Below are 57,008 nucleotides of genomic sequence, written 5' to 3' on the forward strand. Positions count from 1 at the left end.
TGTTGACGGTGTGATACGTGCCGCACCGGAGAAACCCGACCCCGCACCGGTGACGCCACCGCCGCCGCGTAAAGTACAGGGCTGCTACAGCTCGCCGTTCCGGCATTAATCAGGAGAGAGACTCGTGACCACTGTGACCATACAGCAGGCCTTTGAGGCCTGTCAGACGAACAAAAATACCTGGCTGAAACGTAAAGCCGAACTGGCAGACCTTGAACGGGAATACCGTGAACAGCTCCTTGCCGGTGACGAACAAATCCCGCGCAGAATGCAGGATTTGCGCGACAATATCGACGTGAAAAAATGGGAGATTAATCAGGCCGCCGGTCGTTATATCCGCTCACATGAGAAAGTGCAGCACATCAGCATCCGCAACCGGCTCCATGACTTTATGCAGCAGCACGGCGCGGAGCTGGCCGCCACGCTGGCACCTGAGCTGATGGGGTATAACGAACAGCTTCCCGCAGTAAAACAGAGCGCCATGCAGCACTCGGTTGATTATCTGCGTGAAGCCCTGTCGGTATGGCTGGCCGCAGGTGAAAAAATTAATTATTCCGCGCAGGACAGCGATATTTTAACGGCCATCGGATTCAGGCCTGATGCGGCTTCGCGGGATGATAATCGCGAGAAATTCACCCCGGCACAGAACCTGATTTACACCCGCCGACGTGCAGAACTGGCCGCACGGTAGCACGCAAAAAAATCCCCGAAAATTCCGCTATTTTTGCCGAAAAAAGCCATGCATCCATAAGGTGCATGGTTTTGCATGCAAATCCCCGTATTTTTTATCCCACGCAACACCAGTACCGGCGCGGCCTGAGGCCGTTCATGCACCTGCATTAAAAGCGACCTCTTAAGCGGGCAGGCGTGGCGGGGAGAGCATTGCGCGCCAGTGGTAATCACTGCATCGATAATATTTCGCCTTTAATCCTAAAGATTAACGGCATGGGAAAAGCATTAAGTAAACCATAGAGCTAACGATTACAATTAAATTCATATGTTTTATCACCCGTCTTTAAAAGAACAATTTTTAAGAGATAAAATTAATTTTAACATCACACAATACTTAATCATTTTAAAATTTAAACATACTTTAAAAACAGAAGGAAATGAAAAAACAAAATAACGATAAGAAAAAGTAAGTGATGGAGAAGTAATCGCTAGAATAACAATGTAAAAAAGAGGCGCTTAATACGCCTCTTTAGATTTACAAAATATCATGCATTAACTCAAAATGGTGTTTTATGGACATTTTCTTGATATATGCTAAGTTGGTTCTTCCCCCTGGAGTATTATAAATATCAACCAGTTCTCTACAAGCAGTTGACCAATTAAGTATGTCAGGCCGCTGAGAACTAAGGAAAGCATCCAATTTCTCCAAAGCTTCATCAATTAAAATAGCAACATCTTCAACTACAACTCTAGGGTCTGAAAGGAAGTGATGGACTTGAATTTCTGTTCTATCAATGTTCTCGTAAGTGATGTGGATTACAGCCGTTATGGCTTGCCCCCCACCTTCTGCGAAATGATTTCCAACAATAGAAAAATCACCAAACCCATTAAAACCTAGCTGCCTATAATTTAAATGTAAGTCAGAGAAAAATTCAATAATATTATTTGCATATCCGGCGTTGGTTTGGGTACGATTTAAACCATCACGAATTAATACTTTAGATGTGGAATTGAAATTTGAAATATATATTGCGCTGCATGTGCCATCAATAAAGATATTATCTTTAAATAAATTATCTGAAGATTCTAATTGAAGAAGCTGCTGTGTATTAGCATAGCGGCCATTATGAATGATTGATTTTTTTTGACTTTGATAAATATAAAAAAAACTAGTCAATTGTGATGAACTAGTTGTATCGTCAACAATGTAACCTAACTCGATTTGAGGATTTATTTCAATTGCACCATTAATTAACGTTTCAGAAGCTCTCTCATTACCTTCAAGCTCCCCACATTTAGGATTAACAATCAAAATAACTCTCGCATTGTTATCACGAGCATCTCTTAAACAACTGTATAAATCCCTATCACTCTCTCTAACTGGTTCAATAATAGCAACCATATTTTTTTGAACGATCTTTGTCAGGCAAGACCTAACAGCTAGTAGTTCATATTGTTTTGCTCTTAAATAACAGTAATACATGCTGTGATTCCTTATCAGTTAACATAATGTTTCTGTCATGTTTTCCCTAAGTGTCATTAAGTTTTTTTGATTCAATCGCAAATTTAATAATGTTGCTAACAGCGATTGCGGGAGAGAAAGAAAATAGTCCTTTTCAAACCCCTCAAGCTCTCTTGCTGTTAATAACTTTAGCATTTCCTTATGCGCTTTTTTGGTATCCAATTCTAAAAAAAGATTTCTACATTGTTCTTTAACATCCGCGGCCCTTCCAAAAGGTTTTATCCCTGTAACACTTTCATAAAAGAACATATATTCTGAGGGTTTAAAACAATTGAACATTTTATCTTTGGAAAAGTACTCTAGATTCGAAGTAGCTAATCGCTCATAGTTTAGAGCATTCTTTCCGTTTAGAGTGATAATCCCTGTAGTCTCATGAGCTACTTTCATTGCCTGATTTAGTTTTTCAGCGGGGACGACCATGTACACAAACTCAAACACATCTTTGTATACAGACAGTTGGTCATCTAATCTTTCAAAAGAATCTAATTCTGTCTTTATTTCATACGCAGTTGACGTATCGTTAAATATTGCAACATCAGCTATGCATCCATTTATTTTAAACTCATTAACATAGCTAACTTTGTTAAATCTATGAAACCCTTTGACTATTTTTTTCGCAATTTCATTCTTGTAAACATATTCGTTTCTGTATTTCTTCTTCAGAAGCAAATATAATTCATCATAAATTTTCGCTATGGACTTATCAGTTGAGCTATACGCAGGGCAATTATCCATAACGATACTTCTGAACAGCTCAGACCTATTTTTTTTTGCTATTTCCAAAACCACATTACGACTAAATATTTTACTTATAGCCTGATAATTCATTTTCCGTTCTGCCAAAAAATCAAGTACTGTTTAAATAACCAATACTATGGAGGAATCCCCCATGCTTAAAAACAAACTTAAATATGATAAAAACAAGTCATTTTGTCAAACAGTAATTATTTCATCATAAAAAAGCACTAAATATCAATCAGTAACCGCAAAAAAATACTTAACTGATTGTTTTATAATTGTTTAGCAAACTCATAAGGGGTAACATCATACCCTTGTCGATTAATATCTAGATAATCAGCCCACCACTGAACCATCAATCGGCGCTCATCCAAATGCTCAGATGTGTGAATATATGCAGCACGTACATTATTCCGCTCTGAATGGCTTAACTGACGTTCTATAGCGTCATCGCTCCATAACCCCGACTCCCCCAACGCACCGCGCGCCATCGTCCTAAACCCATGTCCGCAGACCTCGGTTTTCGTGTCATAGCCCATCGCACGCAATGCGCTGTTTACCGTGTTTTCACTCATAACCTTAGTAGCGTCATGATCCCCCGGAAAAAGTAACTCTTTATCACCACTAATCTGCCTAAGCTGCTCTAACAAAATCATCGCCTGCCGACTAAGCGGAACGATATGCTCCTCTTTCATCTTCATGCCACGATACGAATAACGCACCCCCTTAATTTCTTCTCTTTTTGCAGGTACGCGCCAAAGAGATTTATCGAAGTCGAACTCATCCCAACGCGCGAAACGTAACTCACTGGAACGTACAAAAGTTAGTAATGAAAGCTCGACCGCGATCCGTGTCATTACACGACCACGATATGCAGCAAGACGGGTAAGAAACTCAGGAAAACGGCTTGAGGGTAAAGCTGGATAGTGTCGCGCTTTGGTTGTCGATAACGCACCAGCCATATCACTGGCTGGATTAGAGTCTATATAATCGTTCTGTACGGCGTAACGCATTATGGCCGTGACACGCTGTTGCAGGCGCTGAGCAACATCATGCTTACCTGTAGCATCAACTTTTTTAATCGGAGCTAATAGGTGGCTGGTTTTGAGCTGGCGAATGTCGGACGAACCGATATGAGGGAAGATATAAAGCTCAAGATAGCGAAGAACACGCGATCGATGGTCTTCACTCCAGCGCTTGTTACTTGCATGCCATTCACGAGCAATGGTTTCGAACGTATATGCCCCCGAATTCTCGGCCTGAGCTTCTTTCTGTTCGGCTTTTGGGTCAATGCCCTGAACTAACAGCTTTTTAGCTTCGTCGCGCTTTGCTCTTGCCTGAGCAAGAGTCACTGTAGGCCAAACACCAAAAGCGAGGCGATCTTCTTTTTTGTCTGAGGGGCGTCGGTATTTCATGCGCCAGTATTTAGACCCCTTGGCCGAAACCTCGAGATACAAACCGCCGCCATCGGCCATTTTGTAGCTTTTGTCTTTTGGCTTTGCAGCCTCGACTTGTCTGGCGTTGAGCTTCATTTGGGGGCACATTTCTAATCGAAGTTAAGATGCCCCCAATTATGCCCCCAATGACATCCGGATTTCAACGGACAACCTCGGACGACTCAGGACGTAAAAATCGCTGCAAGCGTTGATTTTTAAGGGATAATTGGACTTTCTCGGATGGTCTTGGAAGTACTAATGGTGCCGAAGGCCGGACTCGAACCGGCACGTATTTCTACGGTTGATTTTGAATCAACTGCGTCTACCGATTTCGCCACTCCGGCACGGAAGGGATGCGGAAAACGTTGTGGATTATACCTGTCGTGCGCCACCATGCAAGCGCCAGCGTGTACCTGATGCGCTAAGTGTTGAAAATTTCAGCATTACCTTTCGTACCTGCAACCAGCATCACGGTTTAGCCCATGCAACCATCACCCTAATCCCCCCTTCTGCGAAGCACCCTATTTCCCCATGCTCTACACTTCCTGTTCAACACCACACTGAGGGAAACACGATGTCGATGATAAAAAGCTACGCCGCAAAAGAGGCGGGCAGCGAACTCGAACTCTATGAATATGATGCGGGCGAGCTAAAGCCGGAAGATGTCGAAGTACAGGTCGAATACTGCGGTATCTGCCATTCTGATTTGTCGATGATCGACAACGAATGGGGGTTCTCTCAGTATCCGCTGGTTGCCGGGCATGAGGTGATTGGTCGCGTGGCGGCGCTCGGCAGTGCGGCGCAGGATAAAGGTCTGAAGGTTGGCCAGCGCGTCGGCATCGGCTGGACGGCACGCAGCTGCGGGCACTGCGATGCCTGTATCAGCGGTAATCAGATTAACTGCCTGGAAGGTGCCGTTCCCACGATCCTCAATCGCGGCGGCTTTGCCGAGAAGCTGCGCGCAGACTGGCAGTGGGTGATCCCGCTACCGGAGAGCATCGATTATGCGGCAGCGGGTCCGCTGCTGTGCGGCGGCATCACAGTGTTCAAACCGCTGCTGATGCACCACATCACCGCCACCAGCCGCGTCGGGGTGATTGGTATCGGCGGCCTGGGGCATATCGCCATTAAGCTGTTACACGCGATGGGGTGCGAAGTCACCGCGTTCAGCTCCAACCCAGCGAAAGAACAGGAAGTGCTGGCGATGGGGGCCGATAAAGTGGTTAACAGCCGCGATCCGGATGCACTGAACGCGCTGGCGGGCCAGTTCGATCTCATCATTAATACGGTTAACGTCGATCTCGACTGGCAGCCCTATTTTGAAGCGCTGGCCTACGGCGGTAACTTCCATACCGTCGGCGCGGTGCTGAAGCCGCTGCCGGTGCCGGCGTTTACTTTAATTGCCGGCGATCGCAGCGTCTCCGGTTCGGCAACCGGCACGCCGTTCGAACTGCGCAAGCTGATGAAGTTTGCCGGGCGCAGCAAGGTGTCACCTACCACCGAGCAGTACCCGATGTCGAAAATCAATGAAGCTATCCAGCATGTACGCGACGGCAAAGCCCGTTACCGCGTGGTGCTGAAAGCCGACTTCTGATGCCGGGCTCAGTCCCGCAAGGGGCTGAGCTTATTGCCCATGACGAAACGCGAGCACCGCCTGACGGCACTGTTCCGTCACATGCTCAATGTCGTGGTTTACGTCGATGCGGGCAATATCGCGTTCATCGTCCTGCGGACACTCCAGCGCGTCGAACTGACTTTTGAGCAACCCCACCGGCATAAAATGCCCTGCCCGACGCTGCATGCGCGCCAGAATAGTCTCGTAATCGCCATCCAGCCACAAAAAATGCACATTCGGGCTGCCCTGCCGCAATATATCGCGATACTGTTTTTTTAATGACGAGCAGACAATAAATCCGGTTTCATTCTTTTTATACAGGCTGTATGACGCGTCATTTAACCGTTCTAACCACGGCAGCCGGTCTTCATCAGTTAATGGAATACCTTCCGACATTTTATCAATATTTTTGGCGGGATGGAGATCGTCACCATCTATGAATTTAGCGGATAATACGGCGGCAACTTTGCTGCCAATGAGTGATTTACCGCTACCAGAAACGCCCATCAAAATATAACTTTCCCCAGCCATCTAAAAAACTCCAGATTCATATTCCATGGCGCGATATTACGCCTTGCTGATGGGGGAATTCACGCTTTTTCAGTACCACTGAGCAGATTTATAAGGCGCATCACGTTATGCGTAACATTGTAGTGTAACAATTTTCCAGCGTGATCTTCATCACAAATAATAACAATTAAAACCGTTTAAATGCTGCCGAGGTTACTACCTGACCAGTGAGGAATTTATGCAAGTCAAAACCCAATCCTGCGTTGTCGCGGGTAAGAAAGCTGTTGCCATTACCGACCAAAATATTGAATGGAATAATAAAGGAACGTTAGTGCAAATTACCCGCGGGGGAATTTGTGGTTCCGATTTACATTATTATCAGGAAGGCAAAGTCGGTAATTTTACCGTTAAAGCACCAATGATTTTAGGCCATGAAGTTATTGGTAAAGTGGTCCAGAGTGATTCACCTGAATTACATGAAGGTCAGTCGGTGGCGATTAACCCGTCGAAGCCCTGCGGCCACTGCAAATACTGTCTGCAGCATGAAGAAAACCAGTGTACGGAAATGCGATTTTTTGGCAGCGCCATGTATTTTCCCCATGTTGACGGCGGCTTTACCCGGTTTAAAACCGTCGATACCGCGCAGTGCATCCCCTACCCGCAGCAGGCCGATGAAAAAGTCATGGCCTTTGCCGAACCGCTGGCGGTAGCAATCCACGCCGCGCATGAAGCGGGCGACCTGCAGGGTAAACGCGTGTTTATCTCCGGCGTTGGGCCAATTGGCTGTCTGATCGTCAGCGCAGTGAAAACGCTCGGCGCAGCAGAAATCGTCTGTGCAGACGTCAGCCCGCGTTCGCTTTCGCTGGCGCAACAGATGGGCGCAGACACGCTGATTAATCCGCAACAAGACTCGCTCGACGCGTGGAAAAAAGAGAAAGGCTATTTTGACGTCAGCTTCGAAGTCTCCGGCCATCCTTCCTCAATCACCACCTGTCTGGAAGTCACCCGCGCGAAAGGCGTGATGGTGCAGGTCGGCATGGGCGGCGCGGTACCGGACTTCCCGATGATGATGCTGATCGGCAAAGAGATCGCGCTCAAAGGCTCGTTCCGCTTTACCACCGAGTTCAACACCGCGGTGTCGTGGCTGGCGAATAACGTTATCGATCCGCTGCCGTTACTCAGCGCCGAATATCCGTTTACCGACCTTGAACAGGCGCTGATCTTCGCCGGGGATAAAACCCAGGCGGCGAAAGTCCAGCTCGTTTTTGAAGACATAAAATAAGGAATAGCATGATGAACGATCTTTTTTCACTGGATGGCAAAAATATTCTGATCACCGGTTCGGCGCAGGGTATTGGTTATTTACTGGCAACCGGGCTGGGCAAATATGGCGCGCAGATCATCGTCAATGATATTACGCCGGAACGCGCTGAAGCCGCCGTGGCAAAACTGCAGCAGGAAGGGATCCGCGCCGTTGCCGCGCCTTTCAATGTTACGCATAAACAGGATATCGACGCCGCCATTGACCATATCGAAAAAGATATTGGCCCGATTGATGTGTTGGTGAATAACGCCGGTATTCAGCGCCGTCATCCGTTCACCGAGTTCCCGGAACAGGACTGGAACGACGTGATTGCGGTGAACCAGACGGCGGTGTTCCTGGTCTCGCAGGCGGTCACTCGTCGCATGGTGGAACGCCAGGCCGGGAAAGTCATCAACATCTGCTCCATGCAGAGCGAACTGGGTCGCGACACCATCACGCCATATGCCGCCTCAAAAGGGGCGGTGAAAATGCTCACCCGCGGGATGTGCGTTGAGCTGGCGCGCCACAATATCCAGGTCAACGGCATCGCGCCGGGCTACTTCAAAACCGAGATGACCAAAGCGCTGGTCGAAGACGAAGCCTTCACCGCCTGGCTGTGCAAACGGACGCCTGCCGCACGCTGGGGCGATCCTCAGGAGCTAATTGGTGCGGCGGTTTTCCTCTCGTCCAAAGCATCCGATTTTGTTAACGGACACCTGTTGTTTGTCGATGGCGGCATGCTGGTCGCCGTCTGATACAACACAACGCAACATCACGCAGCGCCCTGGCGCTGCATTTTTGGCACACCACTCTACATAATTTATAAGAGAAAAGATTATGCCATTAATTATTATTGCGGCAGGCGTCGCGCTGCTCCTGGTCCTGATGATTGGCTTTAAAGTTAACGGCTTTATTGCTCTGGTCCTGGTAGCGGCGGTCGTCGGTTTTGCCGAAGGGATGGATGCCCAGGCCGTTCTGCACTCAATACAAAATGGGATCGGCGGTACGCTCGGCGGGCTGGCGATGATCCTCGGGTTCGGCGCCATGCTCGGAAAGTTAATCTCTGATACCGGCGCAGCCCAGCGCATCGCCACTACGCTGATTGGCACGTTCGGTAAAAAACGCGTGCAGTGGGCGCTGGTCATTACCGGGCTGGTCGTCGGTCTGGCGATGTTCTTCGAAGTCGGTTTTGTTCTGCTGCTGCCGCTGGTGTTTACGGTGGTGGCCTCATCCGGACTGCCGCTGCTGTACGTCGGCGTGCCGATGGTGGCGGCGCTGTCCGTGACCCACTGTTTTCTGCCGCCTCATCCGGGACCAACGGCGATTGCCACGATCTTCGAGGCCAACCTTGGCACCACGCTGCTGTACGGCTTTATCATTACTATCCCGACGGTGATTGTCGCCGGGCCGCTGTTCTCCAAGCTGCTGACCCGCTTTGAGAAAGCGCCGCCGGAAGGCTTATTTAACCCTCACTTGTTCACCGAAGAAGAGATGCCGTCGTTCTGGAACAGTATCTTTGCCGCGGTTATCCCGGTCATACTGATGGCGGTCGCCGCAGTGTGCGAAATTACGCTACCGAAGACCAACAGCGTGCGGGTGTTCTTTGAGTTTATCGGTAACCCTGCTGTCGCCTTGTTTATTGCCATCGTCCTCGCCATTTTCACCCTTGGCCGTCGTAACGGACGTACGATCGAGCAAATAATGGATATCATTGGCGACTCTATCGGTGCCATCGCCATGATTGTGTTTATCATCGCCGGCGGTGGGGCGTTTAAGCAGGTGTTGGTCGACAGCGGCGTGGGCCAGTATATTTCGCACCTGATGACCGGTACCTCACTCTCTCCGCTGTTGATGTGCTGGACGGTCGCGGCGTTGCTGCGCATCGCGCTCGGTTCAGCCACCGTGGCGGCGATTACTACCGCGGGCGTGGTGCTGCCGATTATTAACGTCACCCATGCCGATCCAGCGCTGATGGTACTGGCAACCGGTGCGGGCAGCGTGATTGCTTCCCACGTTAACGATCCGGGATTCTGGCTGTTTAAAGGCTATTTTAATCTCACCGTCGGCGAAACGTTGCGCACCTGGACGGTCATGGAAACGTTGATTTCCATTATGGGACTCCTTGGGGTTCTGGCGCTTAACGCCATTCTGCATTAGTTCGGCATTACCGGGGAGCACAAGTCTGCGCTCCCCGGCTCAGGAGAGAAGATGAGGAACCACAGAATTTCTTTGCAAGATATCGCCACCCTGGCGGGTGTGACCAAAATGACGGTGAGCCGCTACATCCGCTCGCCGAAAAAAGTCGCAAAGGAAACCGGCGAGCGCATCGCGCAGATTATGGAGGAGATTAACTACATCCCCAACCGCGCGCCGGCAATGCTGTTGAACGCGCAAAGCTATACGCTCGGCGTGCTGATCCCCTCGTTTCAAAACCAGCTGTTTGCCGACATTCTGGCGGGGATTGAATCCGTGACCTCGGACCATAACTATCAGACGCTGATCGCCAACTACAATTACGATCGGGAGTCCGAGGAAGAGTCGGTTATCAACCTGCTGTCGTACAACATCGACGGCATTATTCTTTCCGAGAAATATCACACTTTACGTACCGTGAAGTTTCTGCGTTCAGCGACTATTCCGGTAGTTGAGCTGATGGATATCCAGGGCGATCGTCTGGATATGGAGGTGGGATTCGATAACCGCCAGGCGGCGTTTGATATGGTCAGCACCATGCTGGATAAACGCCCGCGCCACAAAATCCTGTATCTGGGTTCGAAAGACGACGTCCGTGACGAGCAGCGCTATCGCGGCTATTGCGATGCCATGACCCGCCGGGGTCTGGAACCGCTGCGCGTGAATCCGCGTGCTATCTCCTCCATCCATCTCGGTACCCAGATGATGCGTGACGCGCTGGCTGCGCACCCGGATGTAGACGGCGTGTTCTGTACCAACGACGATATTGCGATGGGCGCGCTGCTGCTGTGCCGCGAGCGCGATCTGGCGGTGCCGGAGCAGATCTCGATTGCCGGATTCCACGGACTGGAAATGGGCAGGCAGATGATCCCAAGCCTCGCCAGCGTGATCACCCCGCGTTTCGACATTGGTCGCATGGCGGCGCAGATGTTGCTCAGTAAAATCAAGAACAACGACCATAACCACAACACTGTAGATTTGGGATATCAGATTTATCACGGCAATACGCTTTAAGTCATTTTATCTCCCCTGCGCATATTCTCTTTCATCGACATTGCCTATACTCCAGGCAGGATAAATGGAGGAAATCTCAATGAGCGCACCCCTGTTAATTGCCCGCACGCCGGACACCGAACTGTTTTTACTGCCTGGCATGGCCAACCGCCACGGGCTGATTACCGGCGCGACCGGGACCGGTAAAACCGTCACCTTGCAGAAGCTGGCCGAATCGCTGTCGGAGATCGGCGTGCCGGTGTTTATGGCCGATGTTAAAGGCGACTTAACCGGCGTAGCGCAGGCAGGACAGGCGTCTGAAAAGCTGCTGACCCGCCTGAACAACATCGGTATTACCGACTGGCAGCCGCATGATAATCCGGTCACGGTGTGGGATATCTTCGGTGAGAAAGGTCACCCGGTGCGCGCCACGGTATCGGATCTCGGCCCGCTGCTGCTGGCCCGCCTGCTGAACCTGAACGATGTGCAGTCCGGCGTGCTGGATATTATCTTCCGCATTGCCGATGACCAGGGGCTGTTGCTGCTCGATTTCAAAGACCTGCGGGCCATTACCCAGTACATCGGTGATAACGCCAAATCCTTCCAGAATCAGTACGGCAACATCAGCAGCGCCTCGGTCGGGGCTATCCAGCGCGGGCTGCTGTCGCTGGAGCAACAGGGCGCGGCGCACTTCTTTGGCGAGCCGATGCTGGATCTCAAAGACTGGATGCGCACCGACGCCAGCGGCAAGGGGATAATCAACATCCTTAGCGCAGAAAAACTGTACCAGATGCCCAAACTGTACGCCGCCAGCCTGCTATGGATGCTCTCCGAGCTGTACGAGCAGTTGCCGGAAGCGGGCGATCTGGAAAAACCCAAGCTGGTGTTCTTCTTCGACGAAGCCCATCTGTTGTTCAACGATGCCCCACAGGTATTGCTGGATAAAATCGAACAGGTGATCCGCCTTATCCGCTCGAAAGGCGTCGGCGTGTGGTTCGTGTCGCAAAACCCCGCCGATATTCCGGACAACGTGCTCGGTCAGTTGGGTAACCGCGTGCAGCACGCCCTGCGCGCATTCACACCCAAAGACCAGAAGGCGGTGAAAACCGCGGCACAAACCATGCGTGCCAATCCGGCATTTGATACCGAAAAAGCCATTCAGGAACTGGGGACCGGCGAGGCGCTAATCTCGTTCCTCGATGCCAAAGGCAGTCCGTCGGTAGTGGAGCGGGCGATGGTGATTGCGCCGTGCTCGCGCATGGGACCGGTAACCGACGATGAGCGCAACGGGCTGATTAATCACTCCGCGCTGTACGGCAAATATGAAGAAGAGGTTGACCGTGAGTCGGCCTATGAGCGCTTACAGCAAGGCGTGCAGGCCAGTACTGAGCAGCAAAACACACCTCCCGCCAACGGCAAAGCGGTCGCAGTGGACGACGGTATTCTCGGCGGGCTGAAGGATATCTTGTTTGGCAGCACCGGGCCGCGCGGCGGCAAGCGTGATGGTGTGGTGCAGAGCGTGGCAAAAAGCGCGGCGCGTCAGGTCACCAATCAGATTATTCGTGGCATGTTGGGAAGTTTGATGGGCGGAAGAAAACGCTAGTGCCTGTGTTACTTTGCCAGATAAGGCGTTAACGCCTTATCCGGCCTACGGGTCCTGAGTAGGCCGGATAAGCGCAGCGCCATCCGGCACTGCGTGTGACGTTGCCGGATGGCGGGCTGTAATTACGATTTACGCAGCATCAGCCACAGGCTTATCAGGAAGAAGCTGGCACTTGGCAGCAGCGCCCCGATAATCGGTGGAATACCGTATACCAGCGTCAGCGGGCCAAAGATCTGGTCCAGCACGTAGAACACGAAGCCGAAGCTAATCCCCGTCACTACACGCACGCCCATCGGCACACTACGCAGCGGGCCAAAGATGAACGACAGCGCCATCAGCATCATCACCGCCACGGACAGCGGCTGGAAGACTTTGCTCCACATGTTGAGCTGGTAGCGTCCGGCGTCCTGGCCGCTGGACTTCAGGTACTTCACGTAATTATGCAGACCGCTGATCGACAGCGCATCCGGATCCAGCGCCACGACACCGAGTTTGTCTGGCGTGAGATTGGTCTTCCAGGTGCCGCTCACGGTTTGTGAACCGGTAACCTGCTTCGGATCCTGCAGGTTGGACTCATCCACCTGCGACAGACGCCAGACCTTATTGTCTTTATCAAATTTGGCAGAAGCCGCATAGCGCACGGACTGCAAACGACGCTGGTCGTTAAAGGTATAAATACTGATGCCCCCTAACTCTTCGTCGCCCTTCACCCGCTCAATGTAGACAAAGCTGTCGCCGTCTTTCGCCCACAGCCCTTGCTGGGTAGACAGCAACGAGCCACCGTACATCTGCTGTGCACGGTAGTTACGCGCCATCTGTTCACCCTGCGGCGCAACCCATTCCCCGATAGCCATCGTCAACAGCACCAGCGGAATAGCGGTTTTCATCACCGACAGCGCAACCTGCATCCGGGTAAAACCAGACGCCTGCATCACCACCAGTTCACTACGCTGGGCCAGCATGCCCAATCCCAGCAGCGCGCCGAGCAGCGCCGCCATCGGGAAGAAGATCTGAATGTCTTTAGGGGCACTGAGCAGCGTATACAGCCCGGCCCCCATCGCGTCGTAGCTCCCCTGCCCGGCCTTTTTCAACTGGTCAACAAACTTGATGATGCCGGAGAGCGACACCAGCATGAACAACGTCATCATGATGGTGGTGAAAATGGTTTTACCGATATAGCGGTCAAGTACACCAAAGGGCTGCATTATACCGCTCCTTTACGCAGAAAACGGGCACGCAAGCGGCGCACAGGCACCGTATCCCACAGGTTAAGCGCAATCGCCAGAGCCAGATAACTCAGGTTAACCGTCCACATCCAGAACACTGGATCCAGTTTCCCTTTGCCGCCGTTCGACTTCAGTGAGGTCTGGATCAGGAAGAACATCAGATACAGCAGCATGGCGGGCAGCATCGACAGTACGCGTCCCTGACGTGGGTTCACCACGCTCAGCGGTACCACCATCAGCGCCATCATAAACACGGTGAATACCAACGTAATACGCCAGGTCAGCTCCGCACGGGCACGATCGGTGTCGGTGGTCCACAGCGTGTGCATACTCATCTGGTCGGTATCGTTCGGATCCAGCGCCACGGCCTGATGGCCGATAATCGCCTGATAGTCCTTGAAGTCGGTAATGCGGAAGTCACGCAGCAGCGCGGTCCCTTCAAAGCGCGTACCTTCGTTCAGCGACACCACCTGGGAGCCATCGCGCAGTTGCGTCAGATGTCCGGAATCGGCCACGACCACGGAAGGACGGGCGTTACCTTTAGGGCGGATCTGCGCGAGGAACACATCTTTGAAATTACTGCCATCGACGCTTTCGATAAACAGCACCGAGCTGCCGTTAGTGGCCTGCTGGAACTGTCCCTGCGCGAGTGCCGCCATGCCGGGGTTCGCTTTCGCTTCCGCCAGCACTTCGTCCTGATGCTTTGAAGACCAGGGCCCCGCCCACATCACATTGATCGCCGCAAAGATACTGGTAAACAGCGCCAGCACCATCGCCGCCTTCACCAGCACGGCCTTGCTCAGCCCGCAGGCATGCATCACCGTAATTTCACTTTCGGTGTACAGTTTGCCCAGCGTCATGAGCAGCCCGAGGAACAGGCTTAATGGCAAGATCAGTTGCGCCATTTCTGGCACGCCCAGCCCCAGCAGCGAGAGCACCAGATTTGCCGGGATGTCACCGTCAACCGCCGCACCGAGGATCCTGACCAGCTTTTGACAGAAGAAGATCAAAAGGAGGATGAAGAGGATCGCAAGTTGGCTTTTGAGCGTTTCCCGTACCAGATATCTTATGATTATCACTTTAAATACGCCCGTAAAAACTCGTCTTTTGCCGGAATTTAGCTTGTTTCATGGCTTAAACGTCATTTATTCTCTTGAGTCGTCGAAATCGTCGCTAAGATCATTATACTCAACGGATCCACCTCTCAGAAATTGTTCTGACGTGCCAATGCCGTAATAACGTTAAGATTAACACGAAGTCACCGCAACAGCGGGTATGAGTTACGAAAGCTTGCAATTCTATCCGTAGCCACCGCCGTTGTCTTTAAGATTCAGGAGCGTAGTGCATGGAGTTCAGTGTAAAAAGCGGTAGCCCGGAGAAACAGCGGAGTGCCTGCATCGTCGTGGGCGTCTTTGAACCACGCCGCCTCTCTCCGATTGCAGAGCAGCTCGATAAGATCAGCGACGGGTACATCAGCGCCCTGCTGCGTCGTGGCGAACTGGAAGGCAAACCGGGTCAGACCCTGTTGCTACACCACGTTCCTAACGTTCTGTCTGAGCGCATTCTTCTCATTGGTTGTGGCAAAGAGCGTGAGCTTGATGAGCGCCAGTACAAGCAGGTTATTCAGAAAACCATCAATACTCTGAATGATACCGGCTCCATGGAAGCCGTCTGCTTCCTGACCGAACTGCACGTTAAAGGCCGTAACAACTACTGGAAAGTGCGTCAGGCTGTCGAGACAGCACAAGAGACCCTCTACAGTTTTGATCAGTTGAAGACCAACAAAAGCGAGCCACGTCGCCCGCTGCGTAAAATGGTGTTCAACGTCCCTACCCGCCGTGAACTGACCAGCGGCGAGCGCGCCATTCAGCACGGCCTGGCGATTGCCGCCGGTATTAAAGCCGCGAAAGATCTCGGCAATATGCCGCCGAACATCTGTAACGCAGCGTACCTGGCTTCTCAGGCGCGTCAACTGGCCGACAGCTACAGCAAAAATGTCGTCACGCGCGTCATTGGCGAGCAGCAGATGAAAGAGCTGGGTATGCACTCCTATCTTGCCGTCGGCCAGGGTTCGCAGAACGAGTCCTTGATGTCGGTTATCGAGTACAAAGGCAACCCGTCAGAAGACGTGCGCCCGATTGTGCTGGTCGGTAAAGGGCTAACCTTTGACTCTGGCGGTATTTCCATCAAGCCTGCCGAAGGCATGGATGAAATGAAATACGACATGTGCGGCGCGGCGGCAGTGTACGGCGTGATGCGCATGGTGGCGGAACTTCAGTTACCCATCAACGTTGTCGGCGTGCTGGCGGGCTGTGAAAACATGCCAGGCGGGCGCGCGTATCGTCCGGGCGATGTGTTAACCACCATGTCCGGTCAGACTGTTGAAGTACTGAACACCGATGCCGAAGGCCGCCTGGTGCTGTGCGACGTGTTAACCTATGTCGAGCGTTTCGAACCTGAAGCGGTCATCGACGTCGCCACCCTGACCGGTGCCTGCGTGATTGCGCTGGGTCATCACATCACTGGCCTGATGTCGAACCACAACCCGCTGGCGCACGAGCTGATTGGCGCGTCCGAACAGGCGGGCGATCGCGCATGGCGTTTACCGCTGGGTGATGAGTTCCAGGAACAGCTGGAGTCCAACTTCGCAGATATGGCGAACATCGGCGGACGCCCTGGTGGCGCGATTACCGCTGGCTGCTTCCTGTCGCGCTTTACCCGTAAGTACAACTGGGCACACCTCGACATCGCGGGAACCGCCTGGCGTTCAGGAAAAGCCAAAGGTGCAACCGGTCGTCCGGTGGCGCTGCTGTCGCAGTTCCTGCTCAATCGCGCCGGGTTTAACGGCGAAGAGTAAGTTTGCTTGATTGCCGGATGGCGCCGCATACGCGTCTTATCCGGCCTACAGTGAGTATTTAACCGTAGGCCGGATAAGCGTAGCGCCATCCGGCTTTGCATTTAAATCCACAACAAGAAGCCCCATATTATGAGAAACGCAACGTTCTATCTTCTGGATAACGACACACAACAAGATGGCTTAAGCGCCGTTGAACAACTGGTGTGTGAAATTGCCGCAGAACGTTGGCGCGCGGGCAAGCGCGTACTGATCGCCTGTGAAGACGAAAAACAGGCTATTCGGCTGGATGAAGCGCTGTGGGCAAGACCGGCAGAAAGCTTCGTGCCGCATAATCTGGCGGGGGAAGGTCCGCGTGGCGGTGCTCCGGTCGAAATTGCCTGGCCAGAAAAACGCAACAGCAGCCCACGCGATCTGCTGATCAGTTTGCGCGTCGGCTTTGTAGATTTTGCCACCGCTTTCACAGAAGTGGTAGACTTCGTCCCTTATGAAGATTCTTTGAAACAATCGGCACGCGAGCGCTACAAAGCTTACCGCGTGGCTGGTTTTAACCTGAATACGGCAACCTGGAAATAATGGAAAAGACATACAACCCACAAGATATCGAACAGCCGCTTTACGAGCACTGGGAAAAGCAGGGCTATTTCAAACCTAACGGCGATGAAAGCAAAGAGTCCTTCTGCATCATGATCCCGCCGCCGAACGTCACCGGCAGTTTGCATATGGGTCATGCTTTCCAGCAAACCATCATGGACACCATGATCCGCTACCAGCGCATGCAGGGTAAAAACACCCTGTGGCAGGCCGGTACCGACCACGCGGGTATCGCCACCCAAATGGTGGTTGAGCGTAAGATTGCCGCTGAAGAAGGTAAAACCCGTCACGACTACGGTCGCGATGCGTTTATCGATAAAATCTGGCAGTGGAAAGCGGAATCCGGCGGTACCATTACCCGTCAGATGCGCCGTCTGGGCAACTCCGTGGACTGGGAGCGCGAGCGCTTCACCATGGACGAAGGTCTTTCCAATGCCGTGAAAGAAGTCTTTGTTCGCCTGTACAAAGAAGACCTGATTTACCGTGGCAAGCGCCTGGTAAACTGGGACCCGAAACTGCGCACCGCCATCTCCGATCTGGAAGTAGAAAACCGCGAGTCAAAAGGCTCAATGTGGCACATCCGCTATCCGCTGGCTGACGGCGCAAAAACCGCAGACGGGAAAGATTATCTGGTGGTCGCCACCACGCGTCCGGAAACCGTGCTGGGCGATACCGGTGTGGCCGTTAACCCGGAAGATCCGCGTTATAAAGACTTGATCGGCAAATTCGTTATCCTGCCGCTGGTTAACCGCCGTATTCCGATTGTTGGTGATGAACACGCCGATATGGAAAAAGGCACCGGCTGCGTGAAGATCACCCCGGCGCACGACTTTAACGACTATGAAGTCGGTAAACGTCACGGCCTGCCGATGATCAACATCCTGACCTTTGACGGCGACATCCGCGAAACCGCGGAGGTGTACGACACCAAAGGCGAAGAATCTGACGTCTATTCCAACGCGATCCCGGCTGAGTTCCAGAAGCTGGAGCGCTTTGCCGCACGTAAAGCGGTGGTTGCCGCTATCGACGCGCTGGGCCTGCTGGAAGAGATTAAACCGCACGACCTGACCGTACCTTACGGCGACCGTGGCGGCGTGGTTATCGAACCGATGCTGACCGACCAGTGGTACGTCCGTGCCGACGTGCTGGCGAAACCGGCGGTTGAAGCGGTGGAGAATGGCGACATTCAGTTCGTGCCGAAGCAGTACGAAAACATGTACTTCTCCTGGATGCGTGATATTCAGGACTGGTGTATCTCGCGTCAGCTGTGGTGGGGTCACCGCATCCCGGCATGGTATGACAACGACGGCAACGTCTATGTCGGCCGTACCGAAGACGAAGTGCGTCAGGAAAATAACCTCGGCGCCGACGTTCAGCTTCGTCAGGACGAAGACGTTCTCGACACCTGGTTCTCCTCCGCGCTGTGGACCTTCTCTACGCTGGGTTGGCCGGAAAACACCGACGCGCTGCGTCAGTTCCACCCAACCAGCGTGATGGTTTCTGGCTTCGACATCATCTTCTTCTGGATTGCCCGCATGATCATGATGACCATGCACTTCATCAAAGATGAAAACGGCAAGCCGCAGGTTCCGTTTAAGACGGTCTACATGACCGGTCTGATTCGTGACGACGAAGGCCAGAAGATGTCCAAGTCCAAGGGTAACGTTATCGACCCGCTGGATATGGTTGATGGTATTTCCCTGCCGGATCTGCTGGAGAAACGTACCGGCAACATGATGCAGCCGCAGCTGGCTGAGAAAATTGCTAAACGTACCGAGAAGCAGTTCCCGGACGGCATCGAGCCGCACGGTACCGACGCCCTGCGTTTCACCCTGGCGGCACTGGCCTCAACCGGTCGCGATATCAACTGGGATATGAAGCGTCTCGAAGGTTACCGTAACTTCTGTAACAAGCTGTGGAACGCCAGCCGCTTTGTGCTGATGAACACTGAAGAGCAGGATTGCGGCTTCAACGGCGGCGAAATGACCCTGTCTCTGGCGGACCGCTGGATCCTGGCTGAATTCAACCAGACCGTTAAAGCGTACCGCGAGGCACTGGATAACTTCCGCTTCGACATCGCTGCAGGCATTCTGTACGAGTTCACCTGGAACCAGTTCTGCGACTGGTATCTGGAGCTGACCAAGCCGGTAATGAACGGCGGTTCCGAGTCTGAACTGCGCGGTACCCGCCATACGCTGGTCACCGTGCTGGAAGGTCTGCTGCGCCTGGCGCACCCGATCATTCCGTTCATCACCGAAACCATCTGGCAGCGTGTGAAGGTCATTTGCGGTATTACCGCTGACACCATCATGCTGCAGCCGTTCCCGGAATACGACGCAGCGCAGGTTGATGAAGCCGCGTTGGCGGACACCGAGTGGCTGAAGCAGGCGATCGTTGCTATCCGTAACATCCGTGCGGAAATGAACATCGCGCCGGGCAAACCGCTTGAACTGTTACTGCGTGGTTGCAGCGAAGCCGCGATGCGTCGTGTGAACGACAACCGTAGCTTCCTGCTGAACTTGGCGCGTCTGGAAAGCATCACCGTGCTGCCTGCTGATGATAAAGGTCCGGTTTCCGTGACCAAAATTATCGACGGCGCCGAGCTGCTGATCCCGATGGCTGGCCTCATCAACAAAGAAGATGAGCTGGCGCGTCTGGCAAAAGAAGTGGCGAAAATCGACGGTGAGATTGCCCGTATCGAAGGCAAGCTCTCCAACGAAGGTTTCGTTGCGCGCGCACCGGAAGCGGTGATTGCTAAAGAGCGTGAGAAGCTGGAAGGTTACGCGGAAGCGAAAGCGAAGCTGATTGAACAGCAGGCGGTTATTGCCGCGCTGTAAAGCTGTTTGCCGGATGGAGCGACGCTTATCCGGCCTACAGGCACCGTCATCGTATGTCGGATAAGCGTAGCGCATCCGACACCGCAGACGATAAAAGCCTCTGACGCACTCCGCCCAGAGGCTTTTTATTGAATTATCCTCGCTTGCGCTTTCCCTCTCCGCAGTGGTATTAACTGCATATGTCCCACTTTTACGTCATGAGTTCGCTATGAGTGTCATTACACCTGTCTCGGCAACGCTGCGTCGCATTGCTGCCGACGATAACACCGCCATTGCCCACGTGATCCGCCAGGTCTCCGCCGAATACGGTTTGACCGCTGATAAAGGTTACACGGTGGCTGACCCTAATCTCGATGAGTTATTCCAGGTATACAGCCAGCCGGGTGCGGCCTATTGGGTGGTTGAACAAAATGGGCAGGTCGTCGGTGGCGGTGGCGTTGCGCCATTAGGCTGTAGCGAGCCGGATATTTGCGAATTACAGAAGATGTACTTTCTGCCGAGCGTGCGTGGTCAGGGACTGGCGAAAAAGCTGGCGTTGATGGCTCTCGATCACGCCCGTGAGCAGGGATTTAAACAGTGCTATCTGGAAACCACCGAATTTCTGACCGAGGCGATTCACCTCTATGAACGTCTGGGCTTTGCGCATATTGCCGAGCCGCTGGGCTGCACGGGGCATGTAGATTGCGAAGTGCGGATGCTAAAACCCCTCTGACGTTAGGCAAAGGGGCAATACTGCGTTATTGCATTTCGGCTGAGAGCATCAGACGAATCACGCCGGCGGCGCGAGCGGTCGGCAATTTGAGAACCTGCGTCCACAGATCCTGAACCATATCGCAAGCCAGTTGCTCTTTACCCACGCCTTTATTCGGGTCGGCCATGATTTGAATATCCGGCCCATAGCGCTGCACCAGTCCCGGACTAATGGCTTGCAGATCCTGAAGAGCCAGCTCTTTTTCTTCCGCCGTAACCGTATGTTTTCCCGGGCCATAAGCCGCCTGCAGCATCGTCATGTCATTCGCCATACGGCGACTCATAATTTCACGTGGAATAAGCTGTACCGGGTTGATACCGCCCTTTACCGCCGGGAACAGGAAGCGAAAGCATTCGTCACCGCCTACTTTCGCTATCGCGTCAATTTGCGCGAGGTTCACCTGCATATAGGCAATCACGTTGGCATCGGGTGCCTGCTGTAAGCGCGCCATCTGGAACGTCAGGATCTGCGGCTGTATGGTGTCAATAATCTGCTGCTCGCTTTTCCCCGCCGTTTTCATCTCCACCGCCTGGTTGAGAATCGTCTGCCATAGCGCGGGTTCCTGCTCCTTAATGACCTCATAGACGGGCATTGTCAGCATTGCTTTCTCGAATTTCTGCGTTTCAGTCAGCCCATAGTCCGGACTTTCGCGCGGGATGAGATAGTGCGTATCAAACAGATTCCAGCCGATAATCGCCACGACAAAAATCACCGCACCGGAGACCTTACCTACCCAGCCCTTTTTACGACAGACGCCCACCACGGTCGCAATCACCGCCCCGATATAGCCTGCCAACAATACGTGTGCCCAGTTCATTCACCATCCTTTTTCATATCAATGCATATAGCGGGGATATATTCCCCCTTCAAGTGGTTTGATTATTGCGGCAGGTGCGATCGATTTCTAGCCACCAGATTTTAGCTACCGGGAAGGAGGAAGAGAGACACCGTACCAGAGAGTGGAGCTAGGCTGGCACGCCGCTATGAAAACGAAACTCATCGTCCGGTGATAAGATCAGGGATGCTTCCACCTCACCAAAAAACCGTACCCGGTCACTGATGTCATGGTCGGCCGCCTGCTGTGCCAACGCCAGATAATCCTGATAATGGCGCGCCTCTGAGCGCAGCAGCGACAGATAAAACGCCTGTAATTCATCATCCAGATACGGTGCCAGCGCGGCAAAACGCTCGCAGGATCGCGCCTCAATGTAGGCGCCGCAGATCAGCTTATCAATCAGCGTTAACGGCTCATGGGTACGGACTTCTTTAAGCATGCCCTTGGCGTAACGACTGGCGGTCATTTTGATATACGGAATTTGGCGGCTTCGCATCGCTTCACGCACCTGCCAGAAGTGGTGTAGCTCTTCTTTGATCAGCAGCACCATGCTGTCGATAAGCTGTCGCCCCCACGGGTCGTCAGTCTGGGGCATGATGCTTTTGCTGATCTGCTTGTTCAGCAAGGTGAAATCCGGCTCTTCCCCTTCCCGGAAGGCAAAGGCTTCATAGGGTTTCAGCCACTCCAGCATCGCCTGCGATCCCTGCTTATCCGCAACATATTTACGCACCAGCAGCATCGCGGTTTGCGCCGCTTTCAGCTCGCAGACCAGATGGTCGGTCAGCAGCAGGGGAAGATTTGCCGGGTCGCGCGCTTTATCAAGCCAGGCCTCGGGCGTTTTGCAGTGCAGGAAATCCAGAATCGGGGAGAGTATTTGCGGGTAATCCATACGTTGTCCTTGCCCTACGGCAGCATGCGCCGCCGTAGGTCAGCAGATGACTTAGTGACGCACGCCGTCATCATCTTCGTCGACGAGATCGTCATCGTCGCCGTCTTCACCTTCTTCGCCGTTAGGGTCTTCAAAATAAGTGCCCCATCCGTCGTATTCCACGTCAAATTTTTCAGCCAGGTTCATCAGTTGTTCAACCTGAGTGTCAATCAGCTCGGCGTTCAGCGCACATTCACTGAGGATGTCACAGCAAATGACCGTGTCGCCTTCTTCCACTTCCAGCTCTTCCGGCTCGGTGACTTCATAACCCAGCTTGAAGGCTTCTACCGCTGCTTTTTCCAGGGTTTCAAAGTCATCCGCGGAAAGGTGATGCTCAATGGTATACAGCGCGTCAGGATCGCTACCATCTTCAAGTAACTCTTCAATAATCAAGCGTGTTTCTTCACGCTGTTCTTCCAGGTGTTCCGGGTTTGCCATGGCTCATATCCTCATAATGTCCTGCCGATACTCTTATTGTCACATACCGCTGACATTGCCTCCACCTTTCCAGGAAAGATTTGTTAAACAAGGTTGCAAATGAATAAACATACATATAAATTGAATTTTAATTCAATAAATGGCCTAAGCCATGTGAGGGAACCATGTCTGCATTTTATCAGAAGCACTTCTTGAAACTGCTCGATTTTACCTCTGCTGAACTCACGTCACTGCTGCAGCTCGCCGCCCAGCTCAAGGCGGACAAGAAAAACGGCACAGAGGTCGCTATGCTGACCGGTAAAAATATTGCGCTCATCTTCGAAAAAGACTCGACCCGTACTCGTTGCTCTTTCGAAGTTGCCGCTTACGATCAAGGCGCGCGTGTGACCTATCTCGGGCCAAGCGGCAGCCAGATTGGCCATAAAGAGTCAATAAAAGACACCGCCCGCGTACTGGGCCGCATGTATGACGGTATCCAGTATCGCGGCCACGGTCAGGAGGTGGTGGAGACGCTGGCCGAATATGCCGGGGTTCCGGTATGGAACGGATTGACCAACGAATTCCACCCCACCCAGTTACTGGCCGATCTGCTAACCATGCAGGAACACCTGCCGGGTAAAGCGTTTCACGAGATGACGCTGGTGTACACCGGCGATGCCCGTAACAATATGGGCAATTCGATGCTGGAAGCCGCTGCGTTAACCGGGCTGGATCTGCGCCTGGTTGCACCACCGGCTTGCTGGCCAGAAGAGAGCCTGGTAGCCGAATGCAAAGCGCTGGCACAGAAAAACGGCGGTAATATCACCCTGACCGACGATATTGCGACAGGCGTGAAAGGTGCGGACTTCATTTATACCGACGTCTGGGTATCCATGGGTGAAGCCAAAGAGAAGTGGGCCGAACGAATTGCCCTGCTGCGTAACTATCAGGTCAACAGCGCGATGATGGCGCTAACCGGCAATCCGCAGGTGAAATTCCTGCACTGCCTGCCAGCATTTCATGATGACCAAACCACGCTGGGTAAACAAATGGCGCAAGAATACGGTTTGCACGGCGGGATGGAAGTAACCGATGAGGTCTTTGAGTCACCAGCCAGTATTGTCTTTGATCAGGCAGAAAACCGCATGCACACCATTAAAGCGGTGATGGTGGCGACATTAGCGAAGTGAGCGTGTAGATGAAAAGAATGCCGGATGGCGATGCTACGCATCTTATCCGGCCTACAACCGTGCTCCCGTAGGCCGGATAAGACGCTATTGCGTCGCCATCCGGCATCATAAAATCACTTATTCGACCAGCATTTTTACCACGGCTTTGCGCACCAGCGCAGGCGTACCTACCGCGCACAGCGGCTTATGCACTTCGCCCGGATAGAACACCACAAAGTCACCTTCGTTCAGCACCACCGTTTTCTCTTCCGCCCCTTCTGGCAAGAAAGCGATATCTTTATCTGCCAGCCAGTCGGTTTCCGGCGTGCCCGCAGGCAGCGTACTGAAGGTCATCCCTTCCTGGCCTTTGAGCAGGATCTGAATATCCAGATAGCGGGCATGGTACTCCGCACGGCGCTGCGCAAACGGCTCGGTCATATCTTCGGCAATCAAATAAAACAGGCGATCGCCGTCGATGTCATGTTTCCCTTTTTCCGTTGCATCCGTCACGTGCGCTTTAATGTGTTCAATTGCCTGACGCAGCTCTTCCGGCAGCCATGCTTCCAGGTGGTGGATATTACCGATAATCATGTCTAACCCCTTAACTAAAACATCGTTTCATTTTTGTTTGTTATACGAAAAAATCGTCTGCCCTACCACTGCTATTTACCGATATTTTGCGTCAACGCATGTTTATCGCTGATGATGTTATTCAGTTGTTAACTCAGCGCAGCGAGTTATGCATGAACTCTGCATAACTCGTGCTCTCCTCTTTCTCAATCCACGCCTAATAGACTGTTCTACCAGTTTTTATTAGAAAAACCGGCAGTGGGTCACAGTTCACTTCCCGTTGATAATCGCCGTACTTCACCATATTTATTTGTCAATCAATCACAGAGTACAAATAATAAAATAAAAAAATCGAATAACCATTCACGAATTGCATAAATATCTTTAAAAATCAAAGCATTGAAAACAACACTTAAATTAATAAATTACACAAGGCATTAACAAAGACAAATAACAAGACATATTCCTGAGTAGCAATTCAATTCCCCAGTTTATTATTTTTTAATTTCTCAGAGCTACGTCATATATTAATCAAGAAAAAATCAACATCCTCCCGACTGTGAAATAAATCACATTTCCATTGCACAGAAGATCTAAATATAGATTCTGAAATCAGCTGAAAAATCATGACTGCAAAATAATATTATTTGCAGGCGTCTCCTCTTTATTTTTTAAAATCGTATTAAAGGAATAATGATGGAAAAGCATTATGTCGGTTCCGAAATCGGTCAATTACGTAGCGTGATGCTACACCGCCCTAATCTTAGCTTAAAAAGGCTGACACCATCGAACTGTCAGGAGCTGCTTTTTGATGATGTGCTTTCAGTCGAACGCGCAGGTGAAGAACATGACATTTTCGCCAATACGCTGCGTCAGGAGGGCATTGAAGTCCTGTTACTAACTGATTTACTGACACAAACCCTAGATACCGCGGAAGCCAAAAGTTGGTTGCTGGATACGCAAATCTCAGACTATCGCCTGGGCCCCGCCTTCGCCTCGGATATTCGCGCCTGGCTTGCCGATATGTCGCACCGGGAACTTGCCCGACATTTAAGCGGCGGACTTACTTACGGGGAGATTCCCGCTTCAATCAAAAATATGGTGGTTGATACCCACGATATTAATGATTTTATTATGAAGCCATTACCGAACCATTTATTTACCCGCGATACCTCATGCTGGATTTATAACGGTGTGTCGATTAACCCGATGGCAAAAACAGCCCGTCAGCGCGAAACCAATAATCTGCGCGCAATTTATCGCTGGCACCCGCAATTTGCCGAGGGTGATTTTATTAAATACTTCGGTGATGAAAATATTAATTATGACCACGCCACGTTAGAAGGTGGAGATGTGCTGGTCATTGGCCGCGGTGCGGTGCTGATCGGCATGTCTGAACGGACCACGCCGCAGGGAATCGAGTTCCTTGCCCAGTCGCTATTCAAGCATCGCCAGGCTGAGCGCGTCATCGCCGTGGAGTTACCAAAACACCGCTCCTGCATGCATCTCGACACCGTCATGACCCACATAGACGTCGATACCTTCTCCGTCTACCCGGAAGTCGTCCGCCCGGATGTGCAGTGCTGGACCCTGACGCCAGACGGCCGCGGCGGCCTGAAGCGTACGCAAGAAAACACGCTGGTACACGCCCTCGAAAAAGCGCTGGGAGTTGATCAAATTCGCCTGATCACCACCGGTGGCGACACCTTTGAAGCCGAGCGTGAGCAGTGGAATGACGCAAACAACGTCCTGACGCTGCGCCCCGGCGTGGTCGTGGGCTACGAGCGCAACATCTGGACCAACGAAAAATACGACAAAGCCGGTATCACCGTTTTACCCATTCCTGGCGATGAACTTGGACGCGGACGCGGCGGTGCGCGCTGCATGAGCTGCCCGCTGGAACGCGACGGTATTTAAGGAGACGTCATGGAAAACAAACCGACTTTAGTTGTCGCCCTGGGCGGTAACGCGCTGCTTAAACGCGGCGAGCCGCTGGAAGCGGACGTGCAGCGGAAAAACATTGAACTGGCGGCAAGAACCATCGCCCGGCTCACGCAGCAATGGCGCGTGATCCTGGTACACGGCAACGGTCCGCAGGTTGGCCTGTTGGCCTTACAAAACAGCGCGTATACCGCCGTCACGCCTTATCCGCTCGACGTTCTCGGCGCAGAAAGTCAGGGAATGATTGGCTACATGCTACAGCAGGCGCTGAAAAACCAGCTTCCACAGCGTGAAATCAGCGTCCTGCTGACGCAGGTTGAAGTCGATGCCAACGATCCGGCTTTCAGCAACCCAACCAAATACATCGGGCCGATTTATGACGCGGCCCAGGCCAAAACATTACAAACGGAAAAAGGCTGGATTTTCAAAGCCGACGGGAAAGCATTCCGCCGCGTGGTGCCCTCGCCACAGCCAAAACGCATCGTGGAAAGTGATGCGATCTGCGCGCTTATCGCTCGCGATCATCTGGTGATTTGCAACGGCGGCGGCGGTGTGCCGGTGGTGGAAAAAGCTGATGGCTACCACGGCATTGAAGCGGTAATCGACAAAGATCTCTCCGCCGCCCTACTTGCCAGCCAGATCCACGCCGACGCGCTGCTGATCCTGACCGATGCTGACGCGGTGTATCTCGACTGGGGAAAACCGACGCAGCGTCCGCTGGCCCAGGTCACGCCGGAACGACTCGGCGAAATGCAATTCGACGCCGGTTCAATGGGCCCCAAAGTCACCGCCTGCGCAGAGTTTGTCTCTCACTGTCACGGGATTGCAGGCATCGGCGCATTGGCTGACGGACCGGCCATTCTCGCCGGAGAGAAAGGCACATTGATTCGCCTCGAAACCACTGACGTTAACGCTTAAGGCTTTTTGCCGGATGGCGGCTTCGCCTTATCCGGCCTACATAAGGACATTTACATGACTGTTAACCTGAAAAATCGCAATTTTCTCAAACTGCTGGACTACACCCCGACGGAAATCCAGTACCTGATCGATCTGGCTATCGAGTTAAAAACGGCGAAAAAAGCCGGACGCGAAAGACAAACGCTGGTCGGCAAAAACATCGCGCTGATCTTTGAAAAAACCTCCACCCGCACCCGCTGCGCTTTTGAAGTCGGCGCGTTCGACCAGGGCGCACAGGTGACCTACCTCGGCCCCAGCGGTTCGCAGGTTGGTCACAAGGAGTCGATGAAAGACACCGCCCGCGTGTTAGGCCGCATGTACGACGGCATCGAATACCGCGGGTTCGGCCAGGACATCGTTGAAGAGCTGGGTGAATTCGCCGGTGTTCCTGTCTGGAACGGACTGACAAACGAATTTCACCCCACGCAGATCCTCGCCGATCTGATGACCATGCTGGAACACGCGCCGGGGAAAACCTTGCCGGAATTGAGCTTCGCCTACCTCGGTGATGCCCGCAATAACATGGGTAATTCACTGATGGTCGGCGCCGCAAAAATGGGGATGGACATTCGCCTGGTGGCACCAAAATCCTTCTGGCCAGATGAAACATTGGTTGCCGAATGCCGCGAAATCGCTGGCGTAACGGGTGCGCGCATCACGCTCACCGACGATGTTGAAGAAGGCGTTTACGACGTCGATTTCCTCTACACCGACGTCTGGGTCTCGATGGGTGAACCCAAAGAGGCCTGGGCAGAACGCGTCAGCCTGATGACGCCCTACCAGATTAACCAGCAGGTCATCAACGCGACCGGCAATCCTGACGTGAAGTTTATGCACTGCCTGCCCGCCTTTCATAACGAGCACACCAAGGTTGGGCGTGAGATCGAAACCGCTTACGGCCTGAAAGGACTTGAAGTGACGGAAGAGGTCTTCGAGTCAGCTCACTCCATCGTCTTCGACGAAGCAGAGAACCGGATGCATACCATCAAAGCGGTCATGGTAGCGACACTCGGCGACTAACCCCTGCGGGCATATGCCGCCTGACGGCGTATGCCCGAGCTATCCGGAGAACATCATGGGCAAACTCAAATTTCCCAGCGCGTATACCATTCTGTTTATTCTCATTGCTCTCGTTGCGGTTATGACCTGGATTGTCCCGGCGGGGAAATACCAGATGGCGATGAATGCCACACTGGGTAAAGAGGTACCGGTTGCCGGCACCTATGCCGCCGCCGAGGCGCATCCACAAGGTATCACCGCCGTACTGCTGGCCCCGATCGATGGCCTGTATAACCACGAAACCTACACCGCTGGCGCCATTGATGTGGCGCTCTTTGTCCTGATCATTGGCGGTTTTCTGGGGGTAATGAACAAAACCGGTGCCATCGACGCCGGAATCGAACGCGTGACGGTCAGGCTCAACGGCAAAGAAGAATGGATGATCCCTATTCTGATGGGACTTTTTGCCGCCGGGGGAACGATTTACGGGATGGCGGAAGAGTCGCTCCCGTTCTACACACTATTAGTCCCGGTCATGATGGCTGCTCGCTTCGATCCGCTGGTTGCCGCCGCCACCGTTCTGCTCGGTGCGGGGATTGGTACCCTCGGCTCCACCATTAACCCTTTTGCGACGGTTATCGCCGCTAACGCTGCCGGGATCCCCTTCACCCAGGGCATGCTGATGCGCATTCTGCTGCTGGTCGTCGGCTATGTTATCTGCGTCGTCTGGGTGATGCGCTATGCGCGGAAAGTTCGCAGTCATCCGGAGCTGTCTGTCGTGGCGGATAAAATGGAAGAAAACCGCGCCCATTTTCTCGGTAACCGTGCCAATACAAACCTTGAATTCACTGCAACGCGTAAATGCATCCTGTTCATTTTCGCGGCAGCCTTTGCGGTGATGATTTATGGGGTGGCGGTACTCGGATGGTGGATGGCGGAAATATCCGCTGTCTTTCTGGCCTCGGCGATTATTGTCGGCGTTATCGCCCGGATGAGTGAAGAAGACTTTACCAGTACGTTCATTGACGGCGCGCGGGATCTGCTGGGGGTGGCGTTGATTATCGGCATTGCGCGCGGCATCGTCGTGGTGATGGATAACGGCATGATAACCCACACCATTCTGCACAGCGCCGAGAATTTGGTCTCCGGTCTCTCCACCACCATTTTCATCAACGTGACCTACTGGCTGGAAGTTTTACTCTCCTTCCTGGTGCCTTCTTCATCTGGTCTGGCAGTACTCACCATGCCGATTATGGCCCCACTGGCCGACTTCGCCCATGTCCCCAGGGATCTGGTCGTCACCGCATACCAATCCGCTTCCGGCATTGTGAATCTGATTACCCCCACTTCAGCCGTCGTAATGGGTGGGCTGGCCATCGCTCGCGTCCCTTACGTGCGGTATCTGAAATGGGTTGCCCCACTGGTGCTCATTCTGACGCTACTCAACATGGCTGTCCTGAGCATCGGCGCCATGCTGTAACCCTTGTGGCCGTCGGATATCGACGGCTTTTTTGAACGTGCTCTCGTTTTTCTACACAACCGCCCGTTTGAGCCGTTATGCATACTGTAAATGTGGTGAATTCCTCCATCACATTGATATGAATAATAAATATAAGGGGTTTCTATGAAGGAATTCGATGATTGCTCTGCCAAAGAGCAGCAACAGCTGGCTGTTTGCCAGCGCCTGATTACAGAAAAAAGCTATTTATCTCAGGAGGATATACGCCGCGATCTGCAAAGTCAGGGTTTTACCAGCATCAGTCAGTCCACCGTATCGCGTTTGCTGAAACTGCTCGGTGCCATAAAGATAAGAAATACCAAAGGACAAAAAATTTATTCTGTAAATCCCCAATCGCGACCGGCCCCTGATGCCGCGCGATCGATTGCTGAAATGGTGGTCAGCGTTGAACACAATAGCGAATTTATCCTCATCCACACCGCGGCGGGATATGGCCGCGCCGTGGCCAGAATCCTCGACTACCACGCCTTGCCGGAAATTCTGGGTGTTATTGCGGGCAGCAGTATTGTCTGGGTCGCACCACGGGTGGTGCAACGAACAGGCCTGGTTCACAAGCAGATTAATTATTTACTCAACATGAATTAAAATTCATAAGAACCGTTTGCGATGAATAATTTGTGCATTATTCGCTTGATCCTATAACGTAGCTGAGTATAATCGCCGACAATTTGCCGGGAGGATCTATGGTTCAGTGTGTACGACATTTTGTCTTACCGCGTCTGAAAAAAGACGCTGGCCTGCCGTTTTTCTTCCCGTTGCTCATCATTCTAAGCCCCTCAATTGAGGGGCTTTTTTTTTGCCCAGGCGTCAGGAGATAAACATGGCTAACCCGCTCTATCAAAAACACATCATTTCCATAAACGACCTCAGCCGCGATGACCTCAATCTGGTACTCGCGACGGCGGCGAAACTAAAAGCCCACCCGCAGCCGGAGCTGTTGAAGCATAAGGTGATCGCCAGCTGTTTCTTCGAAGCCTCAACCCGCACCCGTTTATCTTTTGAAACCTCAATGCACCGTCTGGGCGCCAGCGTGGTGGGATTCTCTGACAGCAGCAACACCTCACTGGGCAAAAAAGGTGAAACGCTGGCTGACACCATTTCCGTCATCAGCACCTACGTCGACGCCATTGTAATGCGTCATCCGCAGGAAGGCGCCGCGCGTCTGGCCACGGAGTTCTCCGGCAATGTGCCGATACTGAACGCGGGAGACGGCTCTAACCAGCATCCGACCCAGACGCTACTGGACCTGTTCACCATTCAGGAAACGCAGGGTCGCCTGGACAATCTGCAAATTGCGATGGTGGGCGATCTGAAATATGGCCGTACCGTTCACTCTCTGACTCAGGCGCTGGCGAAGTTCGAAGGTAACCGCTTCTACTTTATCGCCCCGGATGCGCTGGCAATGCCGCAGTACATTCTGGACATGCTGAATGAAAAAGGTATCGCCTGGAGCCTGCACGGCACGATTGAAGAAGTGATGGCGGACGTAGACATCCTCTACATGACCCGCGTGCAAAAAGAACGCCTGGACCCGTCCGAATACGCCAACGTGAAAGCACAGTTCGTTCTGCGTGCCAGTGACCTGGAAGGTGCCAGAGAGAACATGAAGGTGCTGCACCCGCTGCCGCGCATCGATGAGATCACTCCCGACGTCGATAAGACGCCGCACGCCTGGTATTTCCAGCAGGCAGGCAACGGCATCTTCGCCCGCCAGGCGTTACTGGCACTGGTACTGAATAGCGAACTGGCACTGTAAGAGGACATGACGATGACACACGATAACAAACTGCAGGTTGAAGCCATCAAACGTGGCACCGTGATTGACCATATTCCCGCACAGGTGGGTTTTAAGCTGCTGACGCTGTTCAAACTGACAGAGACCGATCAGCGTATCACCATCGGCCTGAACCTGCCGTCCGGTGAGATGGGGCGTAAAGACCTGATCAAAATTGAAAATACCTTCCTGACCGACGAGCAGGTCAACCAGCTCTCGCTGTACGCCCCGCAGGCCACGGTAAACCGCATTGATGACTATGACGTGGTGGGTAAATCACGCCCCAGCCTGCCTGAGCGTATCGATAACGTGCTGGTATGCCCGAACAGTAACTGTATCAGTCATGCCGAGCCGGTTTCTTCCAGTTTTGCAGTGAAAAAGCGTGCTGATGACATCGCACTCAAATGCAAATACTGTGAAAAAGAGTTTTCGCATTATGTGGTGCTGGCCAACTAATTTGGGTTGGTTATGAGATACCCGCTCCCTATAATGAGCGGGAACATTCTATTACCGCTGTAATTCAGGAGAAATCATGAGCAAGACTATCGCGACGGAAAATGCACCAGCAGCAATCGGCCCATACGTTCAGGGTGTTGATCTGGGTAGCATGGTTATCACTTCCGGTCAGATCCCGGTTGACCCAAAAACCGGCGCCGTATCGGAAGACGTGTCCGCTCAGGCGCGTCAGTCGCTGGAAAACGTTAAAGCTATCGTAGAAGCCGCAGGCCTGAAAGTGGGCGACATCGTAAAAACCACGGTCTTCGTTAAAGACCTGAACGATTTCGCCACCGTCAATGCTACCTACGAAGCGTTCTTCACCGAGCACAACGCGACCTTCCCGGCACGCTCTTGCGTGGAAGTAGCTCGTCTGCCAAAAGACGTGAAAATCGAGATTGAAGCGATCGCCGTTCGTCGCTAAGTCTTCTTGTGCCGGATGGCGGCTTCGCCTTATCCGGCCAGGGGAAGAGCAGTTTGCAGGCCCGGTAAGCGCCAGCGCCACCGGGCATTAATCACAGCACGCCAAACAGTTTCGGCAGGAACAGCGAAATAGCCGGAATATACGTCACCAACATCAGCACCAGGAACAGCACCGCATAGAACGGCAGCATCGCCTTCACCACCTGCTCAATCTTCTGCTTACTCACCGCACTGGCGACAAACAGCACCGATCCTACCGGCGGCGTAATCAGGCCAATCCCTAAGTTCACCAGCATGATCATGCCAAAATGCACCGGATCGATACCTAGCGCATTGGTCACCGGCAGCAGAACAGGGGTCAGGATCAGGATCAGCGGCGCCATGTCCATCAGCGTACCGATCAGCAGCAGCATGATGTTAATGCACATCAGAATGACGTATTTGTTATCCGAGATGCTGGTAAAGGCTTCGGTGATACGCATCGGCAGCTGCATATAGGTCATCACCGCGCCGAACGCGGCGGCAAAGCCTATCAGGATCATCACGATGGTGACCGTTTTCACCGTGCGGAACATCAGCTTCGGCAGCTCAGACCATTTATAGTCACGATAGATAAACATGGTGACAAAGAAGGCCCACAGGCAGGCGATCGCCGCGGATTCCGTCGCGGTGAAGATACCCGAGAGGATCCCTCCCATAATGATCACCACCGTCATCAGGCCCCACAGCGTGTCGACAAAAATCTTCAACGCCTGGCGAAACGGTACGCGCTCCCCTTTTGGATAACCGCGTTTGTGCGCAAACGCTACGCACATCACCATCAGGCTAAAGCTCAACAGCAGACCCGGTAAGATGCCGGCAATGAACAGCGCGGCAATAGACACCGTACCGCCGGTCGCCAGCGAGTAAATCACCGAGTTATGGCTGGGGGGCGTCAGGATCGCCTGTACCGATCCGCTGGCGGTCACCGCCGCCGCAAAGTCACGCGGGTAGCCTTTTTTGTCCATCTCCGGGATCATCACCGAACCAATAGAGGCGGTGTCGGCTACGGACGATCCGGAAATCGCACCAAAAAAGGTGGAAGCCACAATATTCACCAGCGACAGTCCACCGCGAATAAAGCCCACGAATATGTAGGCAAAATTCACCAGCCGACGCGCAATCCCGCCTTCGGCCATAATCGCTCCGGCCAGAATAAAGAACGGGATCGCCAGCAATGAAAATTTGTTCACCCCGCTGGTCAGTTGGATCATCACCGCTTCCAGTGGAATATCAATGTACCAGGCGCCAATGATCGCGCTAATACCCACCGCGTACGCTACCGGTACCCCAATCGCCAGCATAATGCCGAGCGTAAAGACGAGAATAAATGCATCCATCTGCTTTCCTTTCTGAAATGGGGGCGGTAACTAGCTGGTCGAACCCAGCATGACAACAGGACGTTGGTACTGCGGACCACGGCAGATCTTCTCAAGAATAAAAAGCAGCGTGATGGCAGAGCCAATCGGTAACGGCAGGTAGTTTTGCCCGGCGCTTAACAGCGGGAATTCCGCAACGGGTTGTTCCCACAGTTCAAGACACAGCGTGGTGCCGTACCAGAGAATAAACAGGCTAATCGCCGTCAGCATAATATCGGCGATAAGAGAGCAGTAACGGCGGGCGGTTTCACCCAAACGATCGGTCACCATGCTTACCGCGATATGCGAACCTGCGCGATAACTCACCGCGGCGCCAATAAAGGTGAATGTCACCATACAGAGAATAGCGACAGGCTCAGGCCATGACAGGGCATTGTTCAGAACATATCGTGCAAATATCCCAATCGGAATGATGGCGACCATCACTAATAATGCCATCCCGGCAATCCACATTGAGACCCGGTAAAAAAAATCCATTACCGATGAATAGCATTCACCCATAATCATCACCTCGAATTAATCAAAAGACTCAGGCAGATGGTGGATGCCATCCGCCTGATGAACTACTTCACATCCTGAATACGTTTGATCAAATCTTGGTGATCTTTACCGTAATTATCCCTTACCGACTGCGTGGCTTTATAGAAAACATCAGTATCAATATCATGGAACTGAACACCATTGGCTTTCATAGTTTCCAGTGATTTCGCATTATAGGCTTCCCACAATTTACGCTGTTCTACCTGCGCTTCTTTCGCGAGCTTAATAATGAGATCCTGATCTTCTTTTTTCAATTTATCCCATTTCGTTTTCGAGAACAGGAATAGCTCAGGAATAATAAAATGTTTGCTCCAGGTGTAGTTTTTAACCACCGGTAAATAGTTGTGCGCCACAAACGTTGGCGGGTTATTTTCCGTGCCATCAATTACGCCGGTCTGCATACCGCTAAACACTTCGCTGACCCCCATCACAATGGAGTTCGCGCCCATCGCTTTTAAGGTATCCAGCGCGATTGGGCTGGCCTGCACGCGGATTTTCATCCCGTGTAAATCTTCTGGCTTGATAACCGGATTTTTAGTGATCAGGTTGCGCGTACCGGCATCCATCCAGCCAAGGAATACCAGTCGTGATTTACTGTTTGCGGTCAGACGGTCGCCAATCTCCTGGCCAATCATCCCGTCCAGCACCTTATGCATATGGTCTTCATCGCGGAAAATATACGGCAGGGTAAAGACGTTAATTTCAGGGAGTATGGCGGCAACTGGGGTCATTGAGACGCGAATAATATCAATGGCGCCTAATTGCGCCTGCTCAATCATCTGTTTCTCATCGCCTAATACGCCACCGGGAAAGGTTTTAATCTCCAGACGCCCGTCGGTCGCCGCACTGAGTTTTTCCCCCATGTGCTTCACGGCAACAACGTTCGGGTAATCAGCCGGATGCACATCAGCGGCGCGGAAGGTTTGGGCTAACGTGGTATGGCTGGCCAGCAAGACTGACGCGCCAATACACAGGCTTAACAGGTTTTTTGTCAGTTTCATTTGTCCTTCTCCAGAAGTTCATAATTTCCATTAATAGAAATGGCATGCAGAGCAAATGACTGCCGGAATTAAAAATGGGCAGCGAGAAACTTTTTAACGACGTTACCTGCGCAGACTAGCTGGTGTAACAATTTATTTCGATGACTGCCTTCACAAAAAAACGTCAATGCTAATAATTTTTAGCACACTGTTTCATTTTTGCAACGGAGATCGTTTTATTGAGAAAAAACAAAAGGCGAGAACGGGATATGTTAATACTTTACCCCGTTAGTATTTCAATAAAATTAAAACACAAATATTGCGATGGAATATCTTCGAATGAAAAAGAAAAATGCCGAATGGCTGTACCCGTACCATTCAGCAGAGAAACGAAACGGTTATTGCCAGCCGTAACGGCGGCTATAAAAACCTTTCACTAATTGGGTCAACGTCATGTAACCCGCCAGAATCGCAATCAGCCACGGGAAGTAGCTCAGCGGCAATGCCTGCAATTGCAGGTAGCTCGCCAGCGGGGAGAATGGCAGCGCAATCCCCACCACCATAACCACCAGCGTCATCAGCATTAGCGGCCATGCGGCACGGCTCTGGATAAACGGCACGCGGCGGGTACGGATCATATGCACAATCAACGTTTGTGACAGCAGCCCCACCACAAACCAGCCCGACTGGAATAACGTCTGATGCTCCGGCGTATTGGCATGGAAGACAAACCACATCAGGCAAAAGGTCAGAATGTCGAAGATAGAGCTGATCGGCCCAAAGAACAGCATGAAGCGTCCCAGTTCGGCGGGGTTCCAGCGCTGCGGCTTTTTAATCTGCTCTTCATCGACGTTATCAAACGGGATCGCCACCTGGGATACATCGTACAGCAGATTCTGGATCAGTAAGTGCAGCGGCAGCATCGGCAGGAACGGCAGGAAGGCGCTCGCCACCAGCACGCTAAAGACGTTACCAAAGTTGGAGCTGGCCGTCATTTTGATGTACTTCAGCATGTTCGAGAAGGTTCGACGCCCCTCGATCACCCCTTCTTCCAGCACCATCAGGCTCTTTTCCAGCAGGATGATATCCGCCGCTTCACGGGCGATATCCACCGCGCCATCCACGGAGATTCCAATGTCTGCCGCGCGCAGCGCCGGGGCATCGTTGATGCCATCGCCCATAAAGCCGACCACGTGGCCTTCGCGTTTGAGCAGAGTCACTATGCGCTCTTTGTGCATCGGCGTCAGGCGGGCAAACAGCGTGGTGCGCTGGGCAAGCCGGGCCAGTTCGTCGTCGCTTAACCCTTCAATATGGCTACCAATCACCACCTCACCCGCGTCCAAACCGACTTCATGACACACTTTTGCCGCCACCAGCTCGCTGTCGCCGGTGAGGATTTTTACCGTAATACCGCTGGCCTTCAGCGCCTTCAGCGCCGGAGCGGTGGTCTCTTTCGGTGGATCAAGGAACGCGATGTACCCTTCGAGGATCAGATCAGACTCATCAATACGCTGGTAATCGCCCTCACGCGCAGGCAGGTATTTGGTTGCCACCGCCACCACGCGTAGCCCCTGGCGGTTCAGCGTGTCGGTCACGCGTTTCACCCGACGCAGCATGTTGTCGTCCAGCGGGACAATCTCACCATTGTGGCGCACCTGGGTACAGACGTTGAGGATCTCCTGCAACGCGCCTTTGCACACCAGTTGATGCACATCGGTTTGTTCTGCCACCACCACCGACATGCGGCGGCGTTCGAAATCAAACGGGATCTCATCGATTTTCTGCCAGCGAGTCGAGAGTTGACGCGCTGATTCTTCATCCACACCTTCCAGCACCGCGGTATCCAGCAGGTTCTTCAGTCCAGTCTGATAATGGCTGTTCAGCCATGCGGAATGCAGGACGTGCTCGCTGGGTTTACCGGAGATATCGGTATGATTCTCCAGCACAATTTTATCCTGGGTCAGCGTACCGGTTTTATCGGTACACAGAATATCCATCGCACCAAAGTTCTGGATGGCGTCGAGGTGCTTAACGATAACTTTTTGTTTTGACAGCTTCACCGCCCCACGCGCCAGCGTTGAGGTGACAATCATCGGCAACATTTCTGGCGTTAAGCCTACTGCCACGGACAGGGCAAACAGCGCCGCTTCCCACCAGTCGCCTTTGGTGTAACCGTTGATAATCAGCACAATCGGCGCCATCACCAGCATAAAGCGGATCAGTAGCATGCTGACGCGGCTGATCCCTTTCTGGAATGCATTCTGCTCGCTATCCTGCTCGGTCACGCGCCCCGCCAGCTGTCCAAACCAGGTGTTCGCCCCGGTAGAAATGACGATCGCCTGCGCCGTACCGCTCACCACGTTGGTGCCCATAAAGCACAGGGTATCGCACTCCAGCGGGTTGCTTTGCTGCGGGTCACGGCTGGTCGCCACCTTCTCAACCGGCAGTGACTCACCGGTCAGCGAGGCCTGCGCGACAAACAGATCGCGCGCCTGAACGATGCGTAAATCCGCCGGGATCATATCCCCCGCCGCCAGTTTGATGATGTCGCCGGGCACGAGCTGATCGATAGGCAGTTCAACCCAACCGTTTTCGCCGGTTTCGTTGATCACCCGCAGGACGGTAGCGGTGTTGCTGACCATCGCTTTCAGCGCATCCGCCGCTTTGGTGGAGCGCGCCTCCTGCACAAAGTTCAGCAGCGTCGAGATAATCACCATCAGGGCAATCACGCCTGCGGCAAACAGATCCTCGGTGGCATAGGAAATCCCGCCCAGAATGGTGAGCAGAATATTAAACGGGTTGCGGTAACAGACCCACAGATGTACCCACCACGGCGACGGTTTCTGCGCCGGCAGCTGGTTTTCGCCATGCTGCTCACGGGCGCTTTCCACTTCCGCGGCGTTCAAGCCTTCAGGGTGGGTATTAAAGGTTTTCCACAGCGTCTCTTCGTTCATCAGCGCCATCTTCAGGCAATGTTCACTCAGAGAAGGCGGAATGGGCGTGCTGGCAACGGTCTGGGCGTTCGGCAGCGGATCACGATGCACCAGACGATGCGGTAAATGGCGGTTCAGCCGGGCAAACAGCTGGCGGGTGATATTTTTAAACATAGGCAGTCCCTCTGCGCCGGTATCAACAGGCGCAGTGAATCCTTCAGGCGTGGCAAAGCCTTGCCTGATGGCAATCATAAAATCACAACAGGGACGTCAGAACGTCACTGTCTTACGTTTCCGGTAAGACAGTGAATGCAGGCTTACCGGAAAGGGGTTTTTCTCCGTTTCGGGAGAGGGGTGGGATCGGGATCCATACAGCCTCCGGTAAGTGAATGATTTGCCCCGCGCATTATAGGGATAAATCTATAAGGTTCGTGGCAATTATGGCGGTATGATAAAGCACAGAAACTAAACCAAACGTATACCAGACTTTGCCCATTGCGCTGAGCATGAGTAAAGTTATTCTCTTTTGGCATAACTTCACACGCGACACGGGAATACAGGATGCAAAATCGGCTGACCATTAAAGACATCGCCCGCTTAAGCGGTGTGGGAAAATCAACCGTTTCCCGCGTCCTCAACAATGAAAGCGGCGTCAGTGAGCGCACCCGCGAACGCGTTGAAGCGGTGATGAATCAGCACGGTTTTTCCCCTTCCCGCTCTGCCCGTGCCATGCGTGGGCAAAGTGACAAAGTGGTGGCGATTATCGTCACGCGACTGGATTCGCTTTCCGAGAATCTGGCCGTGCAGACCATGCTGCCCGCCTTCTATGAGCAGGGCTACGACCCGATTATGATGGAAAGCCAGTTCTCGCCCGACCTAGTGGAAGAACACCTAGGTATGCTCCGACGCCGCAACATTGACGGCGTGGTGCTGTTCGGTTTTACCGGTATTACCGAAGCGATGATCGCCTCCTGGCAGGACTCCCTGGTGCTGCTGGCAAGGGATGCTAACGGTTTTGCCTCGGTTTGTTATGACGATGAAGGCGCAATCCATACCCTGATGCAGCGTTTATACGATCGCCAACACCGCCATATTAGTTTTCTTGGCGTTCCCCACAGCGACGTCACCACCGGTCAACGGCGTCATGCCGCCTACCTGGCCTTCTGTAAAAAACATCAACTACATCCTGTTGCGGCCCTGCCGGGTCTCGCCATGAAGCAGGGCTACGAACACGCTGCCGATGTCATTACCCCAGAGACCACCGCCTTAGTGTGCGCCACGGATACTCTGGCTCTTGGGGTCAGCAAGTATTTGCAGGAGCAGCGCATTGAACATCTGCAGCTGGCGAGCGTGGGCAGCACACCGCTGATGAAATTCCTCCATCCGGAGATCGTCACCGTCGATCCTGGTTATGCCGAAGCCGGACGCCAGGCGGCGTTGCAGCTGATCGAGCAGATCAACGGTCGTTGCGAACTGCGGCAAATTGTCATCCCCGCCACCCTTTCCTGATTGCTTTCTGAACGCTAATTTGTGATCTTCGCTGCGTTTCGGGAACGTTCCCATTTTTATCTATCCACCAAAGATATACTCTTGCGCCAACAACAAGAACGTTGCCGGATGGCGACGCTAACGCCTCTTATCCGGCCTACGGGGAAGACACTTCATCATGAGCAAAGTAAAACAAGCAGACATCGACCGACTGGTAGAGCTGGTTGGCGGGCGCGACAATATCGCCACGGTGAGTCATTGCATCACGCGCCTGCGTTTTGTGCTGAATCAGCCCGCGAATGCCAGACCGAAAGAGATCGAACAGCTGCCGATGGTCAAAGGCTGCTTCACCAACGCCGGGCAGTTTCAGGTGGTGATCGGCACCGAGGTGGGCGATTACTACAAGGCGCTGCTGGCCACCACCGGACAGGCCAGTGCCGACAAAGAGCAGGCAAAAAAAGCCGCGCGACAGAACATGAAATGGCACGAGCAGCTGATCTCGCACTTCGCGGAGATCTTCTTCCCCCTGCTGCCCGCGCTGATCAGCGGCGGCCTGATCTTAGGTTTTCGCAATGTGATCGGCGACGTGCCGATGAGCAACGGGCAGACGCTGGCGCAGATGCATCCTTCGCTGAAAACCGTCTACGACTTCCTGTGGCTGATTGGCGAAGCGATCTTCTTCTATCTGCCGGTCGGCATCTGCTGGTCAGCGGTGAAGAAAATGGGCGGTACGCCGATCCTCGGCATCGTGCTGGGCGTCACGCTGGTTTCTCCGCAATTAATGAACGCATATCTGCTGGGCCAACAGGTGCCGGAAGTGTGGAATTTCGGCCTGTTCAGCATTGAGAAAGTGGGCTACCAGGCGCAGGTTATTCCGGCCCTGCTGGCCGGTCTGGCACTCGGGTTTATTGAAACGCGGATGAAACGCATCGTGCCGGATTATCTGTATCTGGTGATCGTCCCGGTGTGCTCGCTGATCCTCGCGGTGTTCCTCGCGCACGCCTTTATCGGTCCGTTTGGCCGCATGATCGGCGACGGTGTCGCCTTTGCGGTACGTCATCTGCTGACCGGCAGCTTTGCCCCGATTGGCGCGGCGCTGTTCGGCTTCCTGTACGCTCCGCTGGTGATCACCGGCGTACATCAAACCACGCTGGCCATCGACATGCAGATGATCCAAAGCATGGGCGGCACGCCGGTGTGGCCGCTGATTGCACTGTCAAATATCGCCCAGGGCTCGGCGGTAATAGGGATTATCATCGCCAGCCGCAAGCAAAACGAACGCGAAATCTCGGTACCTGCCGCTATCTCCGCCTGGCTCGGCGTGACCGAACCGGCAATGTACGGCATCAACCTGAAATACCGCTTCCCGATGCTGTGCGCGATGATCGGCTCCGGCCTCGCCGGTCTGCTGTGCGGCCTGAACGGCGTGATGGCGAACGGGATTGGCGTCGGCGGTATACCTGGCATCCTCTCCATCCAGCCGACTTACTGGCAGGTATTTGGCCTGGCGATGGTCATCGCGATTGTTATCCCGATGGCGCTGACCTCGTTCGTCTACCAGCGCAAATACCGTCAGGGCACGTTACAGATTGTCTGACTTTTTTCGGGGCGCAATTGCGCCCCCACAGCATGTGCAGGAAACCACAATGACTATTCCACACTGGTGGCAAAACGGCGTTATTTATCAGATTTACCCCAAGAGCTTTCAGGATACCACCGGCAGCGGCACCGGCGATTTGCGCGGCGTGACGCAGCGTCTCGACTATCTGCAAACGCTGGGCGTTGATGCGATATGGTTGACGCCGTTCTATATTTCGCCACAGGTTGATAACGGCTACGACGTTGCAGATTATATCTCCGTTGACCCGGCCTACGGCACGCTGGATGACTTCGACGAACTGGTGGCACAGGCGAAAGCGCGCGGCATCCGTATTATTCTCGATATGGTGTTTAACCATACATCGACGCAGCACACCTGGTTTCGTGAAGCGCTGGATAAAGACAGTCCGTATCGTCAGTTCTATATCTGGCGTGACGGTACGCCTGAAGCCTGCCCGAACAACTGGCGCTCCAAATTTGGCGGCAACGCCTGGGACTGGCACGCCGCAAGCGAACAGTATTATCTACACCTCTTTGCCCCGGAGCAGGCCGATCTGAACTGGGAAAACCCGGCGGTACGCGCCGAGCTGAAAAAAGTGTGTGAGTTCTGGGCCGATCGCGGCGTAGACGGACTACGCCTCGACGTGGTGAATCTGATCTCCAAGGATCAGGACTTCCCGAGCGATCCTGACGGTGATGGCCGCCGTTTTTACACCGATGGTCCGCGCGTGCATGAATTCTTACGCGAGATGAACCGCGATGTCTTCACCCCACGCAACCTGATGACGGTGGGCGAAATGTCCTCCACCACGCTGGAACATTGCCAGCAGTATGCTGCGCTGGACGGCAGCGAACTGTCGATGACCTTTAACTTCCACCATCTGAAAGTCGATTACCCGAAGGGTGAAAAGTGGTCGCTAGCCAAACCAGATTTCGTGGCGCTGAAAACCCTGTTCCGCCACTGGCAGCAGGGCATGCACAATCAGGCGTGGAACGCGTTGTTCTGGTGTAACCACGACCAGCCGCGCATCGTTTCGCGCTTTGGCGATGAAGGACAATACCGCGTGCCGGCCGCCAAAATGCTGGCAATGGTGCTGCACGGGATGCAGGGCACGCCTTATATCTATCAGGGCGAAGAAATTGGCATGACCAACCCACATTTTCGCCAGATTACCGATTATCGCGACGTCGAAAGCCATAACATGTTTGCCGAGCTGAACGGCCAGGGGCGCGATGCCGAAGAGCTGTTGGCGATCCTTGCCAGTAAATCCCGTGATAACAGCCGCACGCCGATGCAGTGGGACGGAAGCCAACACGCCGGATTTACCGAGGGTGAGCCGTGGATCAACCTGTGCGATAACGCAGCGGAGATTAACGTTGCTGCCGCGCTGGAGGATGCCGATTCGGTGTTTTACACCTACCAGAAACTGATCGCCTTGCGCAAAACAGAACCGATTCTCACCTGGGGCGATTATCAGGATCTGTTGCCGGACAGTCCGCATGTCTGGTGCTATCAGCGCGAATGGCAGGGACAACGGCTGCTGGTCGTTGCTAATCTGAGCAACGCCTTCCAGCCCTGGCAACCGGCGCACACTCGCGACAACTGGCAGGTGTTGATGCACAACTATGACGAGGTCGCCCGCCAGCCCGGCGCGATGACGCTACGTCCTTTTGAAGCTATCTGGTGGCTGCAAAAATAGCTTGCAATTGGCATCAAGCCCGGCGCGTATAGCGCTGCCGGGCTTCACGGCATACGCTCAACTTACCCGTCTGTTTTTGCTGAATAATTAATCAGAATTTTCTACGGGCAATTTACAATCGCTGTACTGCCCGTCATCTGTACGCTCTGGTTTTTACTTTGAGCTACATCAATAAAATCGCAAACATCCTTGATGCAAATCACTACATATAGAACTTAAAATGCACGCCGACCCAATATGTTGTATTAATCGACTACAATTGCTACAACGCCATTTCCCTCGGTAGCGGTGGAAATGTGGATAAATGGGGTCTGAATTACGGGAAGTCATTGACCAGAGAGATGAATAAACCAGTGAGTGCTTCCCACCCTCTGTGGATAACCTGTTCTTATAATGTTCTTATAAATATGGAGTGATCATGACACCGCATGTGATGAAGCGTGATGGCTGTAAAGTGCCGTTTAAATCAGAGCGCATCAAAGAAGCCATTCTGCGTGCAGCTAAAGCAGCGGGAGTCGATGACGCAGATTACTGTGCCACCGTCGCAGAAGTCGTTAGCAGCCAGATGAATGAGCGCAGCCAGGTCGATATCAACGAGATCCAGACAGCGGTGGAAAACCAGCTGATGTCTGGCCCGTACAAACAACTCGCCCGTGCGTACATCGAATATCGCCACGACCGTGATATCCAGCGTGAAAAACGTGGCCGCCTGAACCAGGAAATTCGGGGTCTGGTTGAGCAAACCAACTCCGCGCTGCTGAACGAAAACGCCAACAAAGACAGTAAAGTGATCCCAACCCAGCGCGACCTGCTGGCCGGTATCGTCGCCAAGCACTATGCGCGCCAGCACCTGTTGCCGCGTGATGTAGTTCAGGCACACGAGCGCGGTGATATTCACTACCACGATCTCGATTACTCGCCGTTCTTCCCGATGTTTAACTGTATGCTTATCGACCTGAAAGGCATGCTGACGCAGGGCTTTAAGATGGGTAACGCGGAGATTGAGCCGCCAAAATCCATCTCCACGGCGACCGCGGTCACCGCACAGATTATCGCCCAGGTTGCCAGCCACATTTACGGCGGCACCACCATTAACCGTATCGATGAAGTTCTCGCGCCGTTCGTCACCGAGAGCTTTAACAAGCACCGTAAAACCGCAGAAGAGTGGCAGATCCCGGATGCCGACGGCTATGCGCATTCCCGTACCGAGAAAGAGTGCTACGACGCATTCCAGTCCCTCGAGTATGAAGTGAACACGCTGCATACCGCCAACGGCCAGACTCCATTCGTCACCTTTGGCTTTGGCCTGGGGACCAGCTGGGAATCACGATTGATTCAGCAGTCTATTCTGCGCAACCGCATTGCCGGTTTGGGTAAAAATCGTAAAACCGCCGTGTTCCCAAAACTGGTGTTCGCGATTCGTGACGGTCTGAACCACAAGTTTGGCGATCCGAACTACGACATCAAACAGCTGGCACTGGAATGCGCAAGCAAGCGTATGTATCCGGACATCCTGAACTACGATCAGGTCGTAAAAGTGACCGGTTCGTTCAAAACCCCGATGGGCTGTCGCAGTTTCCTCGGCGTATGGGAAAACGAGAACGGCGAACAGGTTCACGACGGGCGTAACAACCTTGGCGTGATTAGCCTCAACCTGCCGCGTATTGCACTGGAAGCACACGGTGATGAAGCCACCTTCTGGAAACTGCTGGACGATCGCCTGGTGCTGGCGCGTAAAGCGCTGATGACCCGAATCGCGCGTCTGGAAGGCGTAAAAGCGCGCGTGGCGCCAATCCTGTATATGGAAGGTGCCTGCGGCGTGCGTCTGAAAGCCGACGATGATGTGTCTGAAATCTTTAAAAACGGCCGGGCGTCGATCTCTCTGGGCTACATCGGTATTCACGAGACTATCAACGCGCTGTTTGGCGAAGAGCATATGTACGACAATGAGCAACTGCGCGCCAAGGGCATCGCCATTGTTGAACGCCTGCGTCAGGCGGTCGATCGGTGGAAAGACGAGACCGGCTACGGCTTCAGCCTGTACAGCACGCCAAGCGAAAACCTGTGTGACCGCTTCTGCCGTCTGGATACCGCCGAGTTTGGCGTAGTGCCGGGCGTGACCGACAAAGGCTACTACACCAACAGCTTCCACCTCGACGTGGAGAAAAAGGTTAACCCGTACGACAAAATCGATTTCGAAGCGCCGTACCCGCCACTGGCGAATGGCGGCTTCATTTGCTACGGCGAGTACCCGAATATTCAGCACAACCTGAAAGCGCTGGAAGACGTCTGGGATTACAGCTATCAGCACGTGCCGTATTACGGAACCAACACGCCGATCGATGAGTGCTACGAGTGCGGCTTTACCGGTGAATTCGAATGCACCAGCAAAGGCTTCACCTGCCCGAAATGCGGTAACCACGACGCTGCTCGCGTGTCAGTCACCCGTCGCGTCTGCGGTTATTTAGGCAGCCCGGACGCACGTCCGTTTAACGCCGGTAAGCAGGAAGAAGTGAAGCGCCGCGTGAAGCACTTAGGTAACGGGCAGCTCGGTTAATTTCCGTTTGCAAAGACCGTAGGCCTGATAAGACGCAATCGCGTCGCCATCAGGCATCACAATGTTGCCGGATGGCGGTGCAAGCACCTTATCCGGCCTACATTCTTTCTGGACATCCTCTATGCGATATCATCAATATTACCCCGTCGACATCGTCAACGGCCCCGGTACGCGCTGCACCCTGTTTGTGTCTGGATGCGTGCATGAATGCCCTGGCTGCTATAACAAAAGCACCTGGCGGCTGAACTCCGGCGAGCCGTTTACCAAAGAGATGGAAGATAAGATCATTGCCGATCTCAACGATACGCGGATCCCTCGCCAGGGGATCTCACTGTCCGGCGGCGATCCGCTACATCCGCAAAACGTGCCGGATATCCTGAAACTGGTGCAACGCATTCACGCTGAGTGTCCGGGGAAAGACATCTGGGTATGGACCGGCTACAAGCTTGATGAACTCAACGCCGCGCAAATGCAGGTGGTGGATCTCATCAACGTGCTGGTCGATGGCAAATTTGTGCAGGATCTGAAAGACCCGGCGCTGATCTGGCGCGGCAGCAGCAACCAGGTGGTACATCACTTGCGATGATCGCTAAAGCCGTTTGTTTGCATCGTGATAGACGGCTGAATGTTCTCGCTTGCCTACCGCGACAACAAACACAATCACAACTTCATCCCGAACCTGGTACACCCGACGATAGCCGGACGATTTAAGCTTAATTTTATAGCAGTCAGGAAGACCGTTTAAACGGGCAGAGTCAATTCTGGGGTTCAATAGCACATCAGCCAACTTTTTCTTAAGCTGAGCCTTCACTGTATCGCCCAGCTTATGCCACTCTTTTAAGGCTCTCGGGTCGAATTCCAGTTCATAAGTCATCCAGACTAACCTTGATTCCCTTTTGCGGACTAGACAGCCTCTCCCGAACTGTCTGAATCAGTGCATCTTCACTATCGCTAAGAGTGACGGTTTTCACTGGCATGCGCCCCGTTTCTGCGACGTACTGGAACAGTAATCGCACGGCTTCCGTTGGAGTAATGTTCAGTTTATCCAGCACGGCATAAGCCTCATTTTTGAGTTTGTCATCCAGACGGACGTTCAGCGTGGCCATTATGCCTCCGGTAGAATCGAATGTGTAATGCAGTTTAGCATTACATTCGCATCACATCGAATTATGGATAACACCTCTCAAAAACGACTGACGCACTCCATGGCAACCGTTTTGAACTCGGTAAAATTCTGACACGCACAGAGCCGCGTCATAGCACGTTCACGCAGGAAGGTGACGAAAATATCGTAGATGGCCATCGCTTCTTCATACTCGCTTTTACTGATGGCCAGCAAGAAGATCACATGTGCGGTTTCGTCTCCCCAGGCGATGCCCTGCGGGGCGAGCACCGTATAGACCACCGTTTTTTTAGCCAGCAAACCGAGGGAGTGCGGCAGGGCAATACTGTCACCCAGCAGGGTGCTGACGATGGCCTCGCGCTCAACGACGGAGTCGAGAAACCCCGCATCGACAAAGCCTTCATCGTGCAGCTGGCCGCATAACGTGTTGAACAGCGTCTGTTGATCCATCGGTTCGTCAATAATGCGAAAATGGGCGGCGTCGAAGAATTTGTTCAGCATCCACGGGCGGGTGCGATCCACCAGCACCAGCTTACCAATTTGCTCCAGCTGATAATCAGTGGGGAACGGGGCGATCATCACCACGGGCTTATCTTTTTCATTTATTCGTGCGGTAGAAATCACGAAGTCTTCGCTGATGGCGTCCCGTTGTTCGTAGTCGCGCAGCGTCACGGTGCCGACAATCTCAATCTGCGGATATTTACGCGCCAGCACCGCTTCAATCATGCGCGCCATGGCGTTTCCTGCGTCACAAACCAACAGCACACGAGGCTGTCGCTGGTAACCGATGTTGTAACTACGTTCCAGCCCAACGCCAATATGCAGCACGAGGAAGCCAATCTCATTTTCGTTAATGGTATACGGGGTGTATTTCCCCCACCCCGACACGGCGGCCAGCGTCATATCCCATGCCATCGGATAGTGCTGTTTAATATTTTCCAGCAGCGGATTGGGGATCATGATCTGGTAGCGTACCCGGGTGATCATGGTCTTAATATGAGTCAGTAGATCGGCATGCAGTTGCCGATCGTTCATCAGGTTGTAATTGTACTGCGTGTTGATAAAACGCAGGATGTAATTGACCAGCGCTTCGTCATCGTCGGCGTTAATCGCGCTGGGGGCGATATCCTGTACCTGACGGGCGGCGATATGTACTTTCAGCCAGTTCTCCTCAAACACGGAGAGCGGTTTGTCTGCCAGCGGGTGCAGGGCCGACGCAATTTCCCGCGTCGCCAGGCACACCTCATGTTCCACCTCTTCTGCGGTGAATTCAGGCAGCGGATAGCCTTCGCTAATCCGGCGTACCGCCACCGCACAATATAAGCGCAGAAAGAGTTCACCTTCGTCGGTCAGGCGGATATGAAAGCGGGTAAAAATATCTTGTAAAACCGGCTGCAACTGTTGCGGGACGCCCGCATTGAGCGCCTCTTCCATCACCAGCGGATGGGCCGGGTCCTGCTGCGACAGCGTCAACAGGAGATCGGTCAGACAGGCGCGGATCGCCATCTCACTGCCAAACAGCTTCATCCCATGTCGGGGGCGCGTTTCCAGCGTCAGTCGATAGCGTTGCAGGTGCTCACGCACGTCTGCCATGTCGTTTTGCAGCGTCGCCCGGCTGATGAACCATTCATCAGCTAAATCTTCCAGCTTCAGCGAAAAAGCCGATGTCAGAAAACGAACCACCAGCCAGTGTACCCGCTCCTGGCTGGTACGCGGAATGCGCAGCAACCGCTCGGGCTGCTGCGTTTGTAACGTCTGGTAGCGTGCCGGATCGTCGATTTTCAACTGATAACCGTTGCCCCGGCTAAGGACAAACTGCGCGCCATACGGGGTGAGAAGCGCGTTCAGCGCGGTAATATCCGCCCTGACCGTGCGTGTGGAAACCGACAACCGCTGCGCCAGCTCATCCTGCGGCAGCGCCTCGCTTTGCAGCATGCCAAACAGCTGCGCTAAACGTTGGTTGGGGAATCGCACGTCAGTTTCCTCACTAGTCAGTTAACCTACGCAGGCCCGGGTCATTGCCAACAGCTGGCGCACATCGTCAGGCCGGGTGTTGCCGCTCACCTTATCAATAATAGAACTATAAATGTGAGGAATGATTTTGCTCACGCCGGCATCAAGGGCAATCTGCAGAATCTCAGTAAAGTTGTCCAGGTCGATACCGCCCGTTGGCTCCAGCCAGAAGTCATGATGAGCGCAGGCTTCAGCAACCGCTATATACTCATCGCGGCATTGCAGACCGCCCATCGGAAAGTATTTTATCGAGCTGCCGCCCATGTCTTTCAGCAACGCAATGGCGGTTGCCACCGGTACCACGCCATCCGCAGACTGACTGCTGAGCGGGCCGGTGGAGATCTTCACCCAGCCCGGCGTGCCGGTGGGCGAAACCAGACCGTTGACCACCGTTTGAGATTGCGCCAGCAGCGCCCGACTGGTCGCCACGCCGGTAAATACCTGGTTGACGTGCTGTGGCTGCACCTGGCGGGAAATTTCACTGACCATCGCCGACTGGTTTGGGTCACCCGCCCCGAGACCAACGGATAGCGCATTGTCGATAAGCACCGCGTATTCACGCATATCCGCCACCGCGCTTGCCACGCTCGGGTAATTTTTGGAAAGTACGCCGACCAGTACATGGCCTTCGGCCGCGGCATAAATATCGCGGGCGTTCTCTTTTGACCCCGCCAGCACGTTCAGGCAGACGCGATCGCGATAAAAGTTAGGCGTCAGTTTCATGCTGTTTTCTCCTGCCTGGTCACGTCCGCAATACGACGCGCCACAATCGCCAGCTGCGCGCGGTCTACACTACGCACGTCCGCTTCAATAATGCCTTCGTTGGCTTTGTAGCCACGAAAGTAGATCGCGTACTCGCCCTGCTTAAGCGCCTCAACCAGCTCGCCGGTGGCGATCCCGGTTACCGCTTCGTCAAAGGTTATTTCGGCACGCGCAATGTCGCGCCCCGCGCTGTCCCAGACTACGCGCGCGCTGACGCCATTGAAGGTATTCAGCGTATTAATAAACGGCGTCATTTTTTCGACCATCTCCGCGCCGCTCTCTTTCTGCGCGCTGAGGTACAGCTCGATGGCGCAGGTCAGCCCGAGAATGCCCTCTTTGCCGACCTTCATCGCCCGACCAATACCTGCCGTCTGGCGTTTCACCCACTCCACATATTGTGTTTTTCCAATCACCAGGCCGCTGGTTGGCCCTTCGATCGCCTTGGCGCCGCTGTAAATCACCAGGTCCGCACCGACACGGTAGTAGCACTGCAAATCTTCTTCCGCCGCTGCATCCACAATCAGCGGCAGATTATGCGTACGTGCGACAACAGCCGCCTGCTCTACGCTGAGCATGCTTTTTTGTACGCAGTGGTGGGATTTGATGTACAAAATGGCCGCCGTGCGTGGCGTAATGGCCGCCGCCAGCTGCGCCGCCGAGCATTCGTTGGCATAACCCGCCTCGACTAACTTGCCGCCGCCGAGCGCCACCATGCTGCCGACCGGTGCGCCAAAGTTGACGTTATGCCCACGGGGCAGCACGATTTCATTATTGTCGATCGGCGTGGCATGCAGGTTCTCCAGCAACCAGTCGCTGTCTTTCACCAGCACCGCCGCCACCGACAGGGCGATTCCTGCCGAAGCACAGGACACCACCGTGGCCCCTTCTACCTCGAGCAGCTTCGCGATGTAGTCGCCGGTTTTATTGACCAGATCTTTCATTTCAAAGTACTGATTCATGCCCGCCATCGCGGCCTGCACCACTTCCGGTCGCGGCGTTGAGACGCCGAGCGCCGTCATGCGACCAGAGGTATTAATAACCTGTTTTAAATGGTATTTCTCAAAAATCGAAGGCATGTTCCGCGCTCCCTTGTTCGGTCATATAGCCCTTGCCCGCACGTATTGCGGCAAGCGGTACCAGCAGTTGTTCAGCCTGCAGGCTGTCGTTTTCGGCATCGACCAGCACGGCGGGCTGGCGCTTCAGCGTAAAGAGGGTGAGATCGGCATCCAGACCGACCTGAAGTCGGCCTTTATTTTTCAGGCGCAGGCCGTCGGCGGCACTGGCGGTCACGCACTCAATGACCTGCGGGAGCGACATACCGATGGCGAGAAATTTCGACATCACGTTGGCCAATGAATGCACCGGGCCACTGATGCGGTTGCGGCAGTAAATATCTGAGCTGATGGTGTGCGGCAAAATGCCTAAGCTGATGGCGCGTTTCGCCACCGCAAAGCTCAGACTGGCGGTACCGTGCCCGACATCGAGGCGTACGCCGCGCGAAATCGCCCGCGTCACCGAGGCGCGCAGCCCGCCTTCCGGGGTCAGAATGCGGTTCGGTTTGCCGTTATAGCAGTGGGTAATAATGTCGCCCGCCGTCAGGCGTTCGGCTACCTCATCCAGATCCGGCGGGTTGTTACCGATGTGCACCATTAGCGGCAGGTCACCATTCTGCGCTTGCATCGCTTTGGCGTGGTCCAGCGGGATAATGCCATTTTCACCGACCACGCTGCTGCTCATCCGCGCCTTCAGGCCGACAATAAAATCCGGGTGAAGTTGCACCGCCTGCTTCACCGCGTCAGCATCGATATTAGCCATATTGGCCAGCTCGTTTTGCGCAATCAGCCCCACGCGGGAAATATTCAGCAAGGCATAAACATCGGTGGTCGCTTCACGGGTTAAGGTATAGAAATCATCAATATCATCAGCGCCGGTGCTACCGGCATCCACCACCGTGGTGACGCCGGTGGCAATCCCGATGCTGTCGGGCTGGTCATGATAAATCGGGGATTTTGGGTAGCAGTGGACGTGAGAATCAATCCACCCGGCGCTGACGTAGCACTCACCGCGTAAATCGACAGTTTTCAGCGCCGGATCGGTTATCTCGCCCAGCGCCGCAATTTTGCCGTCCTTGACCGCAATATCGCTTACCGTATCGTCTACCAGACGCGCATGGCGCAGGAGTAAATCAAACATCACACTCTCCTGTAGAAAGGGGGAATCGGTTGCCGGATGGCGACATAAATGTCTTATCCGGCCTACAACGAGTACGATGCTGTAGGCCTGATAAGCGCAGCGCCATCAGGCAATTAGCTAATCGCAATCGGGAAGATGGAACCGAGGATCATGGCCCCAAGGATCGCACCGCCGGTGATCGGTTTCTGCCAGATATAAAACAGCAGTGCGCCGGCCAATGACCCCACGCCAATCGGTATAGACGCCGTCATGGCACTAAGAATGATCAACGGTCCGAGGAAGCGGCCTGAAGCGTTACCAGCCCCCATCATCACGTCCGCCCCGTAGGTCGAGTCGCTCTGATTGATGGTGAATTTACGCGCCAGAATGATGATGTAGCCAATCGCCAGACCAATCACCAGGCCGGTGACCAGCGAGGCGGCAAAGTTAGCGACCGGGAAAATAATGCCCGCGCCCAGCAGCAGCGCCGGCACGCCTAAACCGACACCGGTCTGAATGGCCCCACCAATGTCCAGGATCCCCACCAGCGAACCTTCAATAATGCGGGCAAACAGAAAGCTCGCGCCAAATGCCGCTACCGCCCCGTAAGATCCGGTGTCCATTCCCGCTTTTAGCATTGCCACGAAGGCCACTTCGTTAAACGCGCCGATACCGTACAGGTAGTACATGTGCGTGCCGGCAAAGACGCCGGAGGAGAGCAGGCCCACGAAGATCGGGAACGACCAGTCGGCGAACCAAAAACCTTTATTCTGTTCCATTGTGGCCTCCGTTATTTGCCGCTGAGTGAGTTGTGGATCAGTTCCAGCCAGTTAGGCACGGTCAGATGGAAGGATTCGATCATCTTCATATCAAAGCCGCGGAAGAAACCGCTCAGCACGAACAGCGCGACGATAGCCACCATCATCACTTTCGTGACGTGGTTCCAGCCGCTCTCTTCGACGCCTTTACCAATCAAAATACCGAGCACCAGACCCGGTACGGCGTTACCCATTATCAGCTGCGCTGCGCCGCCAAAGACGGTCGCCCAGAAGCCCGATTTCTTACCGGCATCGATTGCCGCCAGCCAGAAAATCACCGGCATCACAGTGTTGACCAGCAGGTTGGCCGCCGGCACCAGCACCTTCACGGCGGTAACCTGCAGCGCAGCCGGTACGGATGACGCGGTGAGGTTCAGGAAGGTGACGACAATCATGCCGATGACGCCGCAGGCAATCGCCATGCGTTTAGGGTCATGCAGCGTTTCACCGACATTACGGTTTTTAAGCATCAATGCCGCCGCACCCCAGTTAGGGATGATGCGGTGGTCAACGTCCTGCGTGAACGCGCCCGCCGCAACGGATGAAGCCCAGGCGTTAAAGAAGAAGCCCAGGCCAAATGAGAAGTGAGAAGCCGGATCCCCTTCACAGGAATTCAGCTCCCCCAGAGTACGAAACGCGCCCATCCCCTGAGAGGTAGGCGCATGAAACATGCGTGCAGCCCCAGCGCCAACACCGACGCCAACCAGCGCGCCGATGATGAGCGATTTTATTAATATTATCAGGAACATAATTATGCCTTTTAATAGTGAATCAGCGTTGCGTGACGAAATCCACCTTCTCAAGATTGATGGCAGTCACGTTGACAGTCACATCCAGCTCCACGCTGAAAGTGCGTCTTTCGCGGCGCAAAAAGAGGAATAAAAACGCCTCTTTACGCACCGTTTCACGCGCTTGAACAACCTGCACATCCTGTGGCTCAATACGCAGTAAGATATGCGGCGACCCTTTCATCACCGCGGCCTGAACGTGGTTCAGGGCATCGGCAAAGGCGCGCGCTTTGGCGTCACCCTTACCCGTGACTCTCACCGTTGTGGTGAATTGCTCTTTCATACTTAAGCGCCGTATTTCTTTTGCCACGCCTGCACCAGGCGCTCGCCGAGCTCTTCTTTGTCCATAAAGCCGAATCCCAGCACGTTGCAGCCTTCGTTGATGGCGGTGACGCCCTCTTCAACCGAGCGCATACCGTATTTGGCTTTGTAACCATATTTGGTCTGCGCGGTGATAGCCCCCGCGCCGCCGCTGCCGCAAAACGAAATGCCAAAGGTGGCGTTTTCCGCTTTCATCATGTCGCCCAGCTTCATATCTGCCGCCACGCCCGGTACCACGACCGCACGTCCACCGGCTTTCTCAACGCCTGCTGCCACTTTCTGGCCTTTCCCCAGACGATCGCCAATCACCACGGTAATCTGTTCCATCTTGTGCTCCTTAAAGGTTCTCTTTTGCGACTTCGAAATGCACCGACAGCAGCCAGGCCTCTTCTTCAGGAAGGTTGCCAAACGCCGCCACGATGTCGCGGGCAAGTGCCATTGATTCAGCTGAAATTTCATCAAATAAGCCGGCATCCACTTCAGGTAATGGCTCACCCGTCACCGAGCGGTGCGCCATGGCGCGAACATGCGATGTCAGCATTTGTTCTTGTACCGCGTTGGGAATGATGTGGCGTGCGCGCAACACGGCATATACCTGTACCAGCATGCGCTCGGCCAGTTCCACCGATTCCCCCCTGTCATTCATTACCGCTCCGTTATTCACTCGTCATACCCCACTAATGGCTCTGAGGGTAAAGTAGCGATGAAGGTTAAAAGTTTGTAGCGAGTTGTTTTCCACTTCGAAGTGGAAAGGTGAGCAACGAGAGTGATCTGTGCCGCAAAAAGGACGGGATTGGTTATTTTCCCCTTGGATAACGTGATGGAGATCGCACGAGATAGCAGGGAAACCGCAAGTGGCAGGAAAAACGGGTTGGCGTTAAAAGTTAAATAATGTGATGGGGATAACGTTTACTTATGGGTGAGAGTGGTGCCGGGGGGTGACGCTGTCGCGTCTTATCCGGCCTACGGTTGCGCAGGCCGGATACATAAATTAACGATACTTTTTATGGTAAGCGTTGCGCGTGGTTTTCAGCTCTTCCGCAGCGGCTTTCGCCTCTTTGACTTTACCTTCGTTCGCCAGTTTTAGCGCGCCGTCGATCTGGCCGATCAGCGTGTCAAAGCCGTGACGGAAATCTTTCATCTCCGGGCTGTCCGGGGATTTAGTTTCCAGCTTCGGTGGCGTTCCTTTTTGAGCATCCTGCGCGGCTGCTCGCATTTTGGTTAACGCGTCTTTCAGTTCAGTGGCGTTATCCGTTTTTTCGACGATTTTCAGGTTGTCGTTGAGGATCCCCATATCGTCTTCGAGATCGGCTGCAAACGCAGAAGAACCCAAAACCAGCGTTGAAGCCGCGACGATCGCTAACAGGTGTTTACGCATTGCTCACTTCCTTTTTTATTATTAAAAATAGCGCCAGATACCCGTAATCATTCACGCCGCAGCTCGAAGTATGACGGGTATTACTGCCCGGCGATTTTCATCTCCGGCAGTAGCACAGAACCACACTGTATATTACTGCGCGTTTCAATATCGTTACCGACGGTGACAATATTGCGCCACATGTCTTTCAAGTTACCGGCAATGGTGATTTCACTCACCGGATACTGAATTTCGCCGTTTTCGACCCAGAAGCCCGCCGCGCCGCGCGAATAATCGCCGGTAATGCCGCTTACGCCCTGTCCCATCAGCTCGGTCACGACCAGACCCGTGCCCATCTCTTTCAGCAACTGCTCGAAGCTTAGTCCTTGTCCCGGAATACGCCAGTTATGAATGCCACCCGCATGACCGGTGCTTTTCAGTCCCAGCTTGCGGGCAGAATAGTTGGTCAACAGCCACTGGGTCAGGACGCCGTCTTTGATAATATCGCGGCGTTCCGTGCGCACGCCTTCGCTGTCGAACGGCGAAGAGGCCAGCCCTTTCAGCAGGTGTGGATGTTCTTCAATAGTCAGCCATTCCGGCAGAATTTGTTGTCCCAGCGAGTCGAGCAGGAAAGTGGATTTACGATACACCGAGCCACCGGCAATGGCGCCAACCAGGTGTCCAAACAGACCGGTCGCCACTTCATTAGCGAAAATTACCGGTGCTTTCATAGTGGACAGTTTACGCGGTGACAGACGGGATAAGGTGCGGCGCGCACAGTCGGCACCGACCCATTCCGGCGTTTGCAGATCGCCGATTGCGCGGCCAATGGTGTAGGCGTAGTCGCGTTCCATATCGCCATTTTCTTCGGCGATCACACAACTGGAGAGGGAGTGACGCGTAGAGCAGTAGCCCTGCAGCATACCGTGGCTGTTACCAAACACTTTGATGCCGTAGTGGCTGTTAAAGCTGCCGCCTTCGGTATTGGTGATACGTTTGTCCGCCTGCAACGCAGCCTGTTCAGCGCGTGCCGCCAGTTCGATGGCTTCGTCAGGCGAGACTTCCGCCGGGTGGAACAAGTCTAAATCTGGCGCATCAAAGGCCAGCAGCTCTTTATCCGCCACGCCTGCGCACGGGTCCGGCGAGGTGTAACGAGCGATATCCAGCGCGGCCTGCACGGTGCGCGCAATGGCCTGTGGGCTTAAATCGGTGGACGACGCACTACCTTTACGGTTCTGGTGATACACCGTAATGCCCAGCGCCCCGTCGCTGTTGAATTCTACGTTCTCCACTTCACCATAACGGGTGCTGACGCTAATACCCGTCGTCTTGCTTACGGCGACTTCTGCACCGTCCGACTGAGCTGACGCTAATTCCAGTGCTGTCGAGACTGCTTCTTCCAGAATCTTACGCTGCGCTTCAACTTGTGAGATTACTTTCATCGCAAATGCCATAATGTAGAGAGAGTTTCTCTGAAGTCTAACAGAGAACCGTTTTTCAGTGCGCATCTTAACTGGTAACATTAGCCTCTTTTTTTAAGGAGCCTGACATGACTAAGCAGCCCG

General features: G+C 53.5%; 58 protein-coding genes, 1 tRNA gene and 1 pseudogene (1 of these 60 running past the window's edge). 29 read left to right on the plus strand and 31 right to left on the minus strand.

Features of this window, described 5'->3' with window-relative positions; all coding sequences use genetic code 11:
* Positions 1-109, plus strand: a pseudogene (locus QNN86_RS22690) (bacteriophage gene regulatory protein); the annotation flags it as partial.
* A gap of 15 nt (positions 110-124) precedes the next feature.
* Positions 125-691: a phage polarity suppression protein gene (locus QNN86_RS22695; protein ID WP_414212365.1), complete on the plus strand. Its 567-nt coding sequence runs from the start codon at positions 125-127 to the stop codon at positions 689-691.
* A gap of 516 nt (positions 692-1,207) precedes the next feature.
* On the opposite strand, the gene QNN86_RS22700 is transcribed toward QNN86_RS22695, so the two are convergent.
* From QNN86_RS22700 to QNN86_RS22715, 4 genes are all read right to left on the minus strand, one after another.
* Positions 1,208-2,155 (minus strand): sce7725 family protein, encoded by a 948-nt coding sequence (locus QNN86_RS22700; RefSeq protein ID WP_414212366.1) that lies wholly within the window; start codon positions 2,153-2,155, stop codon positions 1,208-1,210.
* Between the two features lie 18 nt (positions 2,156-2,173).
* On the minus strand, positions 2,174-3,022 hold the full coding sequence (locus QNN86_RS22705) for a sce7726 family protein (RefSeq protein ID WP_202216648.1): 849 nt from the start codon (positions 3,020-3,022) through the stop codon (positions 2,174-2,176).
* Between the two features lie 182 nt (positions 3,023-3,204).
* Positions 3,205-4,464, minus strand: a complete 1,260-nt coding sequence (locus tag QNN86_RS22710) for a tyrosine-type recombinase/integrase (protein WP_414212367.1) — start codon at positions 4,462-4,464, stop codon at positions 3,205-3,207.
* Positions 4,465-4,627: 163 nt separating this feature from the next.
* Positions 4,628-4,712: transfer RNA gene (locus QNN86_RS22715), tRNA-Leu, on the minus strand.
* Between the two features lie 230 nt (positions 4,713-4,942).
* On the opposite strand from QNN86_RS22715, the gene ahr reads away from it, so the two are divergent.
* Positions 4,943-5,962, plus strand: a complete 1,020-nt coding sequence (gene ahr, locus QNN86_RS22720) for an NADPH-dependent aldehyde reductase Ahr (RefSeq protein ID WP_279277323.1) — start codon at positions 4,943-4,945, stop codon at positions 5,960-5,962.
* Positions 5,963-5,992: 30 nt separating this feature from the next.
* On the opposite strand, the gene idnK is transcribed toward ahr, so the two are convergent.
* Positions 5,993-6,514, minus strand: a complete 522-nt coding sequence (gene idnK, locus QNN86_RS22725; RefSeq protein WP_279277324.1) for a gluconokinase — start codon at positions 6,512-6,514, stop codon at positions 5,993-5,995.
* 217 nt (positions 6,515-6,731) lie between these two features.
* Here idnK and idnD point away from each other — a divergent pair, with 217 nt between their 5' ends.
* The 5 genes from idnD to QNN86_RS22750 all read left to right on the plus strand — a co-directional run bounded on the left by idnD (position 6,732) and on the right by QNN86_RS22750 (position 12,585).
* Positions 6,732-7,775 carry an L-idonate 5-dehydrogenase gene (idnD, locus tag QNN86_RS22730; RefSeq protein WP_182270522.1) on the plus strand — a complete coding sequence of 348 codons (1,044 nt, stop codon included), beginning with the start codon at positions 6,732-6,734 and terminating at the stop codon, positions 7,773-7,775.
* A gap of 11 nt (positions 7,776-7,786) precedes the next feature.
* Positions 7,787-8,551: a gluconate 5-dehydrogenase gene (gene idnO / locus QNN86_RS22735; protein WP_096758485.1), complete on the plus strand. Its 765-nt coding sequence runs from the start codon at positions 7,787-7,789 to the stop codon at positions 8,549-8,551.
* A gap of 82 nt (positions 8,552-8,633) precedes the next feature.
* Positions 8,634-9,953 (plus strand): gnt-II system L-idonate transporter, encoded by a 1,320-nt coding sequence (gene idnT / locus QNN86_RS22740; protein WP_181629598.1) that lies wholly within the window; start codon positions 8,634-8,636, stop codon positions 9,951-9,953.
* Positions 9,954-10,004: 51 nt separating this feature from the next.
* The gene (idnR, locus tag QNN86_RS22745) at positions 10,005-11,003 is read left to right on the plus strand and encodes a DNA-binding transcriptional regulator IdnR (RefSeq protein ID WP_096758486.1); all 999 of its coding nucleotides are present in this window, start codon (positions 10,005-10,007) and stop codon (positions 11,001-11,003) included.
* A gap of 79 nt (positions 11,004-11,082) precedes the next feature.
* Complete coding sequence (locus QNN86_RS22750) at positions 11,083-12,585, plus strand: helicase HerA-like C-terminal domain-containing protein (RefSeq protein ID WP_279277325.1); 1,503 nt, start codon at positions 11,083-11,085, stop codon at positions 12,583-12,585.
* Positions 12,586-12,707: 122 nt separating this feature from the next.
* Here QNN86_RS22750 and lptG read toward each other — a convergent pair whose 3' ends face one another.
* The 3 genes from lptG to QNN86_RS22765 form a co-directional block, all read right to left on the minus strand.
* On the minus strand, positions 12,708-13,790 hold the full coding sequence (gene lptG / locus QNN86_RS22755) for an LPS export ABC transporter permease LptG (protein ID WP_115259560.1): 1,083 nt from the start codon (positions 13,788-13,790) through the stop codon (positions 12,708-12,710).
* The gene (lptF, locus tag QNN86_RS22760; RefSeq protein WP_181618528.1) at positions 13,790-14,890 is read right to left on the minus strand and encodes an LPS export ABC transporter permease LptF; all 1,101 of its coding nucleotides are present in this window, start codon (positions 14,888-14,890) and stop codon (positions 13,790-13,792) included. The genes lptG and lptF overlap by 1 nt, the downstream gene beginning before the upstream one ends.
* A gap of 62 nt (positions 14,891-14,952) precedes the next feature.
* Positions 14,953-15,003 carry a hypothetical protein gene (locus tag QNN86_RS22765; RefSeq protein WP_212723231.1) on the minus strand — a complete coding sequence of 17 codons (51 nt, stop codon included), beginning with the start codon at positions 15,001-15,003 and terminating at the stop codon, positions 14,953-14,955.
* A 153-nt stretch (positions 15,004-15,156) separates the two neighbouring features.
* On the opposite strand from QNN86_RS22765, the gene pepA reads away from it, so the two are divergent.
* From pepA to QNN86_RS22785, 4 genes are all read left to right on the plus strand, one after another.
* On the plus strand, positions 15,157-16,668 hold the full coding sequence (gene pepA, locus QNN86_RS22770; RefSeq protein ID WP_115259562.1) for a leucyl aminopeptidase: 1,512 nt from the start codon (positions 15,157-15,159) through the stop codon (positions 16,666-16,668).
* 129 nt (positions 16,669-16,797) lie between these two features.
* Complete coding sequence (gene holC, locus QNN86_RS22775; RefSeq protein WP_096758490.1) at positions 16,798-17,241, plus strand: DNA polymerase III subunit chi; 444 nt, start codon at positions 16,798-16,800, stop codon at positions 17,239-17,241.
* Entirely contained in the window at positions 17,241-20,096 is a 2,856-nt protein-coding gene (locus QNN86_RS22780) for a valine--tRNA ligase (RefSeq protein ID WP_181618527.1), read from the plus strand. Before holC ends, QNN86_RS22780 begins: the two co-directional genes overlap by 1 nt.
* A gap of 208 nt (positions 20,097-20,304) precedes the next feature.
* Positions 20,305-20,808, plus strand: a complete 504-nt coding sequence (locus QNN86_RS22785; RefSeq protein WP_115259564.1) for a GNAT family N-acetyltransferase — start codon at positions 20,305-20,307, stop codon at positions 20,806-20,808.
* Positions 20,809-20,833: 25 nt separating this feature from the next.
* Here the strand turns inward: QNN86_RS22785 and QNN86_RS22790 are convergent, their stop codons facing one another.
* From QNN86_RS22790 to rraB, 3 genes are all read right to left on the minus strand, one after another.
* A complete protein-coding gene (locus QNN86_RS22790; RefSeq protein ID WP_115259565.1) occupies positions 20,834-21,664 on the minus strand; it encodes a topoisomerase II in 831 nt (276 codons plus the stop codon).
* A gap of 148 nt (positions 21,665-21,812) precedes the next feature.
* Positions 21,813-22,571, minus strand: a complete 759-nt coding sequence (gene miaE / locus QNN86_RS22795) for a tRNA isopentenyl-2-thiomethyl-A-37 hydroxylase MiaE (protein ID WP_181618526.1) — start codon at positions 22,569-22,571, stop codon at positions 21,813-21,815.
* Positions 22,572-22,622: 51 nt separating this feature from the next.
* Positions 22,623-23,048 carry a ribonuclease E inhibitor RraB gene (gene rraB, locus QNN86_RS22800; RefSeq protein ID WP_096758495.1) on the minus strand — a complete coding sequence of 142 codons (426 nt, stop codon included), beginning with the start codon at positions 23,046-23,048 and terminating at the stop codon, positions 22,623-22,625.
* 99 nt (positions 23,049-23,147) lie between these two features.
* Between rraB and argL the strand changes: the two genes are divergently transcribed.
* Together argL and argF (QNN86_RS22810) are read left to right on the plus strand one after the other, a co-directional pair.
* Positions 23,148-23,243, plus strand: a complete 96-nt coding sequence (gene argL, locus QNN86_RS22805) for a putative translational regulatory protein ArgL (protein WP_371414759.1) — start codon at positions 23,148-23,150, stop codon at positions 23,241-23,243.
* Positions 23,213-24,217 (plus strand): ornithine carbamoyltransferase, encoded by a 1,005-nt coding sequence (gene argF, locus QNN86_RS22810; RefSeq protein ID WP_181618525.1) that lies wholly within the window; start codon positions 23,213-23,215, stop codon positions 24,215-24,217. Before argL ends, argF (QNN86_RS22810) begins: the two co-directional genes overlap by 31 nt.
* Before the next feature lie 117 nt (positions 24,218-24,334).
* Here argF (QNN86_RS22810) and QNN86_RS22815 read toward each other — a convergent pair whose 3' ends face one another.
* Positions 24,335-24,787 (minus strand): YhcH/YjgK/YiaL family protein, encoded by a 453-nt coding sequence (locus QNN86_RS22815; protein ID WP_181618524.1) that lies wholly within the window; start codon positions 24,785-24,787, stop codon positions 24,335-24,337.
* A 675-nt stretch (positions 24,788-25,462) separates the two neighbouring features.
* On the opposite strand from QNN86_RS22815, the gene arcA reads away from it, so the two are divergent.
* The 5 genes from arcA to QNN86_RS22840 all read left to right on the plus strand — a co-directional run bounded on the left by arcA (position 25,463) and on the right by QNN86_RS22840 (position 30,767).
* Positions 25,463-26,683 (plus strand): arginine deiminase, encoded by a 1,221-nt coding sequence (gene arcA / locus QNN86_RS22820; RefSeq protein ID WP_181618523.1) that lies wholly within the window; start codon positions 25,463-25,465, stop codon positions 26,681-26,683.
* Between the two features lie 9 nt (positions 26,684-26,692).
* The gene (gene arcC / locus QNN86_RS22825; protein ID WP_182270526.1) at positions 26,693-27,625 is read left to right on the plus strand and encodes a carbamate kinase; all 933 of its coding nucleotides are present in this window, start codon (positions 26,693-26,695) and stop codon (positions 27,623-27,625) included.
* 54 nt (positions 27,626-27,679) lie between these two features.
* Complete coding sequence (gene argF / locus QNN86_RS22830; RefSeq protein WP_414212368.1) at positions 27,680-28,684, plus strand: ornithine carbamoyltransferase; 1,005 nt, start codon at positions 27,680-27,682, stop codon at positions 28,682-28,684.
* A gap of 55 nt (positions 28,685-28,739) precedes the next feature.
* On the plus strand, positions 28,740-30,143 hold the full coding sequence (locus tag QNN86_RS22835) for a YfcC family protein (protein WP_096758501.1): 1,404 nt from the start codon (positions 28,740-28,742) through the stop codon (positions 30,141-30,143).
* Between the two features lie 144 nt (positions 30,144-30,287).
* Positions 30,288-30,767 (plus strand): arginine repressor, encoded by a 480-nt coding sequence (locus QNN86_RS22840; protein WP_096758502.1) that lies wholly within the window; start codon positions 30,288-30,290, stop codon positions 30,765-30,767.
* Here the strand turns inward: QNN86_RS22840 and QNN86_RS22845 are convergent.
* On the minus strand, positions 30,764-30,886 hold the full coding sequence (locus QNN86_RS22845; RefSeq protein WP_096758503.1) for a hypothetical protein: 123 nt from the start codon (positions 30,884-30,886) through the stop codon (positions 30,764-30,766). The genes QNN86_RS22840 and QNN86_RS22845 overlap by 4 nt on opposite strands.
* On the opposite strand from QNN86_RS22845, the gene pyrL reads away from it, so the two are divergent.
* The 4 genes from pyrL to ridA all read left to right on the plus strand — a co-directional run bounded on the left by pyrL (position 30,866) and on the right by ridA (position 32,875).
* Positions 30,866-31,000 carry a pyr operon leader peptide gene (gene pyrL / locus QNN86_RS22850; protein ID WP_096758504.1) on the plus strand — a complete coding sequence of 45 codons (135 nt, stop codon included), beginning with the start codon at positions 30,866-30,868 and terminating at the stop codon, positions 30,998-31,000. The genes QNN86_RS22845 and pyrL overlap by 21 nt on opposite strands.
* Before the next feature lie 2 nt (positions 31,001-31,002).
* Positions 31,003-31,938, plus strand: coding sequence for an aspartate carbamoyltransferase (gene pyrB / locus QNN86_RS22855; RefSeq protein WP_096758505.1), 936 nt, complete (start codon positions 31,003-31,005; stop codon positions 31,936-31,938).
* A gap of 12 nt (positions 31,939-31,950) precedes the next feature.
* On the plus strand, positions 31,951-32,412 hold the full coding sequence (gene pyrI / locus QNN86_RS22860) for an aspartate carbamoyltransferase regulatory subunit (RefSeq protein ID WP_003025816.1): 462 nt from the start codon (positions 31,951-31,953) through the stop codon (positions 32,410-32,412).
* Positions 32,413-32,488: 76 nt separating this feature from the next.
* Entirely contained in the window at positions 32,489-32,875 is a 387-nt protein-coding gene (gene ridA, locus QNN86_RS22865) for a 2-iminobutanoate/2-iminopropanoate deaminase (protein ID WP_006686395.1), read from the plus strand.
* Between the two features lie 91 nt (positions 32,876-32,966).
* On the opposite strand, the gene QNN86_RS22870 is transcribed toward ridA, so the two are convergent.
* The 5 genes from QNN86_RS22870 to mgtL form a co-directional block, all read right to left on the minus strand.
* On the minus strand, positions 32,967-34,253 hold the full coding sequence (locus tag QNN86_RS22870; protein WP_045439183.1) for a TRAP transporter large permease: 1,287 nt from the start codon (positions 34,251-34,253) through the stop codon (positions 32,967-32,969).
* A gap of 30 nt (positions 34,254-34,283) precedes the next feature.
* Positions 34,284-34,793 (minus strand): TRAP transporter small permease, encoded by a 510-nt coding sequence (locus QNN86_RS22875; protein ID WP_181218737.1) that lies wholly within the window; start codon positions 34,791-34,793, stop codon positions 34,284-34,286.
* A 62-nt stretch (positions 34,794-34,855) separates the two neighbouring features.
* On the minus strand, positions 34,856-35,833 hold the full coding sequence (locus QNN86_RS22880) for a TRAP transporter substrate-binding protein (RefSeq protein WP_096758508.1): 978 nt from the start codon (positions 35,831-35,833) through the stop codon (positions 34,856-34,858).
* A gap of 377 nt (positions 35,834-36,210) precedes the next feature.
* Positions 36,211-38,919 carry a magnesium-translocating P-type ATPase gene (mgtA, locus tag QNN86_RS22885; protein ID WP_181618519.1) on the minus strand — a complete coding sequence of 903 codons (2,709 nt, stop codon included), beginning with the start codon at positions 38,917-38,919 and terminating at the stop codon, positions 36,211-36,213.
* Positions 38,920-39,062: 143 nt separating this feature from the next.
* Positions 39,063-39,335 carry a mgtA regulatory leader peptide MgtL gene (gene mgtL, locus QNN86_RS22890; protein ID WP_370317568.1) on the minus strand — a complete coding sequence of 91 codons (273 nt, stop codon included), beginning with the start codon at positions 39,333-39,335 and terminating at the stop codon, positions 39,063-39,065.
* Between mgtL and treR the strand changes: the two genes are divergently transcribed.
* The 5 genes from treR to nrdG all read left to right on the plus strand — a co-directional run bounded on the left by treR (position 39,307) and on the right by nrdG (position 46,675).
* Positions 39,307-40,254 (plus strand): trehalose operon repressor TreR, encoded by a 948-nt coding sequence (gene treR / locus QNN86_RS22895; RefSeq protein WP_414212369.1) that lies wholly within the window; start codon positions 39,307-39,309, stop codon positions 40,252-40,254. The two genes, mgtL and treR, sit on opposite strands and share 29 nt — an antisense overlap.
* 157 nt (positions 40,255-40,411) lie before the next feature.
* Complete coding sequence (gene treB / locus QNN86_RS22900) at positions 40,412-41,830, plus strand: PTS trehalose transporter subunit IIBC (RefSeq protein WP_414212370.1); 1,419 nt, start codon at positions 40,412-40,414, stop codon at positions 41,828-41,830.
* Between the two features lie 49 nt (positions 41,831-41,879).
* On the plus strand, positions 41,880-43,532 hold the full coding sequence (gene treC / locus QNN86_RS22905) for an alpha,alpha-phosphotrehalase (protein ID WP_181618516.1): 1,653 nt from the start codon (positions 41,880-41,882) through the stop codon (positions 43,530-43,532).
* Between the two features lie 418 nt (positions 43,533-43,950).
* Complete coding sequence (nrdD, locus tag QNN86_RS22910) at positions 43,951-46,089, plus strand: anaerobic ribonucleoside-triphosphate reductase (protein ID WP_414212371.1); 2,139 nt, start codon at positions 43,951-43,953, stop codon at positions 46,087-46,089.
* Between the two features lie 121 nt (positions 46,090-46,210).
* Entirely contained in the window at positions 46,211-46,675 is a 465-nt protein-coding gene (nrdG, locus tag QNN86_RS22915) for an anaerobic ribonucleoside-triphosphate reductase-activating protein (RefSeq protein ID WP_096759476.1), read from the plus strand.
* Positions 46,676-46,678: 3 nt separating this feature from the next.
* Here the strand turns inward: nrdG and QNN86_RS22920 are convergent, their stop codons facing one another.
* From QNN86_RS22920 to pmbA, 13 genes are all read right to left on the minus strand, one after another.
* Positions 46,679-46,963, minus strand: a complete 285-nt coding sequence (locus QNN86_RS22920; protein WP_414212372.1) for a type II toxin-antitoxin system RelE family toxin — start codon at positions 46,961-46,963, stop codon at positions 46,679-46,681.
* A complete protein-coding gene (locus QNN86_RS22925) occupies positions 46,953-47,195 on the minus strand; it encodes a type II toxin-antitoxin system RelB/DinJ family antitoxin (RefSeq protein WP_115259576.1) in 243 nt (80 codons plus the stop codon). Before QNN86_RS22925 ends, QNN86_RS22920 begins: the two co-directional genes overlap by 11 nt.
* Positions 47,196-47,272: 77 nt before the next feature.
* Complete coding sequence (locus tag QNN86_RS22930; protein ID WP_414212373.1) at positions 47,273-49,186, minus strand: BglG family transcription antiterminator; 1,914 nt, start codon at positions 49,184-49,186, stop codon at positions 47,273-47,275.
* Positions 49,187-49,207: 21 nt separating this feature from the next.
* Entirely contained in the window at positions 49,208-49,948 is a 741-nt protein-coding gene (gene dagF / locus QNN86_RS22935; protein ID WP_414212374.1) for a 2-dehydro-3-deoxy-phosphogluconate aldolase, read from the minus strand.
* The gene (locus QNN86_RS22940) at positions 49,945-51,063 is read right to left on the minus strand and encodes a DgaE family pyridoxal phosphate-dependent ammonia lyase (protein ID WP_414212375.1); all 1,119 of its coding nucleotides are present in this window, start codon (positions 51,061-51,063) and stop codon (positions 49,945-49,947) included. The genes dagF and QNN86_RS22940 overlap by 4 nt, the downstream gene beginning before the upstream one ends.
* Entirely contained in the window at positions 51,047-52,180 is a 1,134-nt protein-coding gene (locus tag QNN86_RS22945) for an amidohydrolase/deacetylase family metallohydrolase (RefSeq protein WP_414212376.1), read from the minus strand. The genes QNN86_RS22940 and QNN86_RS22945 overlap by 17 nt, the downstream gene beginning before the upstream one ends.
* A gap of 113 nt (positions 52,181-52,293) precedes the next feature.
* Entirely contained in the window at positions 52,294-52,938 is a 645-nt protein-coding gene (locus tag QNN86_RS22950) for a DUF4310 family protein (RefSeq protein WP_153880259.1), read from the minus strand.
* A gap of 11 nt (positions 52,939-52,949) precedes the next feature.
* Positions 52,950-53,726: a DUF4311 domain-containing protein gene (locus QNN86_RS22955; protein WP_181618509.1), complete on the minus strand. Its 777-nt coding sequence runs from the start codon at positions 53,724-53,726 to the stop codon at positions 52,950-52,952.
* Positions 53,727-53,748: 22 nt separating this feature from the next.
* The gene (locus QNN86_RS22960) at positions 53,749-54,048 is read right to left on the minus strand and encodes a DUF4312 family protein (protein WP_096758521.1); all 300 of its coding nucleotides are present in this window, start codon (positions 54,046-54,048) and stop codon (positions 53,749-53,751) included.
* A 2-nt stretch (positions 54,049-54,050) separates the two neighbouring features.
* A complete protein-coding gene (locus tag QNN86_RS22965) occupies positions 54,051-54,413 on the minus strand; it encodes an SFCGS family glycine-rich protein (protein ID WP_096758522.1) in 363 nt (120 codons plus the stop codon).
* A gap of 10 nt (positions 54,414-54,423) precedes the next feature.
* Positions 54,424-54,732, minus strand: coding sequence for a glycine dehydrogenase (locus tag QNN86_RS22970; protein ID WP_181618508.1), 309 nt, complete (start codon positions 54,730-54,732; stop codon positions 54,424-54,426).
* 345 nt (positions 54,733-55,077) lie between these two features.
* Positions 55,078-55,464 carry a cytochrome b562 gene (cybC, locus tag QNN86_RS22975; protein ID WP_096758524.1) on the minus strand — a complete coding sequence of 129 codons (387 nt, stop codon included), beginning with the start codon at positions 55,462-55,464 and terminating at the stop codon, positions 55,078-55,080.
* Positions 55,465-55,544: 80 nt separating this feature from the next.
* Positions 55,545-56,897: a metalloprotease PmbA gene (gene pmbA, locus QNN86_RS22980; protein WP_096758525.1), complete on the minus strand. Its 1,353-nt coding sequence runs from the start codon at positions 56,895-56,897 to the stop codon at positions 55,545-55,547.
* Positions 56,898-56,992: 95 nt separating this feature from the next.
* Here pmbA and yjgA point away from each other — a divergent pair, with 95 nt between their 5' ends.
* Positions 56,993-57,008, plus strand: partial view of a ribosome biogenesis factor YjgA gene (gene yjgA / locus QNN86_RS22985; protein ID WP_181618507.1) — the beginning only. It continues 536 nt past the right edge of the window; only the first 16 of its 552 coding nucleotides appear in the window; the start codon lies at positions 56,993-56,995; the stop codon falls past the right edge of the window.

Source organism: Citrobacter sp. C348, from assembly GCF_047467975.1.
Classification (GTDB): domain Bacteria; phylum Pseudomonadota; class Gammaproteobacteria; order Enterobacterales; family Enterobacteriaceae; genus Citrobacter; species Citrobacter gillenii.

Coding starts and splice junctions, on each gene's coding strand:
- QNN86_RS22700 (WP_414212366.1), bottom strand. CDS start 2,155: ATGTATTACTGTTATTTAAGAGCAAAACAATATGAACTACTAGCTGTT.
- QNN86_RS22705 (WP_202216648.1), bottom strand. CDS start 3,022: ATGAATTATCAGGCTATAAGTAAAATATTTAGTCGTAATGTGGTTTTG.
- QNN86_RS22710 (WP_414212367.1), bottom strand. CDS start 4,464: ATGAAGCTCAACGCCAGACAAGTCGAGGCTGCAAAGCCAAAAGACAAA.
- ahr (WP_279277323.1), top strand. CDS start 4,943: ATGTCGATGATAAAAAGCTACGCCGCAAAAGAGGCGGGCAGCGAACTC.
- idnK (WP_279277324.1), bottom strand. CDS start 6,514: ATGGCTGGGGAAAGTTATATTTTGATGGGCGTTTCTGGTAGCGGTAAA.
- idnD (WP_182270522.1), top strand. CDS start 6,732: ATGCAAGTCAAAACCCAATCCTGCGTTGTCGCGGGTAAGAAAGCTGTT.
- idnO (WP_096758485.1), top strand. CDS start 7,787: ATGAACGATCTTTTTTCACTGGATGGCAAAAATATTCTGATCACCGGT.
- idnT (WP_181629598.1), top strand. CDS start 8,634: ATGCCATTAATTATTATTGCGGCAGGCGTCGCGCTGCTCCTGGTCCTG.
- idnR (WP_096758486.1), top strand. CDS start 10,005: ATGAGGAACCACAGAATTTCTTTGCAAGATATCGCCACCCTGGCGGGT.
- QNN86_RS22750 (WP_279277325.1), top strand. CDS start 11,083: ATGAGCGCACCCCTGTTAATTGCCCGCACGCCGGACACCGAACTGTTT.
- lptG (WP_115259560.1), bottom strand. CDS start 13,790: ATGCAGCCCTTTGGTGTACTTGACCGCTATATCGGTAAAACCATTTTC.
- pepA (WP_115259562.1), top strand. CDS start 15,157: ATGGAGTTCAGTGTAAAAAGCGGTAGCCCGGAGAAACAGCGGAGTGCC.
- holC (WP_096758490.1), top strand. CDS start 16,798: ATGAGAAACGCAACGTTCTATCTTCTGGATAACGACACACAACAAGAT.
- QNN86_RS22780 (WP_181618527.1), top strand. CDS start 17,241: ATGGAAAAGACATACAACCCACAAGATATCGAACAGCCGCTTTACGAG.
- QNN86_RS22785 (WP_115259564.1), top strand. CDS start 20,305: ATGAGTGTCATTACACCTGTCTCGGCAACGCTGCGTCGCATTGCTGCC.
- QNN86_RS22790 (WP_115259565.1), bottom strand. CDS start 21,664: ATGAACTGGGCACACGTATTGTTGGCAGGCTATATCGGGGCGGTGATT.
- miaE (WP_181618526.1), bottom strand. CDS start 22,571: ATGGATTACCCGCAAATACTCTCCCCGATTCTGGATTTCCTGCACTGC.
- rraB (WP_096758495.1), bottom strand. CDS start 23,048: ATGGCAAACCCGGAACACCTGGAAGAACAGCGTGAAGAAACACGCTTG.
- argL (WP_371414759.1), top strand. CDS start 23,148: ATGAATAAACATACATATAAATTGAATTTTAATTCAATAAATGGCCTA.
- argF (WP_181618525.1), top strand. CDS start 23,213: ATGTCTGCATTTTATCAGAAGCACTTCTTGAAACTGCTCGATTTTACC.
- QNN86_RS22815 (WP_181618524.1), bottom strand. CDS start 24,787: ATGATTATCGGTAATATCCACCACCTGGAAGCATGGCTGCCGGAAGAG.
- arcA (WP_181618523.1), top strand. CDS start 25,463: ATGGAAAAGCATTATGTCGGTTCCGAAATCGGTCAATTACGTAGCGTG.
- arcC (WP_182270526.1), top strand. CDS start 26,693: ATGGAAAACAAACCGACTTTAGTTGTCGCCCTGGGCGGTAACGCGCTG.
- argF (WP_414212368.1), top strand. CDS start 27,680: ATGACTGTTAACCTGAAAAATCGCAATTTTCTCAAACTGCTGGACTAC.
- QNN86_RS22835 (WP_096758501.1), top strand. CDS start 28,740: ATGGGCAAACTCAAATTTCCCAGCGCGTATACCATTCTGTTTATTCTC.
- QNN86_RS22840 (WP_096758502.1), top strand. CDS start 30,288: ATGAAGGAATTCGATGATTGCTCTGCCAAAGAGCAGCAACAGCTGGCT.
- pyrL (WP_096758504.1), top strand. CDS start 30,866: ATGGTTCAGTGTGTACGACATTTTGTCTTACCGCGTCTGAAAAAAGAC.
- QNN86_RS22845 (WP_096758503.1), bottom strand. CDS start 30,886: ATGTCGTACACACTGAACCATAGATCCTCCCGGCAAATTGTCGGCGAT.
- pyrB (WP_096758505.1), top strand. CDS start 31,003: ATGGCTAACCCGCTCTATCAAAAACACATCATTTCCATAAACGACCTC.
- pyrI (WP_003025816.1), top strand. CDS start 31,951: ATGACACACGATAACAAACTGCAGGTTGAAGCCATCAAACGTGGCACC.
- ridA (WP_006686395.1), top strand. CDS start 32,489: ATGAGCAAGACTATCGCGACGGAAAATGCACCAGCAGCAATCGGCCCA.
- QNN86_RS22870 (WP_045439183.1), bottom strand. CDS start 34,253: ATGGATGCATTTATTCTCGTCTTTACGCTCGGCATTATGCTGGCGATT.
- QNN86_RS22875 (WP_181218737.1), bottom strand. CDS start 34,793: ATGGGTGAATGCTATTCATCGGTAATGGATTTTTTTTACCGGGTCTCA.
- QNN86_RS22880 (WP_096758508.1), bottom strand. CDS start 35,833: ATGAAACTGACAAAAAACCTGTTAAGCCTGTGTATTGGCGCGTCAGTC.
- mgtA (WP_181618519.1), bottom strand. CDS start 38,919: ATGTTTAAAAATATCACCCGCCAGCTGTTTGCCCGGCTGAACCGCCAT.
- treR (WP_414212369.1), top strand. CDS start 39,307: ATGCAAAATCGGCTGACCATTAAAGACATCGCCCGCTTAAGCGGTGTG.
- mgtL (WP_370317568.1), bottom strand. CDS start 39,335: ATGTCTTTAATGGTCAGCCGATTTTGCATCCTGTATTCCCGTGTCGCG.
- treB (WP_414212370.1), top strand. CDS start 40,412: ATGAGCAAAGTAAAACAAGCAGACATCGACCGACTGGTAGAGCTGGTT.
- treC (WP_181618516.1), top strand. CDS start 41,880: ATGACTATTCCACACTGGTGGCAAAACGGCGTTATTTATCAGATTTAC.
- nrdD (WP_414212371.1), top strand. CDS start 43,951: ATGACACCGCATGTGATGAAGCGTGATGGCTGTAAAGTGCCGTTTAAA.
- nrdG (WP_096759476.1), top strand. CDS start 46,211: ATGCGATATCATCAATATTACCCCGTCGACATCGTCAACGGCCCCGGT.
- QNN86_RS22920 (WP_414212372.1), bottom strand. CDS start 46,963: ATGACTTATGAACTGGAATTCGACCCGAGAGCCTTAAAAGAGTGGCAT.
- QNN86_RS22925 (WP_115259576.1), bottom strand. CDS start 47,195: ATGGCCACGCTGAACGTCCGTCTGGATGACAAACTCAAAAATGAGGCT.
- dagF (WP_414212374.1), bottom strand. CDS start 49,948: ATGAAACTGACGCCTAACTTTTATCGCGATCGCGTCTGCCTGAACGTG.
- QNN86_RS22940 (WP_414212375.1), bottom strand. CDS start 51,063: ATGCCTTCGATTTTTGAGAAATACCATTTAAAACAGGTTATTAATACC.
- QNN86_RS22945 (WP_414212376.1), bottom strand. CDS start 52,180: ATGTTTGATTTACTCCTGCGCCATGCGCGTCTGGTAGACGATACGGTA.
- QNN86_RS22950 (WP_153880259.1), bottom strand. CDS start 52,938: ATGGAACAGAATAAAGGTTTTTGGTTCGCCGACTGGTCGTTCCCGATC.
- QNN86_RS22955 (WP_181618509.1), bottom strand. CDS start 53,726: ATGTTCCTGATAATATTAATAAAATCGCTCATCATCGGCGCGCTGGTT.
- QNN86_RS22960 (WP_096758521.1), bottom strand. CDS start 54,048: ATGAAAGAGCAATTCACCACAACGGTGAGAGTCACGGGTAAGGGTGAC.
- QNN86_RS22965 (WP_096758522.1), bottom strand. CDS start 54,413: ATGGAACAGATTACCGTGGTGATTGGCGATCGTCTGGGGAAAGGCCAG.
- QNN86_RS22970 (WP_181618508.1), bottom strand. CDS start 54,732: ATGAATGACAGGGGGGAATCGGTGGAACTGGCCGAGCGCATGCTGGTA.
- cybC (WP_096758524.1), bottom strand. CDS start 55,464: ATGCGTAAACACCTGTTAGCGATCGTCGCGGCTTCAACGCTGGTTTTG.
- pmbA (WP_096758525.1), bottom strand. CDS start 56,897: ATGGCATTTGCGATGAAAGTAATCTCACAAGTTGAAGCGCAGCGTAAG.